Below are 57671 nucleotides of genomic sequence, written 5' to 3' on the forward strand. Positions count from 1 at the left end.
ATATTCAAGGTAAGCGTACCCGACATTACGATTCACGATCCGGATTATTTCGCCAATCATCCCTACTGGTGGACGTCGCTTTATCCGATTCATACGGCGGCGGGGAAGAAGAACATCATTTCGCTCATTCGTCCGATCCGCAACGTGAATTCGTTCAAAAACTTGGGTAAGCTCGTTATCAGCCTTGATGAGAGGGTAGTGGAGAATACGCTCAAGAAATCAGGTATCGGCGCTAACGGTTTCATGCTGCTCATTGACGGGAAGGGCAACGTCCTGTCGGGCTCGATGTCCCCGCTTCCGAACAACATCGCGAACATTCTGCCGGAGCTGTCGCGCCTTGAAGAAGGAGCAGGCTCCGTCAACTACGGAATCGGGCGAGACAAGAAGACGGTGTTGTATCGTAAGCTGTCCGAGGCCGACTGGACGTTAATCGGCGTCATTCCATTCGCCGACTACAAGGCGCAGAACCGATACGTGCTTACGCTTACCGCCGCGGCAGTCGGCGTCTCGCTGCTGGCCATCGTTGTGCTCGTCGTGTTCTTCGTTCAACGGCTCACCCGTCCGCTTCGCATGCTGACGAATTTCTTGAACAAGACCGACCCGGAGGAGCCGATGCGCATGTATCCGGTGGAATCGATGGATGAGGTAGGTCAGCTTGTGCGCAGCTACAACAGGCTAAGCGTCAAAATCGAGGCGTTGACCGACCAGGTAAAGCGCAACGAAGCGATAAGGACGGAAGCCGATATGCAGGCGCTGCAGGCGCAGATCAATCCCCACTTTCTATACAATACGCTCTCGTCTATCCATTGGATGGCACTAATGAGCAAGGATCACCAGACGGCAGATATGGTCGGCAACCTAAGCGATTTTCTTCGCTTCAGTCTCAACAAGGGCGCCCAGTTCACTTCCGTCGAACAGGAGATCGCTCACGTACGCCATTACGCGAACATTCAGGCGATCCGCTACCCGGATCAGTTCGACATCGAGTTCGCGATCGATCCGCAATTGTACCGCAAGAAGATACTGAAGCTGTTGCTCCAGCCCCTCATCGAGAACTCGCTCGTCCATGGCTTGCTGAAGAAGCCGGGCAGGGGGGAGATCAGCGTGTACGCGAATCTGCAAGCGTCGTCGATGGTGTTCACCGTGGAAGATTTGGGGGCGGGCATCGAGCCGGACAAGCTAGCGCTTATTCTCGCCCGGTTGAGCGAGCCGGAAGATACGAGAGGCGAGTCCAAGGACCATTACGGACTTCGGAACGTGCACCTGAGGCTGCTGCTTCACTATGGTGCCGAGGCGGGGCTAAAAATCGAAAGCACGGTAGGCGTTGGGACGAAAATTTCGTTCGCGCTGCCGGTAACGGAGGATTCAATGTTATGAAAATCATGATCGTGGACGACGAGGTCATCATCCGCAACGGACTCAGCACCGTCATCAATTGGGAGGAGCTTGGCTTCAAGCTTCTCCCGCCCGCCGCTTCAGCAGAGGAAGCGTTGGACCGGTTCCAGGACGAACAGCCGAACATTGTACTCTCCGACATACAGATGACGGGCATGGACGGTATCGGCTTGGCGGCCGAGATAAAGAAGAGATGGCCGGATACGGAAATTATTATATTGACCGGCTACGATATGTTCTCCTATGCCCAGCAAGCACTCCGCGAAGGGGTGAGTGATTATTTGCTGAAGTCGAGCCGACCCGAAGAAATCATCAGAGCGGCGATGAAGGCGAAGCAGCGGTTGCAGTTGCGCTGGGAGTCCATTAAGCAGGAGAGCCGCGGCCGATCGGCGGTCCGTGACCGTCTGCTCGAGAAGCTGGCCAGAGAAGGAACGCTAAGCGATCAGTCGGTCGAATCGGCCAGCGTTCTGCTGCCGTGTCTTGGACTTTCGGAGCAGAACCTGTCGTTGCAGGTGCTGCTGCTGTCAGCGAGCGGTTGGGGAGGACGGCCGGAGGACTTGTCGCTAGCGCATTTTGCCGTCGCCAACATGGTACAGGAGATATTGCCTTGCGAGACGCTGCTGCATAAGGATCGGGTTCTCGTTGTCGTGAACCTTAAGGCAGGCGGTGAGACAGCCTCCGAGAGGCTGGAGAAGGAGCTCGGAAGAGTCAGCAGGAAGCTCAAGTGCAGACTGTTCGTGGCCGCCAGCTCTGCCGCAAGGTCGATCGACGAATTGAAGCAATCATTTGAGGAAGCCGAGCACGCATTCACGTACCTATCTATTTCCAAAGAAGACGCGTTCATCCGGTACGAGATGGTGAAGGACAGGGCGGGTGGCAAGACGGTCTGCTCAGAAGAGGAGGAGACGAAGTTCATTGCCATCGCAAAGTCCGGAAGCGTGATCCAGCTGCGCCACTGGGTCGACGAGACGGTGTCCGCCCAGCTGTCTGATCCCGAAGTGACGCCGGACACTATGCACGCGTATTTACAATCGATCGTTCTGTCTGGACGACGTTGGCTGGAGAGGGTCATTGCAACGGTCGGGGGGCCGACTCCCATGGCCGAGCAGTTACGCACAGACCTGCTCAACCGTTCGGAAAATGTGCACGAGTCATTGTTCCGCTTGCTGAAGTCGATCATGGACCTGTACACGGAAATGATGTCTGGAGAGCGGGTATCGTATATCAAACGAGCGATTGCGTACATTAACGACCACTTGGACAAAAACCTAACGCTGCAGCAGGTGGCGAAGCATGTTCATCTGAATCCGAACCACTTCAGCGAAGTATTCAAACGGGAGACCGGTTTTACCTATATTGAGTTTGTAACGAAGGAACGCATTACCCGCGCCAAGGAGCTGCTGGACAGCACCCCGATCAAGATCAGCGATATCGCGGGCCGTGTCGGCTACGAGGACGTCAAATATTTCGGGCAGCTGTTCAAGAAGGCGACAGGGCAGACGCCGTCCGAATACCGCAATAAGACCTGATCGATGTCCCCCCTCGATCTGAAGTGTGTCCCCTGCCTCTCCGCAATAGACGGGCTTATACTTAAGGTATTCCATCGCAACACTGTTGCAGAAGACTACAAACATTAATCTGGGGGGATTTTCAGATGAACAAGAAGCTTTCTATAGTTGCTACATCGCTCGTCACCGCCTCACTCGTACTAGCCGCTTGCGGCAATAACAACGAAGCGGGCAAGGCTCCGGGCTCATCCGATGACAGCGGCAAGGAGAAAGTAACGCTTTCGATCTGGCACAACTATACAGGCGACGATCAACGCGCCCAAACGATGCGCTCCATCATCGAGCAGTATCAGAAGGATCACCCGGAAGTAGAGCTGGACGTTCAGGCTATTCCGCCAGACGGCTACCGCACGCGACTTAAAACGGTTGCGGCAGCAAATGAAATGCCCGACCTGTTCGTTATGTGGCCGGGCGTTATGACGAAGGAATTCCAAGCTGGCAACCTGCTTCAACCGGTGAACGAGCTGCTGGACAGCAAGCCGGAGTGGAAAGAAGGATTCCTCCCAGGCTCCTTTGATGGCTTCACGATCGGACAAGACATCTTCAGCGCACCGATCGCGTTGTCTCCGACTTCGATTCTGTTCTATAACAAATCGATTCTCGAAGCGAACGGCTTGCAGCCTCCGAAGACGTGGGACGATCTCATGAACGCTGTTAGCGTACTAAAAGAAAAGAAAATTACGCCAATCTCGCTCGGCAACAAAGCGGCATGGCTCGCGCAATCGAGTATTTTCAGCTCGCTGGCCGACCGCGTGACGGGTACGGAATGGTTCTTGAAAGCGGCAGCGCAAGATGGCGCGAAATTCACGGATCCTGAGTTCGTGCAGTCGCTCGCTTACCTTCAAGAGCTCGGTAATGCAGGCGCATTCCAAGAAGGCTTCAACTCCATCGACAATACGCAAATGGAACAATACTTCGCTCAAGGCAAGTCGGCTATGATGATCGACGGCGGTTGGGCATTGACGAATCTAGCGGCTTCGGCTTCGAAGGAAGCTCTTGATCAGATGGGTGCGACCGTATTGCCTTCCATCCCCGGCGGCAAAGGTGATCCGAACACGATCTCCGGTGTCGTTGGAACGGGTATCGGCATGAGCGCGAAAGTAGATGGCGCGAAGAAGCAAGCGGCATACGATCTCATGTTCGCGATGGCTGGTCCGGACGCTCAGAAACGCGTTCTGGAAAGCAACCAACTCGTAAGCTACAAAGTTGATCTTGATAAATCGAAGGTTACTCCGATCTTCGCCGAAGTATATGAGCTTGTGAACAGCGTTACTCGTACTCCAGTATATGACGGTGTCTTGTCCTCCGCAGTAGCCGACGAACTGAACAATGGCTTGCAAGAGCTGCTCATGGGCGGTAAGCCGGAAGCAATCGCGAAGAAGGTTCAGGCAGCAATCGAGAAGGAATCGAAATAATCTTCACACAACAACAATTCACTAGGGATTCGTTCTTCCTCTTTAGCGTAAGGCTGGGGGGAGAACGGATTACCATTCTACTAGCGATCGAAATGGAGGGGGCGTTATGACGTCTGCCGTACGCACCAGAAGATTTATCGTTATCGGTCTTCTCCCTGCGCTGCTTTTGTTTTCTTTCTTCGTCATTGTCCCGATTATATGGTCTGCCTATTATGGTTTCTTCGATTGGAAAGGGATCGGCGCCGCGAAATTCATCGGCTTCGAGAATTATTCGGAAATTATTCATGACGAAGTGTTCTGGCGTTCATTAAAAAACAACATGCTCGTCGTTGTCGCATCCGTGTTCGGCCAAGTGCCGATCGCGCTCGTGCTCGCATTGTTACTGCTCAAAAACTCTTGGATCCATAAGTTCATCCGAACTGCAGTATTCATGCCCATGGTGTTGTCGTCGGTTGTCGTCGGTATCATTTGGGGCTATATTTATCACCCGGAAATCGGTATCTTAAACTTCCTGATGGATAGTCTCGGCCTCGGAGCTTGGAAGCGTCAATGGCTAGGCGACCCGGACATCTCGATGTATTCGCTCATGGTCCCAATTATATGGAACTACATTGGTCCTTACTTGGTCATGTTCATAGCTGCGCTTCACAACATTCCAAGCGAGATTGACGACGCAGCCAAAATCGACGGAGCCCAAGGCTCCCGCAAACTGTTCTCACTAACTTTGCCATTAATATGGGACACGATCAAAGTCGCTGTAGTCCTCTGTATCTCCGGCAGTCTCAAGTCGTTCGACTTGATTTATATCATGACCGGAGGCGGTCCTGCTCATTCGACAGAATTGCTCGCGTCTTATATGTACAATAATACATTCGCGATTTACCGTTTCGGTTACGGCAGCGCAGTATCGACCGCAATCATCATCATCAGCTTGATCCTGGTCGCCGGCAGCCAATATCTCATGAAATCGAAAAACCGTTAAGGGGGACCTCACATGTTGCGTCGCCGTTTCAGCAGCGGACTCGCGAACGGTCTGATGACCCTTTACGCGCTCGTCACGCTCTATCCGCTATACTGGTTGTTCATTAGTGCATTCAAGTCGAACGAGGAATTTTACTCCCGTCCGTTCCAACTGCCGACCAGTTGGAAGTTCGACAGCTTCGCCCGTGCGTGGAAAGTATCCGATATGGGAACGAGCATGCTCAATTCCGTCATCGTGACAGGCGTGTCGCTCGTGCTTACGCTCGCGATCGGCGCGCTCGCCGCGTACATTCTGTCCAGGTTCCAGTTCCGTTTCAAGTTAGCTGTCATGGGCATATTCCTGCTTGGCATGCTCATTCCGATCCATAGCACGCTCGTTCCGCTGTTCATCGTCATGAACAAGATTCATCTTCTCAACACATACGGTGCGCTTATATTCCCGTACGTTGCGTTCGAGCTGCCAATCGCAATCTTTATCATCCAGGCATACATGAACACTTTTCCGAAAGAAATCGAAGAAGCGGCACATCTCGACGGCCTGGGATACTGGGGGATTTTCTCGAAAATCATGCTTCCGCTGTCTGCTCCGGCGTTATCGACGGTGGGTATTCTAGCTGTCCTGCGGTTCTGGAACGATTTCTCCTTCGCGCTCGTGTTCATCAGCAAGCCGGCGCTTAAGACGTTGCCGCTGAGTCTGTCGCAGTTCGCAACGGGCTATATGACCGACTACGAATTGACGATGGCCGCGCTGGCGATAGCGGTCGTGCCGACGATTATTATCTATTTGATATTCCAACGATCGATCATGCAGGGCATGGTCGCAGGCGCCGTCAAAGGTTAAGCCATTCTCTCTGAGTCCGTACCACGGTGGTGCGGGCTCAGCGTCATATTCGGGGAGGAGTGTTCCTTATGAAATTGTATTTTGATGGTTTATTCGAGGAGTTACTGCCGGGCATTCGGGCCATCGTTACAGAGCTAGGCATAGAGCTTGAATCGGATCATGCGCTCGAAGAGAATGAGGGGATAAAGGTGGTCGTCGGCCGCGCATCGGACGGCTTGGAGGTCGGATACATGCCGGGAGAGAGGACGGCGTGTATCCGTTATGAGCGAAAGCATCAATTCTATCGCGGACTTGGCCTGGTCGTGCAGCATGCGCGCAAGGGAGAGTCGTTAATGCGCGTAGAGAAGCAGCAGTTCGATACGATTGGGCCGATGTTCGATCTATCCCGCAACGGCGTGCTGACGGTAGACGCATTCAAAACGATGTTGAATCGAATGGCGCTCATGGGGCTTAATACGGTCATGCTGTATATGGAAGATACTTACGCGATCGAGGGCGAGCCTTATTTCGGATACATGCGCGGGCGCTATTCGGCGGCGGAATTGAAGGAAATCGACGATTACGCCGACATGTTCGGTATCGAAGCGTTCCCGAGCATCCAGACGCTCGCGCATCTGGAGGAGTTCCTCAAATGGGAGCCGGTGAAAGGGTACAAGGACACGAAGGGCGCGCTGCTCGTCGGCGATGAACGGGTGGACCAGCTCGTCGAGCGGATGATTCATTCGGCTTCCGCGCCGTTCCGCAGCCGTAAGATCCATATCGGAATGGACGAGGCGGAGGAGCTAGGACGGGGCAAGTACTTGGATCGCTACGGATATGCTGACCGAATAGACATCATGACCGGACATCTGAATAAGGCGCTGGGCGTCACTCGTCGCCTTGGCTTGAAGTCGATGATGTGGAGCGATATGTTTTTGAAGCTCGCGGTCGGCAACGGAGGCACCGAAAGCGATTATTACAATACAGATACGAAGATTCCGGAAGAGATGGCCAGTCGAATTCCGAAGGACGTAGACATGGTGTACTGGGATTATGTTCATATGGAGCCGGAGCATTATGCGAGCGTCATCGCCAATCACCGCCCGCTCGGCTGCAACCTTGTATTTGCCGGAGCGGTGTGGATCTTCAATACATTCGGCGTCAATTACGGCATGTCGTTGAACGCTTCCGATGTCGCGCTGCAGGCGTGCAAGCGCGAAGGGATACGCGAGGCGTACGCGACGATGTGGGGTGACGACGGCAACGAAGGCAATCCGTTCGCGGCGCTGCTAGGCTTGCAGCTCTACGCGGAGCACGCTTATTCGGAAGAGAAGCCGGACTGGAGCGTCGTTGCCGAACGGGCGAAGTTCTGTACCGGCATCGAGGCGGACGCATATCTGCTGATGAAGGACTTGGACGAAGTGCCCGGCTCCGAGCCGGACAACCGGAAGCAGAGCAACCCTTCGAAGTTTCTGCTGTATCAAGACGTTTTACTCGGATTGTTCGACTTCCAGATCGACGGTTTGCCGTTAAATGCGCATTATGCGGCGCTTGAAGAGAAATTGCAGAATGCGAGAGTCGAAAGCGCGTCACTTGATTGGATCTTCGACGTTCCACAGAAACTGAGCGGGGTACTGAAGCACAAGAGCGAATTAGGCTTGCGGTTGAAGCGAGCGTATGATAACGGGGATATGGCAACGCTGCGCCATGCGGCGACCGAGGCGATTCCTGCTATCGCAGCGGCGGTCAATGAGCTTCGCATCGCTCACCGCACGCAATGGATGAAGATGTTCAAGCCGTTCGGATGGGAGGTGCTTGACATTCGCTACGGCGGCGTCATCAATAGGCTCGATACCGCAGCGGTCCGTTTGCTCGCCTATGCGAGCGGAGAACTCGACCGGATCGAGGAATTGGAGCAGGAGAGGCTGCCTTTCAGCACCGTCAATCGGTTCAATGGCAAAGGCATCGGCTGGAGCAGCCATTACTACCGGATGGCGAGCCCGAATGTGTTCTTCCACGTCATGAATCCGTTTTAAATCCTTCTGCCAGCTACTAATCGGTAGACCGGATAGTACTGAACATGGAAACACTAATATGTCGAAGGCGAACGTTGTATTGCGGCTGGTTACGGACTATATGTGCTCTAAACGATGCGAAGCGGACAGTTTGAAGTCGTTGCGGACGGAGATAGCTCTAATATGGTAACAAAACCGAATTTACTGTTGAAATGGGATTATTAAGGCGTTTTCGGTCCGTAATGAACGAACAATGAATCATATGCCATAGATAAAGATGCCTCTGTCCGCAACGGGCTTAATAGCCGACTAAAGTTAGTTGGTTATCTAATAATATTAGCGGTCGTAGTCCTAGACAGCGGCCATAGACCTAAATAGAAACGGGATGGAGCAGATAACCTATCTGATCTATCCCGTTTTTTTGGTGATTTAGTACGGGCTCTTGTCGGTTTCTAATGTCACAATTTGTAGAAGTTTACCGAAATTTAACGTTATTAGGCATCTTACTTCACAAATGTTTGTTAGTGTTAAGACTAAAGTGAGCGTTAACGACATGTAAACATTGAGGGGATCCTAATGGAAGAGATTGGTTATGGTCTGTTCAACAGGGATATGATTCGGAGCATTAAGGAGCGCTGGAATAACGGTGGCATCGGCGCGATTTATATCCGCATTGATAGCGGTCAGGCGGCTGCCGAGCCGTCGCTTCTGCTATGGGAGAGCGACCAACGAAGGATGTTTTGGCGATTAAGGCTAGAGAATGAATATTATTATTTGCTTGCCAGACAAACCGGCGATCAGCCAATCGAGCAGCTAGCGCAGGCGGCCGCCGAGCAATTGAACAATCGAATGAATATAGGCGAATCCCCGACAAGGAAGGACGCAGTGAAAGCGCACATCGGCTTCGCCGTGGCATTCCCTTCCTCCGCTGGCCGTTCGACTGAGACGGTCGTGTACCGTTTGCTGAGGGACGCTATGCTGTTGAATACATACACGGCAGCCGTGCCATACGTCTTCGGACATACTGAAGCAGCGGAGCCGGCTGAATTAACCGTTCAGCCGAGCGAGAAAACAAGAAAGCAGCCGATTGAGCTTTACCATACAGGTAAGCCTATTGCAATCGGACAGCTAGCAGGTCCTTTTCCCGTTTTCCAATCAAAGACGCTCGTATCGGAGGTCGCTTATATGTTCGATACGAATCCGAAGGCGCCTGGCGCGATAATAGTCGTAGACAATCGCCCAGTCGGGCTGCTCATGAAGGAAAAGCTGCATCAGCTGCTGGCGGGACAGTTCGGTCTGCCGCTCTATTGGAACAGGGGGGTGGAACGAATCATGAATGATCAGCCTCTTATCGTGGACGAGCAGATGCCGGTGGAGCAAGTGTCGCAGCTGGCGATGAGCAGGCATTATGCCCATCTGTACGATGTCGTTATTATTACGCAGAACGGCCAACTGGCTGGTGCGGCCTCGATTCGGTCGATATTGGAATGTATGACAGCTATGCGAACGGAAGCGGCTAGGGAGGCCAATCCGTTGACGGGCCTGCCAGGCAATGAAGGCATTCAGTCAGAGCTTCAGCGCAGAATTCAGGCAGGTATTCCATTCGCTGTTATTTATGCGGATCTGGACTATTTCAAATGGTTCAATGACTGCTTCGGCTTCGGACTTGGCGATGAAATGATTCGATACGTGGCCGAGACGTTATGCAAGGAGCTGGAGATGCAAGGAACGCAGGGTGATTTCGTCGGTCATATCGGCGGTGATGATTTCATTATCGTAGCGGGAGCCGGCCAAGCAGAGTTGATCTGCCAATCGTTAATTATGAGGTTCGAGCAAGGTGTCAAAGCTTTCTATGGGGGGGTCGAGGTTACATCCGTAGAAGACCGCCACGGCAATATCGTCGAGCAGGAGGGCGTCACGTTATCCTTATCGCTCATGCTCTGGGACGGCATTGTGCCCTTGACGCCTGAGGATATATCAAGACTTGCTGCCAAGTTGAAGAAGCGGGCGAAGGCGAGCAAGGGCAGCGTCTATGTGCTGGAGCATATAACAGGAATGCATCATGGAGAGGATCGAAAATATACGTGAAACGTCTACGTGAAAGTCAGCGCATCAGCCAGTTTGGAAGCGGAATATGGACGATGTCAGGCGTATTAGCCGGTCAATCCGGATTAATCGGCGTTCTTTATTTGTCATGGCAGCAATCTGGCGAACCGGAACAGAGCGGCAGCAGCAAGTCGTTCCGCGCGGAGTGGAAGCAGTTCGCGCAGCGCGAGAGCGAAGCGGCGTTCCAGAGCTCTGTGCTGTTCGAGGGGATGGATTGGATTCATGACGATCTATTCATCTATATGCGTCTTCCGGGCGGCCGTCGAGAAACGATGGAGGGCTGGCTGCTGGAGACTGCGTTCAAGCATACGTCGAATTGGGAACAGCGTTTCGCTGCGCATATGCGGGAGCAGACCGAGCAGAACTGGAGCGGCAAGCTGTACATAGGCGTAGCCGTTGCCGAGATCAAGAGCAGCGAGGACGAAGAATCTGTTTGGTACGAAGCGGTCAAGCAAGCGATGCTGCACGGGCAATCGGCGGGCGGCATGGAGCGGAGCATCAAGCGCAGGGCATTCGATCGACTGATGGAGCAGCGGTCGATTGATCCTGTCTACCAGCCGATCATGGCACTCGGCGAGGATAAAGTGTTCGGCTTCGAGGCACTGACGAGGACGCGGGAGCGAACTTGGTTCGAAGGACCGCTGGCGCTATTCTCGTTCGCTGAGCAGGAAGGGGCAGCCTATGCGCTTGATCGACTGGCGAGAGAGAAGGCGATCGAAGGCTGCGGCGGTCTTAAGCGTGAGCAGAAGCTGTTCATCAACGTGATGGCTCAAATTATCGAGGACCCGGAGTTCTCGCCTGGTCAGACGCTTAACTTATTGGAACGGCGCGGCTTGTCGCCGCATAACGTCGTATTCGAAATAACGGAACGCAATTCGATCGAGGACTTCGGAGCCGTCAAGAAGGCGCTGGAGCATTACCGCAGCCAAGGCTATCAGATTGCCATCGACGATGTAGGCGCCGGTTATTCATCCCTGCAATCGATTGTCGAGCTGCGACCCGATTACCTGAAGGTCGACAGGTCGATTATTCAAGATATTCATCTCGATGAGATGAAGGCTCACATTCTTCATACACTAGCTCAGCTTGCGGCTAAGATGGACATATCGATCATAGCCGAAGGCATTGAACAGCAGGAAGAGCTTGCCAAGGTTAGAGAGCTTGGCGCTTCATACGCGCAAGGGTACTTGCTTGGACGGCCGGCTGCGATGCCGGAAGATCAAGGTGTGCTGTGATTGGATAGGCTGGAGGTATGGGCTTTCTCAAAGCGGACGATGCTTTGGGAAAGCCCATTTTGCGCTAGGCATTTTATGGTATGATAGATGGCAAGCAGGTCATTAGGCGAGGTGTTGATGTTAATGGAAAAATGGATGTTAATTGATGGCAACAGTATAGCGTACCGCGCATTCTTCGCACTTCCGCCGCTGACGAATTCAGCGGGTCAGCATACGAATGCGTTGTACGGTTTCACGACGATGCTACTTAAACTATTGGACGAGCTTAAGCCTACCCATGTTCTTGTTGCTTTCGATGCGGGGAAGGTAACGTTCCGTCACGAAGGCTATAGCGAATATAAGGGCGGACGGCAGAAGACGCCGCCGGAGCTGTCCGAGCAATTCCCGGTTCTGAAGGATTTGATCCGTTCCTTCGGCATCGCGCAATTCGAGCTGTCCGGCTATGAGGCGGACGACATTATCGGCACGCTCACCAAGCGGGCCGATGAGCAAGGGGTAGAGACGGTTGTCGTATCCGGCGATAAAGATATGCTGCAGCTTGCTTCGGACAAAGTTACGATTGCGGTAACGCGCAAAGGCGTAAGCGAGGTAGACATGTACTCGCCGGAAGCGATTCAAGAGAAATACGGGTTAGTGCCGCAGCAGATTATCGATCTGAAGGGTCTTATGGGCGATACGTCCGACAACATTCCTGGCGTGCCCGGCGTAGGCGAGAAGACAGCGCTTAAGCTGTTGCATGAACATGGCTCGGTAGAACAAGTATTGGAAAATGTAGGCGAGCTGAAAGGCAAGCTGAAGGAAAATATCGAGACGCACAAAGACAGCGCGCTTATGAGCAAGAAGCTTGCGACGATCTTCCGCGAAGTTCCGATCGAGAGCGGAACGGAGGAGCTGCGCTATAGCGGTTATGATGGCGCTGCCTTGGCTGAGGCGTTCCGCAAGCTGGAGTTCAAATCGCTGCTCGAGCGTATGGATTTCGGAGAGTCAGTCGTCGATTCCGCCGAGGCGGCGAAACAGTCCGCTGCAGAACTGAATATTTCGATCATCGCATCCGAATCGGATGGCGATGCTCTGGCGCAACTGCTGTCTGCGCTGAAGACGAACGAGGAACATGGCTTGTACATCGAAGCTATCGGCGAGAACCCGCATCAAGCAGAGATCATCGGCGTATCTGTAGCTGTTGCGGAAGCCGTGTACGTACTTCCTTACAGCGCGCTTAAGCAGCCTTTCACAGCGGGGGTAGTCGAATGGCTTACTGGGCCTTGTAAGCCGAAATATGGCTTTGATTTACATAAGGTTGAGCTTGCGCTTGCATGGAGCGGCATTAAGTATGCAGGAACGGCATTCGATGTTCAGCTCGCGGCTTATTTGCTAGATCCGACCGATACAGCGTTATCGCTTAGCGCAATTACGGATAAGCAGGGGCTGCCTGGTATCTCTTCCGATGAAGCGATCTATGGCAAGGGAGCGAAGTTCAAGGTGCCGGAGCCGGATACGCTGTATCGCCATTTGGCGCTGCGCGCTGACGCGGTTCGGAAGCTTGTGCCGATCTTGACGGCTGAGCTTGCGAAAGGCGGTATGAGCAAGCTGTATTTTGAATTGGAGCAGCCATTGTCTCGTGTGCTTGCGGGCATGGAGCTTCAAGGCATAACGGTGAAGAAGCAAGAGCTTGAGGATTTGGGGCGCAGCTTGGAGTCGCAGTTGGTCACGATCATGAGCGATATATACAAGCATGCGGGCGTGGAGTTTAATATCGGCTCTCCTAAGCAACTGGGCGATATATTGTTCGAGAAACTTGGACTGCCTGCGCGCAAGAAGACGAAAACCGGTTATTCAACCGATGCAGAGGTGCTGGAGGATCTGGCTCCGTATCACGAGATCATTCCGCTTATTCTGCATTACCGCCAGCTTGCGAAGCTGCAATCGACGTATGTCGAAGGTCTGCTGAAGGAAGTACGCGCAGAGACGGGTAAGATCCATACGTATTATCGTCAGACGATAGCGGCAACCGGACGTCTTAGCAGCCAATTTCCGAATTTGCAAAATATCCCGATCCGGCTGGAGGAAGGCCGTCAGATCCGTAAGGCATTCGTCCCTTCTGAGCCGGGCTGGTACATCGTTGCCGCCGACTATTCGCAGATCGAGCTTCGTGTATTAGCTCATATAGCAGACGACGAGAACTTGAAGGAAGCGTTCATTCACGATATGGATATCCATACGAAGACGGCGATGGACGTTTTTGGCGTCACAGCTGAACAAGTGGATTCCAATATGCGCCGTCAAGCGAAAGCCGTTAACTTCGGCATCGTGTATGGCATTAGCGATTATGGCCTTTCGCAGAACTTGGGAATTACAAGAAATGATGCAGCTAAGTTCATTGAGCAGTACAAGGAAGTGTTCAAGGGCGTACGCCAATTCATGGAGGATATCGTCGTTCAGGCACGACGCGACGGTTACGTAACGACACTCCTCGAACGAAGACGTTATTTACCGGAGATTAAGGCGTCGAACTTCAATCTGCGCTCGTTCGCGGAGAGAACAGCAATGAACTCGCCGATTCAAGGGACGGCCGCCGATATTATTAAGCTGGCCATGGTACAGATGGACGAAGCGCTGCGTGAGCGTAACCTGAAGAGCCGCATGCTGCTCCAAGTACATGACGAACTTGTATTCGAAGTCCCAGAGGATGAGCTGGAGCTCATGAAGTCGCTTGTCCCGGAAGTGATGTCCGGAGCGCTGCAGCTGCATGTTCCGCTGAAAGCAGATGTCAGTTTCGGTGTCAATTGGTATGAGGCAAAGTAACCCGCTAGCTCTCCATTTGCGTTATAATAGATGGCGAGGTGAGGACAAATGCCGGAATTGCCGGAAGTAGAAACCGTAAGACGCACATTAATCGATCTAGTCGCGGGCAAACGTATTCAATCCGTAACCGTTAAGCTGCCGCGTATTATACAACGTCCTGCAGAGCCGGAGCAGTTCGCTGCCGCTCTAGCCGGACATACGATTCAAACCGTTGAAAGGCGCGGGAAGTTTCTGCTGATCATGCTCGACGGTCTAGTACTCGTATCGCATCTCCGCATGGAGGGGCGTTATAGCGTGAATAAGGCTGATGAACCGACTCCGCTGCATACGCATGTCATTTTTCACTTTGACGACGGAACGGAGCTTCGCTACAAGGACGTAAGGCAGTTTGGAACGATGCATCTGTTCGAGCCGGGGCAGCACTTCGAGATGGCGCCGCTTAACAAGCTGGGAATCGAACCGTTAGAGCCGGCTTTCACCCTGCAGGCGCTTCGCGATAAGCTGGATAAACGTAAGATGAGCATTAAGCCGTTGCTGCTGAATCAAGAGCATATCGTCGGGCTAGGCAATATTTATGTCGATGAGTCGCTGTTTTTGGCACGGATTCATCCGGAGCGATCAGCCAATTCGCTGAAGCCAGCAGAGTGGAAACGGCTGCATGAAGCGATTCGTTCAACGCTTGGACGCGCTGTTGAAGCCGGGGGCTCGTCGATCAGATCCTACGTGAACGGGCAAGGCGAGATGGGCATGTTCCAGCATTCATTTTCTGTATATGGCAGGAAGGACGAGCCTTGCAAAGTATGCTCGCGACCGATCAAGAAGTTCGTCCTGGGCGGCAGAGGAACGCATATCTGCGAGAAGTGTCAGCCCGTTCCTAAGGAATAGCTGCACCCGAAGTATCATAAGCCGCTTAATCGGCTAGGCTTACAGCTATGCACCGTCATCCGCTATCCGCATATGATGTTCTTGTTAAGAGAACATAGGCGATCGCCCGTATCAACGGCTTCTGTCCTAGACATAGGCCGTTCACCGGGCAGTCGCGATGCGGGGAGGGAATTCGTTGTTCGCGCATTTGGCTCCACTGTTAGTGATCGCTTTTGCAGTTAGCTTGGATGGATTTGGCGTTGGAGTTACGTACGGGCTGAGGCGAATCAAAATTCCGTTTTTATCGGTTTTTATTATTGCCTGCTGCTCTGGACTTATTATTTGGCTATCGATGCAGGTTGGCAGTTGGCTGTCGGGGTACTTATCCGAGTTCGCCGCTCGCTTGATCGGCGCATGCGTGCTCATCGTGATTGGCGGTTTCGCATTGTTCCAATTAAGGCGCGGGCGTGACGATCAGACCGCAACAGCCGATGCAGAGGAAGTGGCACCAGCTATCGAGCATAAGGTAGTGGAAACGGCTTCCGGTTCTGCAACGGAGCGTATTCTTGCTTCCAACACAGCGCTTGTAGTGATGGTGGAGCTTAAACGGCTCGGCCTCGTCATCCAGATCCTGCGTACGCCACAGGTAGCCGACGTCGATAAGTCGGGTACGATCTCGGCCTCAGAGGCAGTTATGCTCGGTGTCGCTTTGTCGCTTGATGCCTTCGGCGCAGGACTTGGCGCCGCGATGATAGGTCTGCCTGCTCTAATGACGGCGCTTATTATCGCTGCATTCAGTGCTATTTTTCTCATTGGGGGAATCCGGTTTGGGTTCCAATGCTCGAATTGGCGAGGAATGCAGACACTGTCCTTTCTTCCAGGGATATTATTAATCATCATGGGTATTATGAAGCTGTTATAACTTCGAGGTGAATGGAATGATAATCGGATTAACCGGCGGTATAGCCAGCGGCAAAAGCACCATCGCTCAGCTGCTCGCCCACCGCGGCGCGCTGCTGGTCGATGCCGATCAAGTAGCAAGAGAGGTTGTTCAGCCGGGAGAGCCGGCACTTGAGGCGATCGCCTCTTCTTTCGGACAAGCTGTACTTCAGGCGGACGGCTCCTTGAATCGTTCCGCGCTTGGCGCTATTGTGTTCCAGGACAAGGCGTCGTTAGCGAAGCTCGAGTCGATCACGCATCCCGCGATCAGACAGCGCATGCAGCACAGAATACATACGTATGCCGAGCAGAATCCGGGAGCGCTAGTTGTTGCCGATGTCCCGTTGCTGTACGAGACGAATCAGCAAGCCTTGTATGAAGGCATTATGGTCGTTTATGTACCCGAGACGGTGCAGCTTACGCGGTTAATGGAGCGTAATCAGATGGACGAGGCAGAAGCGAAGCGGCGTATATCGCTGCAGATGGATATTGAAGAGAAGCGAAGACGCGCAGATTGGGTGATCGACAATAGCGGCCCGCTCGCAGAAACGGAACGCCAGATCGATGATTTTTGGCGCAGTCAGGGAATATTATGAAAGTACTTTTGCGCAAAAGAGTTGTGCTCGTATTATTGCTAGGACTTATCGCTATCCTTTTTTTGAAGTCGGACTGGCTTGGCGAGTATATGTATCCCGTGTATTATAAGGACGATATTCGTGCCAGCGCTTCGAACTACGGATTGGAGCCACATTTGGTAGCCGCCGTGATTCGAACGGAGTCCAACTACAAAACAAGCAGTCAGTCAGTTAAGGGCGCTGTTGGATTAATGCAGATGATGCCGAATACGGCTAAGGATGTCGTTCGGCGGGCAGGATTCACTGAAGTGACGGAGGACATGCTCAAGCAACGCGCGGATGTTAGCATAGAGCTTGGGTCATGGTATTTAAGCTCCTTGCATCAAAGGTTCGATCAGAACTCAATCGCGGCAATTGCCGCGTATAATGCCGGACCGACGAGAGTCAGTGAATGGCTGAATACGGGAGAGTGGGATGGAAAGCTGGAGACGGTGAAGCAAATTCCGTACGGTGAGACCCGCCACTATGTACAACGCGTCATTTATTATTATAATAAGTACAAGGAATTGTACCCTGACTTTTAACTTAGAAAATAAGATGAGCCTTGAGAGGCTCGCCGCTTCATGGACGAGCTTCCCAAGGCTTCTGTTATTCATACAAACTTAATGAATCATTATTTGTATTGGCCGGCAAGAGATTGCTCGGCGATTTGCACCAGGCGACGAGTAATGGAACCACCGATCGAGCCTGCGTCACGGGTTGCCATGTTTCCATAATATCCGTCTTGCGGAATGGCAATACCCAGCTCTTGTGCCACCTCATATTTCAGTTGGTCCAATGCTGCAGTTGCTTGTGGTACTACCAATTGGTTGCTGTTTGCGCTCATGTATGTTCACCTCCTTGCGGTTGGTAACTGTATTATGTGCGTTATTCTAGAGTTCATTACAGGTAAGGTATGGGAATAACTTAAGCTAAAGTCAATGTCGGTATGATAAATAAAGCATCAGGATGAATGGAGGGAAACAATCCAATGAAATGCCCCTATTGCGATTACGCAGGCACAAAAGTGTTAGATTCACGTCCGGCTAACGAGAACAAATCGATTCGCCGCCGCCGCGAGTGCGAGAAGTGCAACCGCCGCTTTACGACGTTCGAAATGATTGAGGAAACACCGCTTATCGTCATCAAAAAAGGCGGCAGCCGCGAGGAGTTCAGCCGCGACAAAATATTGCGCGGTCTTATCCGCGCCTGCGAGAAGCGTCCCGTACCGGTCGAGCGTCTCGAGGTTATCGTCTCCGAGGTCGAGAAGGAGCTTCGTACAACGGCGCTGGCCGAGGTTGAGAGTCGCGATATCGGCGAGATCGTCATGAGCCAGCTCTACCCTGTAGACGAGGTGGCGTACGTTCGCTTCGCGTCCGTGTACCGCCAGTTCAAGGACATCGATATGTTCATGAAGGAGCTTAACAATCTGTTGTCCAAGCACCCTTTGAACAGTCCATTGAACAGCTTAAGAGATATAGATTGACAATTTTGGCGACATCATGCTATTATCAACCTTGTCGTCATTTGGGGCCATAGCTCAGCTGGGAGAGCGCTTGCATGGCATGCAAGAGGTCAGGGGTTCGATCCCCCTTGGCTCCACCAAACAATAAATTCAACCACTTCATCCGAAGTGGTTTTTTTATTGTTTGGTGGAGCCCATCAAGGGGGCGAACCCCGGGGTTCAGCCCGCGCGGACGGAGCGAATGCGGAGGAGCACGGCGTCTGAATCCACCGCTAAAAGTCCACGTCGACTAAGCCTCGTCAGCCATTCAATCAAGATTCGGACATCCCATAATGGAAAGACGAGCCAATGCGAGTCGTCTCCCCCTTGGCTCCACCAAACAATAAGGGGGCGAACCCCGGGGTTCAGCCCGCGCGGACGGAGCGAATGCGGAGGAGCACGGCGTCTGAATCCACCGCTAAAAGTCCTCGTCGACTACGCTTCGTCAGCCATTCAATAAAGATTCGGACATCCCTAAATGGAAAGACGAGCTAGAGTGAGTCATATCTCCTTAGGCTCCGCTAAGGTTTAAAAGCTTTTAAGCAAACTCTCCCATCAGCTCAGGAAAATTTGCAGGCTAATCCAAGCAGACTGAAAAATGTCTAAACCCCGTCAGCCATTCAACCAAGATTCGGAGTCATATCCCCCTTGATTCTATTAAGGTTTAAAAAGCCTTTAACTAACTCTCCCATTAGCTCAGGAAAAGAGCAATTCTCGCAATGAGGGATAGAAATTTGGCTCATAATGTGTTTATATTAAATCACAATAATTAACAGATTTTCATAGTTACAAGTAGAGGAGTGTCGGGTTTTGTTCAATCGTAGATGGTTGGTATTATTGCTTGTTGTGGTCGTTTTCACGTCATCGGCAACGTTGTATGGCGGAGATAGCAAAGTGTATGCCGCGTTCTCTGGCGCAGGGGACGGTTCTCCTGGGAATCCTTATATTATCGCTAGCATTGAGCAATTAAAAGAAGTAAGCGACGATATGGATGCAGCCTATCGGTTAGGCGCGGATCTCGATTTGTCTGGGGAAAACTGGGAGCCGATCGGGAGTTGGGGATCTGAACCTTTCACTGGCCTGTTCGACGGAGACGGGCACACGATTGCGAATTTGACGATAGACACGGACGGGGCCGGCACAAACAACCTCGGGTTGTTCGGTTACGCTTCCAATGCCGAATTTAGAAATATCGGGTTGGTCAACGTGTTTATCGATTCTTACACCGGCGACTATATCGGCGGGGTGATCGGGTATAGCCAAAACTCTCTAATCGAATATGTGTACGTAACCGGAACTATCATCGGCGATGAATCGGTGGGCGGTTTGACCGGCTATGCATCGGGGAATCCCGGCGATGATATACGCTATGCATACTCTTCTACGCATGTAACTGGATCAAATAACGTAGGTGGATTGAACGGCATGATTGAAGGGTATTTGGCGGTTGAAAATAGTTACTATAATTCAACCTTGACTAGCTCTTCAGCAGGCGGAGAGCCTTTAACGGAAGTGAACATGAAACTTAGCGATAGCTTTACAGACTGGTATTTCGCCAACGAGGACGGGGATGGCAGCGAATGGGGAATAATCGATGGGCTAACTTACCCTATGCTTCGCAAGACGTTCGATCGAATTACTTTGGATGCGTTGAAGGTTACGGCAGGGACTGATCCGGATAACGGCGATCCGGTGGAGCTCGGGCCGTCTTTCGCAAAAGATCAAGTATTTTATTCGGGCATCGTACCGAATGAGGTAGATCAAGTGACCGTACACGTGGACGCGCAAGATAGCGAGTCTTCGATCAATAACGGAGCCGCGTTGGAAACGATCGATTTGGACGAAGGAGAAAATCTTATCGATATTAAGGTTTCGAGCGCCGGCGCAGCGGTTCCGAGTTCATGCATACAACCGTGTACGTTGCCTGATCCTTACGTTTTGACGTATACCCTTCAAATCAACCGGGAGGATGGCAACGCATTCCCTCACACGATCTCGACTGCCGAACAACTGGCAGCGATCGGAACGGGCGTCGCGGACGGGTATCAATTGAATGATGATTATATTCTTATGAACGATATTGATTTGTCCGAGTATTTGAGCGATTCCGGCGGGGGATACAACGAAGCCAAAGGATGGGTTCCCATTGGGGACGCAGCTAAACCTTTTACAGGAACTTTCGACGGCAACGGTCATGTCATCAATAACCTGATCATTGATCGCATAGACGAAGAGGATATTGGATTCTTCGGAGTGGCGTCGGGTACCATCCAAGAGATCGGTATGACGAATATGGAGATTGCCGGAAAGCGCACAGTGGGGGGGATTGTCGGATCGCTCCTCGATGACGGCATCATTAGTAACGCCTATTCTACCGGTACGGTGACGGCAACCGTTCAAAGAGCGGGAGGATTGGTTGGGAAATTGCAAGGAGAATTGAATGAAACGTTTTCCACGGCGGACGCCATTGGATTAAGCGGATCCGATTACATAGGCGGACTTGTCGGCGAATCGGCTCATGCAATCGTGACGGATTCCTTTGCCGCCGGGCGAGTAACGTCTGCTGCAAGCACCGGAGTAGGAGGGTTAATCGGCGCCAGCATCGATACGGCAGTAACCGATTCCTTCTGGGATATCGAAACGAGCGAGCAACCGACTTCTGCCGGAGGAAGTGGTGCCATTGGAAAATTATCGACAGAGATGAAATCAAAGTCGACCTATTCTGCAGCAGGCGTAGACTGGGATTTTACAAATACCTGGGCGATGATATCGGGAACAACCTATCCGATGTTCGAGCACGAATTAGAACCCGCGAAGCTTGCGAGCTTGAGCGTATCAGCAACGGGAGCCGTATTAACTAGGTCTCCGGCTGACTTCGATTCCGAACTAGGCTTATATACGATTACATCGAACCGTTATATTGATTCTGTGGATATAACCGTCGCTCTAGCCAATCTGAATGCCAAGGTTTCGATTTCAGGAACAGAAGCGTCATCGGCAACGGTCTCCGTTAATCCCGGCGATAATGAGATCACGATTGAAACGGAGGACGAGAACGGGAAAGCTCACGGAATTTACAAGCTCAACGTTCAGATTCCCGCACCGGAAATAAACGATGTGAATTTTCCCGCAGGCGGATATTACGGAACTGGCGATACCTTGAAATTCGTCATAAGCTACGAAGGGTCGGTGGATGCTCCAGTCGGTACGCCGCGACTGCCAATCGTGATTGGCGAAGGGGCCGATACGTCAACGGTATATGCCCTCTATACGGAACAGCCAGCAGGCGAACGGAACAAGCTCGTATTCGCTTATGAAGTGCAAGACGGATTGTTGGATACGGACGGCATAGAAATCGGAACGGAAATCGATTTGCCGGTTGGCGCAGCCCTTACTGCGTCTGGCGTGGATGTTCCGCTGGATGTTCCGGCGACGGGGGCGAACGGCATTGTTATTGATTCGGTCAAGCCCTCTATAACATGGACTCAGACGCCAGACAGCACAACGCCGACCAAGGGATCGGTGAAGGTAACAGTGGCAACCGACGGAACGGGTAGCGATATTGCGGTAACGAAGTGGACGAAAGGCGTGCGGACAGTAGACTTTTTCGCAAGCGCGGGTACGCTGTTGACAGGAGACAGCTTTGACATAACTTCAAACGGAGCCTATACAGTATACACGGAGGATCAAGCCGGCAACGGAGCGGTCGAGATTATCGCAATCAGCAATTTCATTACAGTAACGCCGGACGGCTCAACGTCAAACGACTCGCATCTAATCGACTTGAACGGGCAACCGCTCGATTCGTCGACTATCGACGCGTCGAAGCCTTCCGTTACGTTGGAGGTAAAGCCTAAGGAAGGCGCAGCTTTTGTGACTATTCCGGCAAAAGTATTAGCCAGCTGGAAGAGTAAAAACGAGGCCTTCGTCATAGAGATAAAGTCTCCCTACGGCAGTTATCAAGTTCCAGTCAATCTGGCATCGCTTATACCGGGATTGCCGGAGTTGCTGGCAGACAGCAACCTCAAGGTCGATGAGATCAGCTTTAAGATCACGTTGACCGACAAATCGAACAACAAGGAAATCCTAACGGCTTTTGCTAAAGGATTGCCTAATGGTATCGAATTGGGCGCGATCGTCGATTTCCGAATCGATATCATAAATCCGAAGACCGGGCAAACGATAGGAACGGCGGACAAATTCAGTCAAGCGTTGACTAGAATCATACCGATGCCGAAGAACGTGACGATCATGCCGTTGCTATGGGGAGCGTTCCGATACAACGAAGCTCTAAAGGAATTCGAATTTGTACCGGCTAGAAGAGTACAGATAGAGGGCCTATGGTATATCTCGATTAACTCGCACACGAACAGCGTGTACGTAGTTGCGGAGAATGCGGCGAACTTTACTGATGTGCTTAAGCACTGGGGCAAATCGTTTATTGAACAGGCGGCGGCGAAAGGGCTTGTTGAAGGGATTGGAGGCGGCAATTTCGCTCCAGACAAAGCGGTTACCAGAGCGGAGTTCACCGCTATGCTCGTTAGAGCGCTTGGACGAGGTACAGCTGCCAGCAGCACAGCGCCATATGAGGATGTAAATCAAAGCGCGTGGTATTTCGGCGAAGTAGCAATTGCCAAGGAGCTTGGACTATTAGACTTTGTGGAAAGCTCGAGCTTCAACCCCGATCAGCCGCTATCCCGAGAGGAAATGGCGAGCATGCTGGCGGCAGTCATTGAACTTGAAAAGCTGCCGACGACGAAGGAATTCGTCCGCTTGGACGGCTACAAGGATATCGGAAATGTAAACTCGGCTTATCTTGAGGACGTGCGTTTGATGGTTAAGCTTAACATCATGACAGGAATGAGCGAGGTTACCTTCAATCCGAAGGGCGAGTTAACACGCGCGCAAGCGGCGGTCGTATTCATCAGACTGCTGCAAACATTAGGGTCAATTGAATAGAAAAGGATATAAGAAAAACCTGCTTGAACAGAGAAATATCTGCTCAGGCAGGTTTTGTCTATATCAATGAGAATGTGAGAATGTAATCGATCATGGCGCCTGAATCAAATGGCTGTTGAAGCGCTCATCACTGAACGGCCTCGATAGAGGTTTTCTCATTTTTCTAGAAACGTCTCCGTTTTTATTGATTTGGGAGTGTGAAAAAATTTTGAATGTAAACCACTCAACGACGATAAAACACATCACTGGCAAGGAAGATAGTATTGAAGTCATCACTTGTGTGGTCTCCCCTCGGGGGAATCCTACTTATATATTTGTTTCATTGTCGGATAAGAATAAATAAGTTAAAATTACTTTTGTCTATACTTTTGTGAAGGTGTTTTTTTTACACCAAAAAGGAGTGCAATGAAGAAAATTGGCATATGTGCAGCGATAACCGGTTCAATGACTAAGAAAGAAACAATGCCCGGTCTGCCTGTTACTGTTGATGAAATTGTTAATTGTGCATATGAGTGTTCTGTAGCAGGGGCTTCTATGGTACATGTCCATGTTCGCGATAAAGAAGAAAAACCGTCGTTGGATTTCTCCTTGTATGAGGAAGTGCTATCCGGAATTCGTGAAAAATGCGATATCTTAGTGTGCATCTCCACCTCTAATCATCTTGTTGATGTATCGGATAAGAACCGAATCAAATTAATGGAATTAAAACCTGATTTAGCATCCATAGAAGTAACTTCACTCAACCGTCCTGACGGAGGCATTAAAAACTCCAAAAAATTCGTCATCGATATGCTTATGGCTATGAAGGAAAATGAAGTCAAACCGGAATTTGAGATATTTAATCCAAGAATGTTAAAAGAACTACTGCGTTTGGTTGAGCTTGGCGTCGTTGACGACAATGCTTATATTCAATTTGTCATTGGTTCTATCGGCGGGATGAAGCCAGACTATAAAAATATTCAATGGATTCTCGACGCTGTTCCAAAAGGATTCACTTGGTCTGCGGCCGGGATTGCAGGAATGCAGTTGCCGGTTAATTTTATTTCCATTTTAAATGGCTGCGATGTGATTCGTACGGGAATGGAAGATAATCGGTATTTTCTAAAAGGCATCCCGGTGAATAATAATTTGGAATTTGTAAATCGTGCAGCCGCAATGATTCAAACTTTAGGTTGCGAGGTGGCCAGCTCCTTAGAAATGGCGAAAATATTGGGGATAACGGGCCGGTTCTAAGCGTTGGTATAAGAGGATCGTCCTCAGAAAATAGGTGGAACTTTTGAATATCGGATTAATTGGATATGGAAAATGGGGACCGAACATCGCAAAGGAAATAACCTTAAATAAGGACCTGCGGCTTACCGCGATTTGCGATATCGATATTCAACGTCTTAAAGTTGCCGAAGAGCTTTATTCGAAGGACAATCGTATTTTTTTCGATATGGATTACCGGACGTTATTAACCAACCGGATTGATGCAATCGTAGTATCCGTGGGTATGGAAAACAGCTTCGGGATAGCCAAAGACGTATTGCTTGCGAACAAGCACTTATTTATTGAAAAGCCGTTCGCGATGACAACCGAGCATGCTGCGGAACTTCATCGTATCGCGGATCAAAGAGGGCTTACGATTCATGTGGACCATATTATGGTTTTCCATCCGGCGATAACAAAAATTAAAAACAGTATAACTGAATCTAATGCAATGATAGCTTTTGAGGCGACAAGACTAACTTCAGCTCGATCAAACAAGTCGGAGGGGCTGCTTTGGGATCTGGCGGTTCATGATTTGGCCGTATTGGACTATCTGTTGAATGGTCAAGAGATCGAACTTATTGATGTAGCGTATCATTCGGATGAAATCGCGTTAACGCTGGGATGCAATTCGTTCATAGGTCGAATTAAAGTTGGCCACAACGCTAAGGCCAAAGATCGGCACACGTTAATTAAATTTGCCGACAAAGAAATCTACTTTAATGAACTGGATGAGAGAAAGATATTCACGATCTACGAGAAGGACATTAATGGATGCTTGAGCAACCCAATGAAAGAGCGCTATGCTGAACCAAGCGCATTATCGAACAGCTTATCCCATTTTATGGACTGCGTGCACCGTCATAGCAAATCAATCGCAGGACCGGAACAAGCGATCCGGGGTATTCGATTAATTGAAAAAGCCGAAAAGCTTTTGAAAATGGAGATGGCTAAAAAGTGATTCATGAAAGCGCGTATATCGGTCAAAACGTGATTATCGGGAATGCGGTCAGCATCGAAGAATTTACGATCATCGGCGATAACGTGGTTATCGGAGATGATGTAACCATTTGCAGCCATACAAAGATTCATACCGGCACATCCATAGGCAGCGGAACATACATAGGCAGTTTTTGTTCGATAGGCGCCCTGCCTAATCTCAAAGGATTTGATAAATCAATCAAATCCGGACTTCGTATCGGTTCGAATAATATGATTAATGATCATACAGTCATAGCGAGGTCAAAAGATCCAGACAGCAACACGATTATAGGCAATAACAATCATATTGGTCACGGCGCTTACCTGGGACACGATGCGATCATCGGAGATTCAACCATATTATCCGCTCACGTACGGATTTCCGGGTACACGCAAGTCGATGATTTTGCGCATCTTGGCATGTCTGCGTTCACGCACCAATTTTCTAGAGTGGGCCAATATGTCATGATCGGCGCCATGGCTAAGGTAGTGCGGGACGTTCCTCCCTATTTGCTGGTAGACGGCAACCCTGCTCTGATTAAAAAAGTAAACAAAGTCGGCTTGGAAAGACAAGGTTACACCGGCGAACAAATTAATCAATTGGAGCAGATTCTTAATGCATTGGCAAAATGCTCCTATCCTTCTTTAAATGATGAAGATCGAGTGCAGCTTATGAGGCAATTTCAACAATGTGAGATTTTCTCAAAGTTGATGAAATTTATTGATGATTCAAAAAGAGGGTGCTTGAGAATTGATGCATAGCGGAGTCGCCGAGAAGATTTTGTATCATTTAAAAGATAAGGATTGCGTAATTGCATTTTCTCATGACGACTATCGCGCGAAAGCCGGCGGTGCGCAGAAATACGGAATAGAGCAACAAAAAATGATGAATGACCGCAACATTTCTTACATTGCATTGTTCCCTGTCAGCATGCAATACGCACCGAAAATCGAGCCTAAACATTTGCTGGTCGAAGTTGTGATCGATGGCGTAACAACGTGCTTTTTAGCTGCATGGCAAGTAGGATTTTGTTTCGGAACGCTTATAGCAGCCAATAAAATCAATCTCATGCGCATTTTTATCAACAGTCTATACGGAATGAATATTGCGATGATCTATGAAATCATCAGCAGAATAAAAGAGAAAAAGGATACAGAGATCGTTCACATCTTACATGATTATTATTCCATTTGTCGAAATATTTTTTTGTTTTATAACGATGAGGAATTTTGCGGTCCGGCTCCCATTGGCTCGCCGCGATGTGCGACCTGTCGCCATGGGGAGAACCGCGAAGCGCATTATGACAGTGTAAACGAACTTTTTATTAAACATAAGGTAGTTATCGTGGCGCCATCGGAAAACGGGAAGCGCATTTTTCTACGAATATTTAAGCATTTAGAGGACAGCGTTCGCATTGTTCCCCATCAGAATGCATTACAAACGAATAAAATACTTCCTAGCCATTCAGTCGCGGATCGTAGAATAAGAGTCGCATATCCCGGCTATTCTTCCAAATATAAGGGCTGGGATGCATGGGTAAAGTTGAATGGGATTTCGAATAAATCCGATTATGAATTTTATCATTTTTCTTACGAGGACCAATCGTTGCCTGGGACGATATTCGTGGACACGAGCTTTCAGAATGGGGCTAAGCAGGATACCACCTCAAAGCTTATAGAACATGAAATTGACGTTATACTTCTATGGTCAAATTGGTTTGGCACCTATAATTACACTTATTACGAAAGCCTTGCTGCCAACTGTTTTGTTATTACCTACAAAGACAGCGGCAATATTGCAGATCAGACAAGGCACTTTGAAAATGGGCTGGTATTGGATTCTGAACAAGAATTAGTTGAGTTGTTTCATGATACGGAGAAGCTAAAAGAGATTGTCGCCAGGCATAAAATAACTGATGTGATTTACAGAATCGTTGAAAATAACGAACTGGCGGACGAACTTATGGAGCGAAGACTCTTCTTACACTCTGAATACCAGAGCGCGGAGCAACAGCTAAATAATGATTATGAACAAACGATTGAAAGTTTAATTCAGTTCCAATTTGAATTGCAACGGAAACTTAAGGAAGTTGCTCAACACTATAACGGATTAGAAGCTCGTTCTAATGAATTGGGAAAACGTTATAACGAAAACTTGGCTCATTCGCAACAATTAGAAGATCGAAATAATGAGTTATTCCATAAAGATATCGAAAATATGGCTAACATACAGCTACTTACGAGTCAACTTAATGAGTTTCATGCAAATCATCATATGACTTCCAACAGACTAGCTCAATTGGAAGGCGAAGGTTTTCTAAAAACATTCGTTAGAGCTTTTTACAAGTTAATACCGCGTCGTGTTCGGTTGAAATTAAAAAAGTTTGTTGGAATGTGAAACCGTCCACGAAGGTAGAGCACTTGCATGGCATATCCCTTAGGCTCCACCATACTTAAATTTTAAACACGCCGCCAAGCAAGGGCGTGTTTTTTTTTGGTGCGCCCAGCATGGGCGAGGTAGGGGGCAAGGCGCCCCCTCCTACTGCGATCTGCATTATCGAATATGTACGCTCTTCTCGTACCGCTGTCGTAGAACGTCATCCTTGTTTCAAGGTGTTTAGCGCTCCTTGGCGAATTTGCTGCGGAAGCCCGAGGGAGAGAGGCCTTCTTTCTTGGAGAAGCAGGTAGAATAATGCGAGATATGATGGAAGCCGACCTCATCTGCGATCCGGGCAATAGACCAAGAGGTTTGCAATAGCAGCCGTTTGGACTGTTCAAGCCGGTAATACAGGAGAAAGGTCATAGGAGTCATACCGTACACTTTCAGCATCACCTTAGCCAAATAATTGGGGTGATAGTTCATCTTCTTTTGCAGAACGGAATTCGTGATATCGCTGGCATAGTTCTGGCGGATGAACAACTCGATCCGCTCGGCGAGCTGAATCGCGGTGACGTTCGTGGGGGAAGCGAGATCGCGATCCAGGTGCTGCAGGAACAACTGGAAGGAAGCTTGTCGTCTCCAGTTCCGAAGCGACTGCGGCTCGTGCTCCTGCTGAAAAAAGGTCTCCAGCGCCTCCATGGCCTTCGTCGACAGCTTCATATGCTTCGGAATGAAGATGGAGCAGACATCGGCATGGTTGAGATACGCTAAATTTTTGTGTTCCTCGATCAATTTCAGTTGGTTACCCAGGCATTCGTCCATGTCACTGCACATCTGCCAGCTGCCGAAGGTTTGAAAATGAATCCAGATAATTTCTGTGTCTACTTTGCAGGGGGCGCTGCCGTAATGGTGTCCGTCAGGAAGAAGGATGAGTCCTTCTCCCTCATTGATTTCCCAGGTATGGCCGTTCTCACCGATCGGGAGAACCCCTTTGCGGACGACAATCAGATCGAATACTCTGATGCAATTCCGGTCGATATGGGTATCTCCTACCCCGTAATGGGCATGCCCGCAATCCACGAAATAGGGAATCGGTGGCGAGATAAAGTGAAGAATCGCAGAATCCACACTCGTTCCTCCCAATGTATAAGTGAATATAAATCTAGAAAATGTTGTTATTTTTATGATACAACATACTCATCAGTTAAAGAAAGAGTTTCCTGCAGATAGAGTGATCAGTGGAGCCCAACGAAATTCCGAGGCAGTCGTACTAAGGTTGAAAATATTAAAAATCAGGTTGAAAAATGTTGTTTTTTTTGTAGATATTTCATGGCACAATTCAATTAAAGCGCTTTCTTGAAAAAGTGTCCTCGTATAACGGATACAGCCTGAGGGTAGCGCAGTCATGTTGATGCTAAACGTTTAACTTCATAACTTGGAATGTCCAAGGAGCGGTGTGAAACGGTTAGACATAAATATCATTTCAAATGATGAAGGGGGAACGAGACAATGAAAGCAGGAAAGAGACTTGGTGTTGGTCTGCTCTCGGCTGCATTGGTATTCGGGGTCATTGGCTGCAGCAACAACGACGATACAAAAACGACTTCCAAGAATGAGAAAGTCAAAATTATTTATTCGATGTGGGGAAGCGCAGAAGAAGGAAGCAAAACGCAGGAAGTGGCAGACAAATTCAACGCAACCCAAGACAGAATCGAAGTGGAAGTGCAAGCCATTCCTTGGGAGAACTACATGACCAAATTGAATACGCTTGCAACGGCAAAGCAACTGCCTGATACGGGGATGATGCGGGAAGACGGCGTTATCCAGTGGTCCTCCCAAGGCATGCTGAACGACGTAAGCGCAATGTACGAGGGAAGCGACAGCAAGCCGCTGGATAGCTTGGCCTACACGTACGAAGGCAAACCCGTTGCCTATGCGGCTGCCAATGAAATCCTCCTTCTCTACTACAACAAAGACATGTTCGACAAAGCGGGTGTACCTTATCCTCCGTCGGCACTGGATAAAGCATGGACATGGGATGAATTCGTAGCAACAGCCAAGAAGCTGACGAACGACAAGAACGGCAAACATCCTGGCGAAGATGGCTTCGATTCGCAGGGCATCGTTCAGTACGGCGCATCTATCGAGAACTTGCCATGGCAGTTGGAAACCTGGACGATCAGCAATGGCGGAGGTTACTATTCCGCTGACGGTGCAGAGGTAAAAATCGGGGAAGACGCCAGCATAGAAGCGATTCAGAAAGTCGCGGATCTGTACTTGAAAGATCATGTCGCCCCGTTGTCCGTCGGTCAGACTGATGACGGCATTCAGCGCACCATTATTGCAGGAACGGTCGCTATGGCCACGAACGGCCAGTGGAACGTAGGAACCAGCTTGAACACGGCTAAGGAAGCAGGGCTTAATTACGGCGTAGCTGTACTGCCTTACATGAAGGAGAAGGTTACCCTTAACACTGGCGGCGCCAATGTCGTATTCTCCCAGACCAAGCATCCGGAAGAAGCGATGGAATGGCTCAAATGGTACAGCTCCGAAGAAAACAACTGGGGACTCATCTCATCGGGCATTTGGATGCCGGTGCTGGATAAGTGGTACAAGGACGAGACGCTCACCCGCAAGTGGGTCGAGAATCCGAACTTCCCTCCGTATGAGGAATATAAGTCTGCAGTAGTCGATTATGCGCAATCCTCCGCAGCGAGACCGGCTTCCTGGTTCTTTACGAATAATACGACGGAATTTAACACCTTGCTCGGATCTGTTCTCGGCGATGTTTGGACCGGAAAGACAACCGCCAAGGACGCCATTTCCAAAAATCTCGATGCTTTGAAAGCGGCAAATAAAGGCGAAAAATAAAGGTTTGAGGGATGACCGCCAAATCACGTTACGTGGCGGTCATCCTTCATACATGAGGTGGGGAGCGAGCTATGGAAACAATCAATAAACGTCAGCTAAAACGTCGTTCCCGCATACATTCGAGCGAGCAACGCGTTGCTTATATCTGTTTGATTCCCGCATTCTTCGGGTTGTTCTTTCTGACGTACGCGCCTCTTGTCGGGGTGCTCGGAATCAGCTTGACGAATTGGACGGGGTTGGCCAAACCGGAATTCATCGGCTTCGATAATTATATCAATCTGTTTACCACCGATCCTTATATCAAAGATTCGATTATCGCGACGATCTATTTCGCCATTTTATCTGTTGTCGGAAGCATGATTTATTCGCTTTTTATCGCGATCATGTTGAACCGGAAAATTCCGGCAAGAGGTTTTTTTAGAGCCATCTTTTATGTGCCGTTTGTTTTGCCTGCCGTCGCCATATACGTAGGATGGTCTTGGCTGTATGAAGCGAATTTTGGATTTTTCAATTATATCCTTTCTGAAATGGGATTAAATAAAGTTCTGTTTATTGCCGATTCCAGCTATGTGGTCCCATCTCTTTCCATGATTGCGGTTTGGCTGTCGGGGAACTTGATCGTTATTTTTTTGGCCGGGCTTCAAAACGTTCCGAGCGTTTATTACGAAGCGGCTGAAATGGATGGCGCGAACGGATGGAAACGCTTCTTGCATATCACGTTGCCCTGCATGACGCCGATTATCTTTTACAATTTGTTGATGAGCTTGATCGCCAATCTCCAAATCGTTACGCCAGCCCTTGCTCTGACTAATGGCGGCCCGGGCAACTCTTCAAGGTTCATGACTTATCTGATGTACGATCAAGCCTTTGTCAATTACAAGCTCGGTTATGCCTGTGCGACGACCTTTATTATTTTCGCCATCCTTGCCGCCTTTACTGGCGTGTTGTTCAAGACGTCAAATCGGTGGATCTTCTCTGAAGGAGGCGATGAGAAATGAGCGAAGCCGCATACAGCAGACTAAAAAGCAAGAAACGCAATGATCGAATCATGAATATCCTAACGCTTGTCGTCGTTATTTTCTTTGCCATTCTCGTACTCTTTCCGATTTGGTGGATATTCCGAACGTCTCTAATGACGAATGCCGAGATTTATAGATTTCCTCCATCTTTGTTGCCGGACAACTGGCTGTTCTCCAATTATGAAAAGACACTGGAAATATTTAAATTCTGGAAGTATCTATGGAATACGATGGTAATCATCATTCCTTCCTGCTTGGCGGGAACGTTTACGGCCACCTTGTGCGGATATGCCTTTGCAAGGCTGCGGTTTAGAGGTAAACAGTTGATCTGGGCTCTTTGCGTCGGTTCTATGCTTTTGCCTGCCATGGTTACGCTGATCCCGCTGTATATCGGGTGGACGCGGGGTCTCGGGCTCAGCGACAGCTATCTGCCATTGATTCTGCCTTATTTCTGCGGCGGCGGCGCTTTTAATATCTTTTTGATTCGGCAGTTTATTCTATCCATACCGAGAGAGCTCGACCAAGCGGCTACGATCGACGGCGCCGGATACTTCCGCATCTTGTTCAGCATTATTATCCCGGTGATCAAGCCCGCAATGATCGTCGTCGCATTGTTTATCTTCATCGGCCTATGGAACGATTTGCTCCAACAAATGATTTACATTAATTCGAGTGATAAGTATACGATAGCGCTCGGGCTTACCAACTTTAGAGGTCAATTAAAGTCAGACTGGTCGCTGACGATGGCAGCCACGTGCATGTCCTTTGCTCCTGGCGTCATTTTCTACCTGATCGGTCAAAAGTATTTCGTAGAGGGAATCACGATGACCGGGTTGAAAAACTAATCCGGTCGTCGTGTTATTGAAAGGAGAATTATCGATATGCATGTTAAGCTTATTGATCAATTCTGGCAGCCCAAGGTGAGGCAGACTGTCCAGGAAACGATTCCTTATCAGTGGAAGGCGTTGAACGATGAAATCGAAGGCGCTGAGCCGAGTCACGCCATAGAAAACTTCCGCATCTCGGCAGGAGAACAGACGGGAACTTTCTACGGCATGGTCTTCCAGGATAGCGACGTAGCGAAATGGGTCGAAGCTGCCGCATACAGCCTGCGGCAATTTCCTAATCCGCAGCTCGAAGCCGTCATTGATGCGGTTGTTGATTTGATGGGACGGGCTCAACGTCCGGACGGCTACTTGAATACGTATTATTCGGTCGCCGAACCGGAAAAACGATGGAACGATTTTTCTTTCGGGCATGAGCTTTATTGCGCCGGTCACCTGATCGAGGCCGCAGTGGCTTATTACGAGTCCACTGGCAAGCGGGCCTTTTTGGACATGATGTGCCGCTACGCTGATTATATAGACCGGATTATAGGGCCAAATTCTGACCAAATACACGTGTATTGCGGTCATGAGGAAATTGAGCTCGCGCTGGTAAAGCTGTTCAGGACGACGAAAGAACAAAGGTATTTGCAGTTGAGCCGATACTTCGTGGAGGAGCGCGGCAAGCAGCCGAGTTTCCTGAAGGAGGATCCGGGGTTCCGCAGCCCATCCAATGATCGCTGGTTCGATTTGGATTATCATCAGGCCCATGCCCCCGTGAGAGAGCAGGAAACGGCAGACGGACATTCTGTCCGTGCCATGTATCTGTATACGGCTATGGCGGATCTTGCGATTGCTTACGGAGACGCTACGCTAACCAAAGCGCTTCGCAAACTATGGGATCAAGTGACCACCAAGCGGATGTATATTACGGGAGGGCTCGGCTCGCAAGGCCATGCCGAACGGTTTACGATTGATTACGATCTGCCTAACGACACGGCATACACGGAAACTTGCGCGTCCATCGGACTTGTCATGTGGGCATTCAGAATGCTTCAAATTGAAAATGACAGCCGATACGGGGATGTGATGGAACGGGTTCTATTCAACGGGGTGCTGAGCGGGATGTCGCTAGACGGCACACGTTATTTTTACGTCAACCCATTGGAGGTTCATCCTGCTGTCGCGGAGTACCGTTACGATATGCAGCATGTCAAAACAGAACGCGTGCCTTGGTTCGGATGCGCTTGCTGTCCACCCAATATTGCTAGACTGATGACGTCTTTGGATACCTACTTCTTTACGCAAAACGGGGCGGAGATCGCCATGCATCTTTATGCTTCCAATGAGAGCACATTCGACGTCCAAGGGAAAAAAGTAATATTGCATACGGAAACGCGATATCCATGGAACGGAGAGATCCAGATCCGGCTGCAAACGGATGAGCCAACCGATTGCACGCTTTCTTTCAGGATCCCTTCTTGGTGCAGGCAACCCTCCATTGCGGTGAATGGGGAGTCGCTGGCGCTGGATGCGATCGTCAAGCGCGGATATGCATCTATCGGCAGAAAGTGGATGGATAGCGATAACATCAAGCTGCATTTCCCAATGGTCGTCGAGCGTATCGAGTCGAATCCCAAAGTGCACGAGAATGCCGGTAAAATCGCTTTGCAATACGGTCCACTCGTTTATTGCTTGGAGGAAGCGGACAACGGCTCAGACCTCACGGATATTTGCCTTTCCGAGGATTCTGAATTTATAGCGGTGGATAGGGAAGACGTTCTAGGCGGTATCGTCGTTTTGTCCGGAGAGGGGCTGCGATCTGATCTTTCCTGGGAAGATGAACTGTACAGGCCGGTTACGCGAAAGAAGAAGAGTGTTCCGATAACGGCCGTTCCATACGCATTCTGGGGTAACCGGGAACCGGGCGAAATGTTGGTTTGGATTCGCGAAAAATAAAACTAGAACTCTAGGTGACTCCGATCGATGACTTTGTTCGATTTATCATACAATACGTCAGTGTATCTGCCTAATACGGCTGTTTTATTCGAAAAATCGTACAAAGTTGAACGCTTCTGCTAAGTGTGGCTAATATTTGTATGAAAATTCGTATAATCGAGAAAATAGCGAGAACTAGCCAATGGGTTTAGTATGAAAAATCACACAAAGCTGGTACCAGACTAAAAACGCCGATCTAAAACCTATTGATACTTGGCTGTAAATGAATTATTATTGATTTACTTAAATATGGTGTGGCGAAGAACGCCTCGATATCCCTTCTAACGTAAGGGAAGTCGAGGCGTTTTATATTTCCTGGGGAGGGTGACACGGTTGAGTTTTGAGATCGAGCATGCGAAGTGGATAAACGATCACTTGTCCAAACGCCAAGGGGAACGAAAGGATGCTTTGAAAAGAGGGCATGGATTCGGCAATCATCTATTCGCGGAAAAGATATGGTGGCCTCTCATGGGTCATTTTGCGGGATTGCATCCGAATATGAGATTCAAGACTGGCGTGGTCGGTCATATTTTGCGGATTTTATTTGGATCATGGGCAATCTACGTTATGTATTCGAAGTTATGGATTATGGTTCACATGGCACGGATCGTTCGAAATATCGGATGGATCTAAATAGAGCTTTGTTCTTGCAGTCACAAGAATGCCATGTGATTTCAATACCCTTAGATGAAATGAAAGAAAATCCATTATTCGTTCGAACTATGATTCGCTGCATACTAGCCCCTTATCTAGTGGCAACGGATGAAAAAAATAGAATGCCTCGTCGCGAATATCAAAAAATCGAACGCCAGTTAATGCGTTTAGCGATTCGGCACAATCGTATCATTAGCCCGGCGAAAGCGGCGATTGAACTGGAGGTTCACAAGCAAACGGTCATCAAGTACTGCCGAAGCCTTGTAGAAAGAGGTAAATTCCGAGTCATTCCAACGGGTTCAGCCGGTAAAATATACAAATACGAATACATCGGGTCATTGCAGAGTCCCGACTTATTGTAACGGCAGCCACCTCATTCGGACATCAGCCCATCTAAGCCCCAAGGCAATGTATCCATAAACAATATAGCAAAGATGAGCGCTGCCGTAATAACTAAGAAAATTAGTCTAGGAATGACATGCCACATGGAGGATCGCCATTGATTTGTGGAGTCATCGAAGCGGGCTCGAAGTCGTCTGGCAATAGCATTGTTACCCGGATTTTGAGTATTGAAGACGATTTCTAGCATATTCTTTTTCTTAAGACCAAATGTCCAAAAAAGTGTTTTTGTGTATCTCTGTTTGTTCACTAAGAAACTATAATGGAACATGGTCATCTTGCTCGTAATGCCCGTATAAGCATCAAAGCTATCTTCCGTTCGCTTAACGATCTTCGCATTGCTGAATTCCCCGTATCTTAACAGAGCTAGAAGTTGCCTCGCCCGGTATGCCGTCCATAGAGCAAATACGCCAACGATAGCCAAGAATGTACTTTGACCTGAGCTGTCGGCATCATCAAGGGTATAGTGTTTGAGATCATAAAGCGTTGTTAACATACAGAAAAGCCAAAATAATAGCCAAAATGAACATGCCACTCCAATTACTGCTGACCAATGTAAATTTTTTTTCATCAATGTCATGTAACTCCTCCGCCTGGATCATCTTTCATTTAAATTTTAACTAATTTCTTTACAAATATCGATAGAAAAAGAAGCACTTCAACTTTTTAGTTGAGGTGCTTCTTCATTTCGTCACTCCACAATCCCGACTAATATTTTGCCAAGCTCGCCGTTGTAGAAATCGGTTCTTCGGTCATAGAAGGGCGCTACGTTTCCTTGTTTGCGATTTTGTTGAAGCATAGCGAAATTGAACTGCGCAATCACATACGAATCTCCATTCAGCTCGCCCGCAGCGAGGATGCCATTTTCCGTAAAGGGAACGTCGCAGGGAGTAAATAAGCCTGCCTGGCAGTAGCCATTATCTACCTGTGGACGATCCTCGGTCAACGAGCCGACCATGCCGCTTAACGCTACAAATAGCTGATTCTCGATCGCTCTCGCTTGGGAGCAAATGCGCACGCGGTAGTATCCGGCAGCCGTGTCTGTATAAGAAGGACATAGGATAAGCTCCACGCCGCTATCGGCGGCCATTCTGGCTAGCTCAGGGAATTCAATATCGTAACAGGTTAGAATGGCTAAGCGGCCCCATAGCGTTTCGATTATGTTTAGCTTCGTTCCTTCTGTAAGCGACCAGCGGTTTCTTTCCTCAGGCGTTAAATGAATTTTATTCTGCTCCTCGATACGGCCATCGGGGAAAAATAGAAAGGCTTTATTCACAAAGCCGTTTCCTTCTCTGCATATATGCGTTCCGCCCAAAATGATGACGTCATAGTCTCGGCTATAACGCTGGAAAAAAGCTATATACTCATCTGTGTAACTGCTCAGATGCCAGCAAGCCTCTTCGTGCGTCATCACTGGCCGGCAGCCAAGTAAATGTGCGGTCATATATTCAGGGAAAATAATGAGATCCGCGCCATTATCGGCCATTTCGCATATTTTCGTTTCTAGTCGAGACCAAAAAACTCCATCCGAATGGATATCTGCGAGACCGTATTGAGCGGTTGCAACAGTTAGTAATTTCATAGGGCCTCCTTCATCTAGGAACGAATTTGTAACGTATAAATATCCGTCCGACGATCCTTAAATGTAAGGATGTCCGTCGATTTGCGATGCCGTTGCAAAATTTCCATATCCAGCTCGGCCATAATAACCGTTTCCGTGTTCTCGCTGCATTCGCCCGCGATCCCGTCTCGCGGGAAGGAGAAGTCGGCAGGCGTGTATACGCCTGACTGCGCATATTGAATGTCGACGTTATCTACATGCGTGAGGTTTCCGACAGTGCCGGAGGTAACCGTAAATACTTGATTTTCTACAGCGCGGGCTTGCGCGCAATATTTGACGCGAAGGAAGGCTTGCCTGTCTTCCGCACAGAAAGGAACGAATATGATTTGGGCGCCTTCTTCGGCAACGATCCGCGAAATTTCAGGATACTCGATGTCGCTGCTGAGCTGAATGGATATTTTACCGCAGTCTGTATCGAATACTTCCAGCTCCGATCCGCCGTTTATTCCCCACCATTTCCGCTCGTTCGGCGAAATATGCAGTTTGTACTGCTGCTCAATCGTACCGTCACGGCGGAATAAGTGGCCCACGTTATAAATACGATTGTTTTTTTCGACAAAATGAGAACCGCCGATAATATTTACATTATACTTAACGGCCAATTCAGTGAACAATTCGATATATTGCTCCGTGAACGTGGTGAGCTTCCGAACGGCAAGGCTGGGCGATCGTTCGTCCAGGAAGGAGAGCAGCTGCATGGTCACATTTTCCGGGAAGACGGCAAAGTCTGATTTGTAATCGGCAGAAACATCGACGTAATGCTCGCATTGCATGGCAAATTCCTCGAAGGAGTCGATTTTTTTCATCATGTACTGGATGACGCAAATTCGCACGGGAAAGGACAACTTATAGTGCGTTTTGCTGTTGCTAGGCTTATAGTCGATGTTGTTCCATTCGAGCAACGCTGCAAAGTTTCGCGAATCCTTGTCATCGGACAAGTAGTTCGTAATAATTCGTTTCAACGTGAATCCGTTCATCATCTGGAACGTGAGCACGGGATCATAAATGTTCTGCTGCAGCACTTCTTCTGCATACTCTCTCGGCATCATTGCATCGCTATACTTGTGATATCCGGGAATTCGTCCTCCGACGATAATACTTCGCAGGTTCAACATCTCGGCCAATCGTTTGCGCGCTTCATACAAACGCCTGCCAATTTTCATTCGGCGATAGTCGGGATGAACCATTACTTCCATGCCGTACAAGTTTGCGCCGCGCGGGTTATGGTTGCGAATATAGCCTTTGTCCGTAATCTCCGAATACGTATGCTGCTCTAAATAATCGTCGAAGTTGACGATCAAGCTGGAGCAAGAACCAATAATATCGCCATCGAGCTCCACGCAAATTTGTCCTTCAGGGAAAATGCGGACATGGCTTTCCAATTGCTCTAATTTCCAAGGATCCATGTTCGGAAAGCAGATATGCTGCAGTGCGATTATCTTCTGGAAATCCTCAGGTTCAATGTTGCGAATAATGACTTTCTTTTCAAATTGCGATATCTGATTCGAAGTCATGTTTCCCTCTCCCTATTCAAGCCTAGTTTTCTACAGTATAGATGTGGTTAGTATGACCAGTATTATTGGAAAGTAAATGGAATGTAAAATGTGACACAATGATGGCCCGTCGTTGGTTGGGGATATAATCAAAAGGGTCAAATATACGTGCCGTTGGGGCTGAACGGTGTAATCGCGAGGGTTTTTTCGGCTGTTATTAACTTTACTAACCGAATTCAATATTTTAATTAATAATTCTAAGTAAAATATCGCCAAAAATTTATATTGTTAATCTATTATTCATCTGCTATACTCGAAAACACAAGATGTCATAAAACTTGACATCGAATAGATGTGGGAGGAGATTGTATGATGGAAAAACGAACGGTATGGAAGGTAAGTGCTGCGTTAGCGGTATTTTTAGCGATGAATTCGGCAGTTTATGTAGCGTATGCTGACATCGAAAAGGAGGGGGTTAAGCCGAAGACGCATGTTCTGGAGGCGAATTCAGACAATGTCCGGTGGGGCAATATTGGCAAAGGCGACCCGGCACTAACTGTAAATTCGGGAGATATCGTAACGGTAGAGGCGATCACGCATCATTCCGGAGATGATTATGAACGGATGATCAAAGGGGATGTAGGGGTAGAAGATATTTTCCATTGGAACGAAGCAGAGAAGACGGAATCGCTCCGCGGGCCAGGCGTACATATTATGACGGGACCTATCGCTGTAGAAGGGGCAGAACCTGGTGATGTGCTGGAAGTGAAGATATTGGACATGAAGCTGAGGCCTAACGGCAATGAGGAATATGCCGGTAAAACGTACGGCGTCAATGCGGCAGCCAACTGGGGCTATTTGTACGGCGATATGGTCGAGGAACCGAAGAAGCGCGAGGTTGTAACGATTTATGAGATGGAGTCAGACGGCGCGACGGATTATGCTACTGCGTTGTACAGCTTTAAGTGGGAACCGCAAACGGATCCAGATGGCAAAGTGCATCCAACGATCGACTATCCTGGCATTGTCGTAGATCATAATACGATTGAGAAAAACTTCGATGTGCTCGAAGGCGTGAAGATCCCGGTGCGTCTCCATTTCGGTACGATGGGCGTCGCTCCGAAGGAAGCGGATATCGTCGATTCCGTTCCGCCGTCTTACTATGGCGGCAACATTGATGATTGGCGTATTACCGAAGGCGCGACAATGTATTACCCTGTATCTGTACCGGGTGCGTTGCTGTCGATCGGCGATCCGCATGCGGGACAAGGCGATTCCGAAATAAACGGAACTGCGATCGAAACATCGGTAACCGGCGATATTCAAGTTATCCTTCATAAGAAGGCATCATTGAACAAAAAGCTGAGCGGCTTGGACTTTCCGCTGCTCGAGAATGCCAACGAATGGGTTGTTCACGGTTTCAGCTATGCGAACTACTTGGAAGAGCTAGGGCCGAATGCGCAGAGTGACATTTACAAAAACTCATCCATCGATAAAGCGATGAAGGATGCGGCGCATAAGACGAAACGGTTTTTGATGACTGGCATGGATTTGAACGAAGACGAAGCATACTCGCTAATGTCAGTATCCGTCGATTTCGGCATTACGCAGGTCGTGGACGGCAATTGGGGCGTACATGCATTGATCGACAAAGGGCAGTTTGGCGAATCGGAGCTGCATCCGGTCGGATTACGCAGCAGCTTTGAAAGTTATGGCGTGAAGGTTGGCTGGGAATCGGCAGACAAGACGGTCACTCTCAGCTATAACGGAAATGTTCTAGCGTTCAAGGTTGGAGAGGCAATAGGAACGTATAACGGAGAGGAGATAAAGCTGGCAACCCCTGCAGGACTCATTAACAAGAAGGTTGTAGTAAGCGAGTATTTCGCTAGCTTCTATAAGGCAAAATTATCAAAGACGGAGTAGTTGCGTTAGCTATCATCCAATCATAATAGAACAGAAACGCCTGCCGATTGATCGGCAGGCGTTTCTTCTATCGATTATATATTTAAGCCATCCTGATTTTTGTGGCGTTTCAACAGAATCTGATTCTCGACACGGACGAGCCCGTCAAGCGAGTAAATCGATTCATGCATAAAGCGCCCCATCTCCTCAAGATCCTCCACGAGAATATGGATGTGAAGAATGCAAGGCCCTGTCATTTCATAAAGCACGGCAACACGATCATTGTCTTTCAGAACTTCAACGATATGATCCAAATGGGCGGGCTCCACTTCAAGCTCCAAATAAGCGGAAATTTTCTTGCCCAGCTTCTCGGCGCTGATGACGATCGAGAATTGCTCGATGATCCCTTGATTGACGAGACGATCAATGCGTTCTTTCACCGCGACGCCCGACAACCCGACTTCCTTAGCCAAATCCGTGTAAGAAATGCGGCTGTTCTGTGCCAAACGCTGCAAAATATGGTTATCGATAGAATCAAGCATGCGGTTTCAACTACCTCTTTTTTTCGTTATTGTAACAGAAGGTGAAAGAAGTGCCTAGCGTATGTATGAAAAATAACATGAAAAGATCCGCCGGAAGCAGGACTTGGCAAGAGGAGTTACGCTTACACACTTCTTAAAAATGTTCGCTCGTTTTTAAGTTTTCATCACTATTCATCTTAAAGCTGCGTCTATACAATAAAAATAAGTTCTGCTTTATTTGACATCGAAGCAAGATAATCTAGCGAAAGGTATGTTGTCGGCTACTGAAGATCACTCGTATAATAGTTGTAAAACGATTGAAAGCGCTTCAAATGAGGCTGCCGGATGCGAAGGAAGGCCGTTGCAATGAAGAATTTGAGGATCGTACAGAAAATGGCGCTTGGCTACCTGTTGCTCGTACTTTTGCCGATTATTGTGTTCGGCGGTTACTTGTACAATCAGTTCTACATGGATGTGATGTCAGAATATTCGGAAGGTAAGCAGAAGCTGGTTATTCAAGCCGGCGATGGGTTCCGGTCGAGTCTGAACCAAGTAGAATCGATTCATGCTCTGTTCCTGAACAACCAGCAGCTGATCGATTATCTTAGCGGCTTTTATCATTCAGAGCTGCAGCAGGTGTACAACTATCTCAAAGACATTCGTCCGCTATTTATGTATGCGCAATCGCGTGATCACGAGATTGCTTCTATCAAACTTTACAAAACGTTGCCCGAGGTCCACTCGGTCACCGGCGAGCTTGAAAACCTGGACCAATTGGATGAGAAGCCGTTAGCTTTGTTAAACGAAATTAACGTAGATGAAGGCGTCTGGCTGCGTCGAAGCGAAGCCGAAACCTCTGCGCTTCCGAACTTAAGCTACTACCAGCGTGTTTATAATAACAGCTATACGAAGCCGCTGGCTGTGCTGGAGATTATTACAACGGATTCGTTGCTGCGAAATTTCCTTAAGGCGGTCGATGTCAATCAGAACATGCAAGTTCTAATTATGCAAAGCGGCGAAGCGGTGTACCACAGCGAGGGGATAGAGCTGGACGACGAACAGACGGCAAGCTTGCTGGCTATGGCCGATGAAAGCGATCAAGGCTACGCCTATTTGCGCAAGCAGAGGACGCTCGTGAACTCGTTGTCGATTCCTGAGCTGTCCGCAACGTTCTATTTCTTCAGTCAAATGGACGAAGTCTTCGTGGACATCCGGATCAAGGTGTTCATTCTCGCACTTACTCTAGTTGTATCACTGGTTGTGCTGACTGGGGTCTATTACGCGATGGCATCCTCTCTCGTTCGCCGAATTCTTGGTTTGGCAAAGCATATGCGACAGGTGGACGAAAGCAAGCTAACCTATTACGAGGTAGGAAAGTCCAACGATGAAATTGACTTTCTGACCCGATCATACAATTCGCTTGTCCACCGCATTGATGAACTGTTAAATACTGTGCACAGAGCTGAGCTCATGAAAAAGGAGGCCGATTATCTTGTGCTGCAAGCACAGATCAAGCCTCATTTTCTTTACAATACGCTTGAATCCATCCGTATGCTGGCAGAGATCAATAACGATCAGGAAGTGGTAGGCGCGACATACACGTTTGGCCGGTTGCTTCGTTATACGCTGAATTCCGGAGATAACGATACGAAGCTGCAGCACGAAATCGATAATGTTCGGCATTATTTGGATATGCATAAGCTGCGCATGTTGGATCGGCTAAGTTTTTCCATCCAAGTCATGACGAATATCGACGATATTCGCTGTCCGCGGTTCATTCTGCAGCCGCTCGTGGAGAACTGCATCCAGCACGGTATTGGGCGCAGTCGCAAGAACGGGGAGATCGATATCGTCGTCAGACGAGAAGACACGGAGCTCGTGATTGTGATCGCCGACAATGGACCAGGTATCTCGGAGGAACGTCTGGCCGTGATTCGAGGCGTGCTTGACAATGAACGGGATCGACAGGCTCTGCAGACCGAGAACTCGGGTTATGGCTTATATAATGTTAGCGAACGCATTCGCGCGTTCTACGGGGGACAAACACAACTGCTTATTGAAAGCCGTGAAGGAGAAGGCACGGTATACACCTTGAAGCTTACAGTACCCGAGGGATGATGATAGCTGAATCATCGTCCGTGATGATATCTAATAAAGGAGTGGGAATAGGATGGCACAACTACGCAGAAACCTTATACCGGATACGTTAATGTTGGAGGAGCGGGCGGCCCATGCGATCAATGCGATGATCGGCATGGCTGACCACGACCATGGCTGCATACCTTTTTTTAGCGCCGACTTGATGCATAAGCCCGCTTATATGGTTCATGGCGACTGGGATTACGGCTCCTCTCACGGGAGGATGGTGGACGGCTTGATTCTGGCAAGACATATGTCCGGCGAGACGTTCGGCAAGGAGGTAGAGGAACGGTATCGTGCGAACCTACTGTCATTCTTCAAGGAGGATGGCATGAGTTACCGGCAAATGAATCCCAATCACAATTGGGAACCGAACGCGAACCTGATCGACCAGCGTGCCGTTATTTTGTCACTGACGAGCTGGTTCATGGAGTCGGGCGATCCGAAGGTGAAGGAAGCGGCGGATCGGCATGTGGCCGCGCTGAAGCAGATCGCTGTCAAGGAACGGGACGTCTGGTATTATCCCGCCTCGGAATACAAGGAGACGGGCTGGCCTTCGGCGAACGGCATTCAGCTGAGACTAGCGCCGGATCCGGCTGCCTTCTGCGGAAGGCTAGTCATGCCGCTGTTGAAATACTACGAGCTGACGGGCAACGAGGATGCTTACGAGCTATGTCAATTCTTCACTGCGCTCATTATGGAGCGGAGCGGCGTCTTCAACAAGGACGGCAGCTTTAACGATTCCTTGGCGTATCGGAGCGGTCACTTCCACACCCGTCTTGGCACGCTGGACGCGATTGCGCGCTTCGGCATGCATTCGGGCAATGCGGCGATGATTGCTTGGGTGAAGAAGTGTTACGATTGGGCGCTAACCAAATGCACGGCGTTTGGCTGGACACCGGGCGATCTGCACGAGCAGGCCTATGAGCATGAGACATGCTCGCTTGTCGACTTGATCGCTTGCGGCATTACGCTGGCGAAGAGCGGTTATGTCGAGTATTGGGGCATTGTTGAACGGTTTCTGCGCAACCATCTGGCTGAATCTCAGTTGCTCGATCTCGACTGGGTAGAGCAAACGGACGATAAGTCGAATGATATTCCGGCGAACAAATCTTTCTTTAAAGTAGCTGATCGTACCCGCGGATCATTCGCAGGTTATTCCGCGCCGAATGATTTCGTAAGCGATGTCATCGAAGGACGGGGACATACGAGTGACCTGCAAATTTGTTGTCTCGGCTCGGGCACACGCGGCTTGTTCATGGGTTGGAGCAACACGATTACGGAAAAGAACGGTACTGTCAGTGTCAATTTTCTGCTGAATCGCGGCTCGAAGTGGCTCGACGTCAGCAGCTATCTGCCTCATGAAGGTAAAGTCGTGCTGGACGTACATTCGGATATTTCGCGTCTCTTGATCCGGATTCCGGAGTGGGCCGGATTTACGAAAATCAGGTACATCCGCGAACGGGACGGGGCCGTGACCGAGGGCAAAGGCAGCGAAGCAAGCAGCTGGGTTAACCGTCAATTCCTTACGCTGGGTCCGGCAGTCGCCGGAGAAACCATTACGGTTACATTCCCTCTGAGCTATCGCAAGACGCTGGAGAACGCGGTCGGTCAAACGTACGAGACGGAATGGCGAGGCGACGATGTCGTGGGCATTACGCCAAAGGGCACGAAGAAGCCGCTGTACAGCGGACGCAAGGTGTTCGATCAGACACCGATGCGCGAAGGTGATTATCGTCGATTGGACAATGAATTCGTATGGTAGGTTTGCCCGACTATGAAAATGTGAACGTGTTGCAGCTGAACGCAGAGCGTCCCAGGGCTGCAGCTATCCCGTACGAAAATGAACAGGCGGCTTTGGCGAATGATCGATCGGCTTCTCCATATTATCGGTGTCTGAATGGAGATTGGAAATTTTATTACTCGGAGAACCCGTTCGATTCCCCGGAACTATTTTATGAAGAAACGTTTTCCTGCGAGGCATGGGATACGCTCCAGGTTCCGTCGAATTGGCAGCTGCACGGCTACGGCGTACCCTTGTACAGCAGCAGCAAGTATCCTTTCCCGGTTGACCCGCCGTTCATTCCGAAGCTGAATCCGACGGGCTGTTATGCGCGGACGTTTCATATCCCGAGCAGCTGGATCGACAAATCTGTCATTCTTGCCTTCGACGGCGTGGATGCTGCATTTCATTTGTGGGTGAACGGAGTGGAAGTCGGCTTTGGTCAAGGCAGCCATAATCGGATGGAGTTCGATATTACGTCCTATGTCCGCTCTGGTGTGAACAAACTGGCGGTCCGCGTCTATCAATGGTCGACCGGCAGCTATCTGGAGGATCAAGACAAATGGCGGCTCAGCGGGATATTCCGTGATGTTTATCTGTTATCCATCCCCATCGTGCATATGGTAGACGTCCGCATTCAGACTCGGCTCGACGAGAGATATCGGGAAGGAGTACTGGAGCTGGACATCACCTTAACGAATCGATCCGACCAATCGGGAGAGGCTTGCGGCCTTCATGCGGTTCTTCTCGGGCCGTCGCAGGAACAGGTTGCCAGCGCAACGTTTGCCGCCGCTTCGCCAGGTCCTCGTGCGGAAGCTGTCGTACATGCCGAGCTTCCGGTTAGCGGTCCTGAGCTGTGGTCGGCTGAGCAGCCCGCTCTTTATACGCTCTTGCTGACGTTGGACGATGCGGAGGGTAAGGTGGCTGAAGCGCATCGCTATATGGTCGGCTTCCGGGACGTGAAGGCGAAGGACGGTCGACTGCTTGTCAACGGCAAGCCGGTCATCCTTCGCGGAGTGAACCGCAATGAATTCGATCCTGAACTGGGCCATGTGACGACGATGGAGGCAATGGTTCGCGACATTACGCTTATGAAGCAGCATAACATTAATACCGTCCGTTGCTCTCATTATCCGAACGACGAACGCTGGCTCGATCTGTGTGATCAATACGGTCTGTACGTCATCGACGAAGCGGATTTGGAGACGCACGGCTGCGTATTTCTCGGAGAGATCAGCAGGTGGATCAACAATCCCGACGAGAAGACTGCCTACGAAAGCCGGTTGGCCGAGGACCCTGAGTGGAGGGAGGCGTTCCTGGATCGGATGGTTCGGCTGGTAGAGCGGGATAAGAATCATCCTTCCATCATCGTCTGGTCTCTCGGGAATGAGTCGGGGTATGGGGGCAATCACGATGCCATGGCTGAATGGACGAGAGCGGCGGATCCGACACGTCCGATTCATTACGAACGGGCTAAAGATGCGCCGATCGTCGACATCATCAGCTCCATGTATCCTTCGGTAGACATGTTGATCGCCGAAGGGGAGAAGGAGGAGGCGCGACCTTATCTAATGGTGGAATTCGGGCATGCGATGGGCAACGCACTCGGTAATCAGAAGGAATATTGGGATACCGTCTACCGTTACCCCCGGCTTTGCGGTGGTTTGATTTGGGAGTGGACGGATCTCTCGATTCGCCGCCGAGTAAGTGACGGCAGTCTCCAATACGCTTATGGAGGCGACTTCGGGGATGAGCCTCACAGCGGCCACTTCTGCATCGACGGCCTGTTGTTCCCTGACCGCAGCCCTAAGCCCGCTTTAATCGAATTCAAGAAGGCGATTGAACCGGTCACCGTTCATCCAGTGCAACCAGAGCTAGGTGTGTTGCAGATCGGCAATCGTTACGATATGGCAACGCTTTCGCATCTTGCCGTCCATTGGCGTGTGTATCGCGACGGTATTGCGCTAGAGGAAGGGGAGCTTGCGCCGCTGCATATTCCGGCAGGGGGCGAGGAGCTTGTCACGATCCCTTACCAGACGCGGCCGTCCGATGGCTGCGGCGAATATTGGCTGCACATCAGCTTCGTCCTGCGCGATAGCACCGTTTGGGCGCAAGCAGGCCACGAGGTGGCATGGGCCGACGTGCCGCTGAATCATTCGGCTTGTTCGGAGTTTACTGCTTCCAATACGTATGTGCCCGCCGAAGTGTCGTCGACGGAGAACGGTCGAATCATTCGCGTCGACGGTGAGAGCTTCACATTGACGTTGGACAAACGGATTGGTGAAGTTACCGCATGGGATTATAAAGGCGTATCTTTGCTCACGCAAGGCCCTCGCGTCAATCTGTGGAGGGCGCCGATCGACAATGACGTCCATCTAGCGAAGCAGTGGCGCGATGCAGGCTATCATGAGCTCGACGCCTACGTACGCAGGGTCGAGTCATGGCCGCTAGAAGACGACTCAGCCGTTCAGATCAAGACAGAGTCCGTGCTCGGCGTTAAAGGCTCACGGCCCCTATTCCACGTGGAGCAGCTTTACACGATTTACAGCAACGGGGAAGTATTGCTGGTGAACCGGCTTGAACCTCTGAAGGAAGGACTGCCGCCTCTTCCGCGAGCCGGTATTCGGTTAACGATGCCGAATCGATTCGACCGCTTCTCTTGGTTCGGCCGAGGTCCGCATGAATGTTATGCCGACCGCAAAGACAGCGGAAAGCTGGGCGTGTACGAAGGAACTGTTGATGAGCAGTTCGTGCCATATATTAAGCCGCAAGAGAGTGGGAGCAAGGCTGATGTACGCTGGGCAGCTGTTACGGACGTCGACGGCGTAGGACTGCTAATTGCGGGAGCGGGGATGCCGCTCGGGCAAGTTGGCGCAAACCGATATGGAACCAAAGCATTGAGCGAAGCCAAACATCATTTTGACCTGATCGATATAGGCGAAGTTGAGATCAATGCTGATTGGAGACAATCGGGTATTGGCAATCACAGCTGCGGTTATGCCCCGACCTTGCCATCATATCTGCTTGCCTCGGAATCGACGGAATTTACGGTTCGACTGAAGCCGTTCTCAGGCGATGAGTCGCGATTAGACGCGATCAGACAGCTATATCTTTAATAGAAGAAGGAGGTCAAAATGGCCATGCGAATTACAAGGTGCAAAACGGAATACGAACATAACCCGATCGGTATAGATGTGCTGGCTCCCCGCTTCTTCTGGCGGCTGGAATCGGATGAACGGGGCGCGAAGCAGCAGGCGTATCAAGTGCTGGTCTCGTCCTCCCGCGACAAGCTCGAACGCGGCGAAGCGGATAGTTGGGACAGCGGCAAGGTGGAGTCTCGCAGCTCGGTACATGTAGTTTACGCCGGACAACCGCTTCAATCGGAGAGAGAGTATTGGTGGAAGGTTCGAGTCTGGGATAACCGGGATCATGTATCGGAATGGAGCGAGCCTTCTTATTGGACGATGGGTCTGTTGTCTCGAGGGGAGTGGAAGGCGAAATGGATCGGCAGAAAGGCGCAGCTCGGACCGGGAACTGCGCCGGATTTGCAACCCTCACCGTATCTGCGCAAATCGTTTGCCGTTCGTTCTGCCCTCCGCCGCGCCGTTGTGTATGCCACGGCGCTGGGCGTGTTCCGGTTGACAGTTAACGGAGATGAGGTCGGTCATCTGTTCGCTCCAGGCTGGACCGATTATGATACACGTGTTCAAGTCCATGCCTACGATATTACGGCAAGCTTGCAACAGGGAGAGAACGCTTTTGGCGTCATCCTCGGTGACGGCTGGTATGCGGGAACCGTCGGATTTCTCGGCAACCGTGTTTATGGCGAGCGGCCGTTTCTTCTCTTGCAGGCAAGCATCGAGTATGAGGATGGCAGCAGGGAGCTAGTGGTATCGGACGGCTCCTGGCAAACGACAGAAGGACCTATCCGCTATTCCGATATGATCATGGGCGAATCGTACGACGCGAGGCTGGAAATGGACGAATGGGACCGGCCGAACTTTAACGCCGTTTCTTGGGAGGCTCCGGACATCCGTTCGGGCTACAATGGTCAGCTCACAGCGGCGATGGAGCCTCCGATTCGGATCACCCAGACCGTTAAGCCGATATCCGTTCGCCGTATGGAAACCGGTTCGTACATCTTCGATATGGGCCAGAACATGGTCGGCTGGACCGAAGTGAGTGTCAATGGCGCGCGCGGCACACGTATTACGCTGAGTCATGCGGAGATATTGAATCCGGACGGCACGCTGTATCTGGATAACCTCAGGCTGGCCGTTCAGCAGGATCATTACGTGTTGAAGGGTGAGGGCGAGGAACGGTACGAACCGCATTTTACATTCCACGGCTTTCGTTACGTAGAGCTGATCGGCTACCCGGGAGAACCGGATCTGACGACGATCACGGGGAAAGTTATCCATTCCGACACCCCAGTGACGGGAAGTCTGGAAACGTCCAACCCTATGATCAACCAGCTGTATGCCAATATCACATGGGGGCAGCGCGGCAATTTCTTATCCGTTCCGACGGATTGCCCGCAGCGAGACGAGAGGCTTGGCTGGACAGGAGACGCACAAATTTTCGCCCGGACCGCCTCATATAACATGGACGTCTCACGTTTCTTCACGAAATTTATGTGGGATATGATCGACTGCCAGCAGCCGTCAGGCGCATTCACGGACGTCGCCCCCGATGCCGGATGGATTCGCCACAAAATGTGGAACACTCGGCTGAACTGGTTTGCGCCGGATAACGCCGGCTGGGGCGACGCGGGAGTGATCATCCCATGGACGCTGTACCTCATGTACGGGGATATACGTATTCTAGAAACTCACTACGAGGCAATGGCACGATGGGTGGACTATTTGAAACATAACAGCAATGAATTGATTCGTCCCGATTACGCCAACTATGGGGATTGGTTGTCGATTCAGGCGGATACGCCGAACGAGGTGCTGGCGACCGCTTATTTTGCATACAGCACGAAGCTAATGGGAATGATCGCCGGAGCGCTTAACAAAACCGAGGATCAGCTTCGTTACGAAGCGTTGTCGGGCGATATCGCGGAAGCATTCCGTAACGAGTTCGTATCGAATGAAGGAGTCATCAAGGGAGATACGCAGACCGTATATGTGCTTGCGCTTCAGTTCGGTCTGTTAACGGAAGAGTTGAAGGCCAAAGCGATATGCCGCCTAACTGACAATATTAGCGAGCGGGGAGATCGCTTGTCCACCGGTTTTCTCGGCGTAGGTTACCTGCTGCCGGCACTTACCGACAGCGGCGAGCTTGGTGTCGCCTATAAGCTGCTTACCCAAGAGGCATTCCCGTCATGGATGTATTCGATTAAGCACGGCGCGACAACGATCTGGGAACGTTGGGACGGCTGGACGGAGGAGAATGGTTTCCAGACGCCTTCGATGAATTCGTTCAATCACTACTCGCTCGGCTCGGTGGGAGAGTGGATGTTCCGTTACATGGCGGGCATCGAAGCGGACAGGACGGAGCCCGGCTTCCGCCATGTGTTGATTAAGCCAAGACCAGGCGGTCAGCTGACGCATGTCAAAGCCTCCTATGAGTCGCTTTACGGCAGCATACATGTTGCTTGGGAGCTAATAGACGGAGGAGAGCTGCGTCTGGAGATCGAAGTGCCCGCGAATACGACCGCGACCGTTCACGTTCCGGGAAGCAGCGTGCGCGTAGACGGCAACGATGCATCGGCTCCGGGGGATGGCTGCGAATTACTAGGAGAGCAAGCCGAAGGATTCCAGTTCCGCGTCGGCTCTGGCCGATTCGTATTTTCAAGCACATTCGTTCCGCTTGCCGCAGGCGTATAGTTGAATATCTTTCATTATGAAGACGGGAGCGAAGCCGTATGGATCAACAGCGTGTTGCAGCAACGTATTTGGTAGAAACGCCATTTCCATTGGAAAAAGCAGCGATGATCATTGCAGGTGAGCAATCCACGGGAACTTTCACACATGTACCGGGCGAAACGGATCGTTTGAAGAAAGAGCATGGCGCCATCGTAGAGCATATCGAATGGTTGGAAGATCATGACGCGCCTGGCTTGCCGGGCGTGGTGCTGCCTTCCAACCATAGCGGCAAATATCATCGCGGACGTATTGTGATTTCATTTCCGCTTCATAACTTCGGTCCGTCCATTCCTAATTTAATGTCGGCGATTGCGGGCAACTTGTATGAATTGCAGCAACTGTCCGGATTGCGCTTGATTGACATCCAATTACCGGAAGCGTTTGCAACACGTTATTCGGGACCAAAATTCGGCATAGAAGGAACACGCAGGCTGCTCGAGGTGTACGATCGTCCGATTCTTGGCACAATTGTGAAGCCCAGCATCGGGTTGTCTATCGAAGAGCTGGCGCAAATGGTAGAGAATCTTGCTAGAGCAGGATTGGATTTCATCAAAGACGATGAGCTTAACGCCAATCCGCCTTATGCTCCGCTCGACCGGAAGGTTGCAGCCGTGACGGCGGCGATCGAGCGGGCGGCAGATGCGACAGGCAAGAAGTTAATGTATGCCTTCAATATTACAGGCGAATGGGATGAGCTTCGCAGAAATCATGATCTTGTCGTCGGTGCCGGCGGCAATTGCGTGATGGTCAGCATATTGAGTGTAGGCCTTGCCGGTCTCGCTCATCTGAACAGCTACAGCGAGGTGCCGATCCACGGACACCGCAACCAGTGGGGAATGATGACCCGTTCGCCGCATCTTGGCATAGAGTTTACAGCATTCCAGAAGCTATGCCGCCTGGCGGGTGCTGATCATCTTCATGTGAACGGTTTGAATGGAAAATTTTACGAAAGCAATGAATCCGTAACTCGCTCGATCAAAGCTTGTACGGCGCCGCTGCTGGGCGGTTATAAGGCAATGCCGGTCATTTCTTCTGGGCAATGGGCGGGAACGGCCCATGCTACTTATGAAGCTACAAGAACGGTTGACGTCATGCATTTGGCCGGGGGCGGGATGTTGGCTCATCCGGATGGCGCGGCTGCAGGCTTCGAGAGCATGAAGCTGGCATGGGAAGCGGCTGTGGCCAATATGCCATTGGAACAATGCGCGGAGCAGCACCCAGTCGTGCGGCGGGCCATCGACAAATTCGGAAAAGCAGGTCAATAAGCTATGAAACAGAGATCGGAACTTAGACCATTATTGAGCTTTTATGGCGACGATTTCACGGGATCGACGGATGTGCTGGAAACGTTGTTTCAAGCAGGTGTCGATGCGGGTTTGTTTATACAGCCTCCGACTTCAGAGCAGCTTAATGGCCAGTTTGCGAATTTGGCCGCATTTGGGGTAGCCGGAATCAGCAGATCGCTGTCGCCGGAGGAAATGGATCTTCAACTAACTCCCATCTTCAAGCGGCTTCATGCCGCCAACACGGCTATTGTCCATTATAAAATATGCTCCACATTTGATTCGGCTCCCCAAACAGGAAGCATCGGCAAGGCGGCCGAGCTTGGCCGCGGCATATTCGGAGGACGTTATATTCCACTGCTTGCAGGTGCTCCTCATTTGCGGCGCTTCACCCTATTCGGCCATCATTTCGCTGCGGCCAGGGAGCAGATTCACCGCCTTGACCGCCATCCAACGATGTCGAGGCATCCCGTTACACCGATGGAGGAATCTGATCTGCGCTTGCATCTGCAGAAGCAGACCTCGCTTCGGATATCGCTGATGGATATTGTATCGCTTGATGGCTCTTATGAAACGGTGCGTATGAATTTGGAGCAGCTGCTTCAGGAAGAGCGGCCGGATATTGTTATATTCGACGCGCTTGATGACGAGCGGATGGAAACCGTCGGTCGCCTTATTTGGGAAGAAGCCGCAGCATCGGAAGGACCGCTGTTCGTCATAGGCTCATCCGGGGTGGAGCAGGCTCTTGCCGCGCATTGGCAAACAGCCGGAATCGTGAAGCCAGCACGGGTTACGCAATATGAGGCACAGGCTGCAGACAGACAAGGACAACGACAAGTGCTTGTCTTATCGGGAAGCTGCTCGCCCGTGACGGCTAAGCAAATAACCTATGCGCTTGCACACGGTTTTAGCGGGATTCGTCTGCCTGTATCTCAGCTTCTCGATCCTTCGCTGGTCGAGGCATCCATGGCTGCTGTGCGTGAACAGGCAATGAATCTGCTGAAGTCGGGGAAAAGCGTGATCCTGTATACGGCGAGTGGACCTGACGATCCGGAAGTAGCAAATACGAGGGAGAGGCTCGCTCAGCTCGGCATCAAGTCGGAAGAAAGCAGCAGAAGGCTCGGACCTATGCTGGGCAAGCTGGCCACCGGGCTTATCGAAGCCTGCGGTTTGAACAAGCTGGTCATTGCCGGCGGAGATACGTCCGGTTATATCGTGAAGGAGCTTGATGCGGATGCGCTGGGATGCGACTCATTGTTCGAAACAGGCAGCCCTTTATGCCAAGTTCATGCCAAAGGCCGGGCAATAGACGGGCTGAAGCTTATATTAAAAGGTGGTCAGGTGGGCGGGGAATCCTACTTTGTCCGCGCGCAGCGCGAAATTCGGCCCGAGAACAACCAGTAAAAATAGGAAGAGGCAGGTCATGCATAATGGATATCGCCACTTGTTTGACTCCGTACAAATGGAAGAAGCCTGTGCTGGTCGGATCAGGTGCCGAAGGCGCATTTGACAGCCACGCGGTAGATTGCCCGTTTGTGTTTAGGCACAACGATCTTTTTCACATGATGTATGTCGGCTTTGATGGAACTGGTTATCAGACGGCACTCGCTACAAGTGACGATCTGCTGAATTGGCAGCATTTGTCGACGATATTGACCAGAGATGAGGAAGGCAACGCTTGGGATTCGCGCAATATTGCCGGCACATGGATGCTGCGCGACAATGATATGCATGGTTCAGGCCATTTGAAGAAATGGAACGGCAAGTACTGGCTGGCCTATCATTCCTATCCGGGTGACGGTTATGAAGCGGGATCAGCCAAGATCGGGCTTGCATGGACAGAAGACGAAAGCCTCAGAAGCTGGAATCGCCTGGAGAATCCGATTCTCGTGCCTGAGGACGGCGGGGAATGGGAGAAGGGCGGGCTGTATAAGGAATGTTTGGTGGAGCATGAAGGCACTTTTTATTTGTTTTACAATGCGAAGGATAAAGATGAGGGCCGTTGGATCGAGCAGACTGGCCTAGCGACTTCGAAGGATCTTGTACAATGGACGCGGCATGAGCATAATCCGGTACTTCAAGTAACGCCGGAAGGATGGGACAGCGGTTTCGTCAGCGATCCTTGCGTGCTGCGGGACGGCTCTCGCTGGGCCATGTTTTACTTTGGCTTTAACTATAAATCGGCTCAGGAAGGGGTTGCGCTTTCGGATAATTTGCTGGACTGGCGCAAATATGAAGAGCCGATTATTACCATTGGCGAAGGCAATAGGATCGATTCCGTATTCGCTCATAAACCGTCGGTTATTACGCATAACGGGATTTTGTATCATTTCTATACGGCATGCAGGCGTCCGATGGAAGGCGACGCGACATGCAATATCTTTCCTGAATTTCGCACGATTGCGGTTGCGACGTCCTTGCCGCTTGCGATCGGTTCGCTGCGGACGGAAGGCAGGCCTCGTCCGATCGGCCTCGATGAGACGGCTCCCCGCCTCAGCTGGTCGTTCCTCGAACAATTGACGCCGGGATTTCGCCAGAAAGCCTATCGGATTCAGGTTGCGACGAGCTTTGCTGGACTGCTGGAAGGCGATGCGGATGCATGGGACAGCGGATTTGTCGTTAGCTGTGATCATACGGCCATTCCTTATGCCGGCGCCGCACTGCAGCCAAGCAAGCGGTATTATTGGAAGGTTACCGCCCAAGATGAACAGGATACGTATTATAACAGCGTAATAGCCTGGTGGGAAATGGGGCAGCCGGACAGCCTTGGCTGGCAGGGAAAGTGGATCGCAAATCCGGATGCGACAAAAGAATCGAGAGGAGCGTCCCGCTTTCGGCGCCGTTTCGTTATCGAGCAAAAGGTTGTGCGCGCGAGGGTGTATATAAGCGGGCTTGGACATTATGAATTACGGTTGAACGGTGAGAAAGTAGGCGATTATGAGCTCGAGCCCGGCTGGACGGACTATGACCGGACGGTTCTGTATACGACTTATGATATTACGTCGCAGCTGGGGTTTGGTGAACATATCGTTCAAATTGAGCTGGGGAACGGGTTCTACCACATACCGGGCGGTAAATATACGAAGTTTAAAGATTCTTACGGATCGCCTACGTGCTTGGCCGATATCGTCCTTGAATATGCCAATGGCGTGTGCGAAACTATCAGTACGGACGGCAGTTGGCAAGCCGGCGAAAGTCCTCTGCTCTTCACTTGTATGTACGGAGGTGAAGAGTACGACGCAAGAAGAGAAGAGGAGAACGCGGTTTCTTGGCATCCGGCCGTAGTGATCGATGGGCCTTCCGGCAAACTTACCGCGGGGACAGCACCGCCGGTTAAAGTGATGCGCACATTCGAGCCCAAGTCCATTACCAATCCCAAGCCTGGAATATACGTGGCGGATTTAGGTCAAAACTTCTCGGGTTGGCCGAAGATTAGCGTCAGCGGAGCTGCGGGCTCGAGGGTTGTATTGACTTGTGCGGAGCTGCTGACGGAAGAGTGTTTGGTTAATCAGAAGTGGACAGGGTCTCCAAGCGAGTTCTGCTATACATTAAGCGGCAACGGAGTCGAGGAGTGGCGTCCGAGGTTTACGTATACGGGCTTCCGCTATGTGATGATTGAAGGAGCAGTTCCTGAAGCGTTCACTACTGGAGCAGAATCTTCCTCGCCGGTGCTGCATGGCATCGAGGGGCAGATGCTGTACCCTGAGCTCGAAACCGCAGGCGGATTCGAATGTTCCAATTCACTGCTTAATCGGATTCATGAAATAATCAATTGGGCGATTCTTAGCAATACCAAGAGCGTATTCACGGATTGCCCGCATCGGGAAAAATTAGGTTGGCTGGAGCAGGTTCATTTGATGGGACCTTCGATTATGTTCAATTACGATGTGGAAGCGATGCTGAAGAAGGTGCTTCAGGACATTTCCGATGCCCAGTTACAGGACGGCATGGTGCCGACGACCGCGCCGGAGTATGTCAAGTTCGACGATACGCTGAAAATATTCCGGGACGCTACCGCTTGGGGCGGAACTTATATATTGACCGCATGGGAAGTGTTGCAGCGATATGGCAATATGGATTTGATTCAGAAACACTATGAAGGCATGAAGCGATATTTGGCGTATTTGACCGAAAAGTCGGATGGATACATCATAACCGAGGGGCTGGGCGACTGGTATGACATTGGTCCGGCAGGGCCTGGACACTCGCAAAATACGCCTATTCCATTCACGGAAACAGCGATCTATTATGGCTTGTCCGTTGTCATGCAGAAAATAGCAGCATTGCTAAGCGAGCAAGAGGATGTGCATCAATATGAGTTATTGTCCGCTTCCATCCGAACCACGTTTCAGCGGAAATACTGGGACGAACAGGCAATCAGCTACGCAACGGGAAGTGATACTGCGCTTGCTATGCCGATCGTAATTGGACTCGCCCCAGAGCAGTATCACGGTGTGCTGATCGAGAAGCTCGTGCAGCAAATTGCTGAACGCGGCTATCAGACGACAGCCGGCGACGTAGGCTATCGTTATCTGCTGCTTGCACTCAGCCGCGCAGGCAGATCAGATGTCATTTACCGAATGTCGCAAATAACGGATAAGCCAAGCTACGGCTATCAAATCGAGCATGGGGCCACGACGCTTACCGAAGCGTGGGATGGACCGACAGTCGGCAAGTCGCAAAACCACTTCATGCTGGGACATCTGGAGGAATGGCTGTATCAAGGTCTGGCGGGCATTGATTACCGATATGATACGGAAACGGGTCGATACAACATCATGATTAAACCTTATATGCCTGAGGATATGAAATGGGCCGAAGCATGGCAGCAGCTGCGTCCGGGTTATGCGAGAGTGCGCTGGGAGAGAGACGAGGAGGGTAAGCCCTCGATGAGCGTAACGATTCCGCCAAATGCGAAGGGGATCGTATACGTCCCTCGAGTCGTCTTCTGCGGGCAAGAGGAGAATGCGGTATTGCCGACAGGAATCAGGAAACGGCAAGACGAGAAGGACTATATTATTTTTGAGACGGAATCAGGAAGCTTTACATTTTGCCGGCAAAAAGTGACTGTTGAAGTGTGACGATATTAACATGATCGCCAGTACGGAAGGAACCTCCTTCGATACTGGCGATCTGCTTTTGTAATCATATATATCAAAATATTAAGCAAATAAGTTAAGAATAATCACTTCTTACTTTTGATAATGATTACGCTTTCAAAAACCTTAAAATTGATCGCTGCATTATAAGTTTTCAACACTATTCATGTCATGCTATCGACTATACAATTTAGTCATATTCTCCAAACGGCAGCTTGAGCCTAAGGGAAAAGGGAGGAATGAGGAAAGTTTGGAACAGCAAACGAAGATAAGCACATCGGGGCGGACGCAGCAGCTCCCGGCGGTAAAACGATCCATCTGGCGTGAAATTATAAAACAGAAATATGCGCATGTGTTCGTGTT

The 57671-nt window shown here is 50.2% G+C and carries 40 protein-coding genes and 1 tRNA gene (2 of these 41 running past the window's edge); 35 read left to right on the forward strand and 6 right to left on the reverse strand.

Annotated features, from left to right (window positions below; all coding sequences use genetic code 11):
* The 13 genes from V8F51_RS05430 to V8F51_RS05490 all read left to right on the forward strand — a co-directional run.
* A protein-coding gene (locus V8F51_RS05430) for a sensor histidine kinase (protein WP_337099064.1) crosses the window boundary here: on the forward strand, positions 1 to 1377 show its 3' portion. Its footprint begins 396 nt before the window's first position; 1377 of the gene's 1773 nt are visible here — the last part of the coding sequence; its start codon lies beyond the left edge, outside the window; the stop codon is at positions 1375 to 1377.
* On the forward strand, positions 1374 to 2924 hold the full coding sequence (locus tag V8F51_RS05435) for a response regulator (protein WP_337099065.1): 1551 nt from the start codon (positions 1374 to 1376) through the stop codon (positions 2922 to 2924). Before V8F51_RS05430 ends, V8F51_RS05435 begins: the two co-directional genes overlap by 4 nt.
* Positions 2925 to 3049: 125 nt before the next feature.
* Positions 3050 to 4378, forward strand: coding sequence for an extracellular solute-binding protein (locus V8F51_RS05440; RefSeq protein ID WP_337099066.1), 1329 nt, complete (start codon positions 3050 to 3052; stop codon positions 4376 to 4378).
* Between the two features lie 106 nt (positions 4379 to 4484).
* Entirely contained in the window at positions 4485 to 5360 is an 876-nt protein-coding gene (locus tag V8F51_RS05445) for a carbohydrate ABC transporter permease (RefSeq protein WP_337099067.1), read from the forward strand.
* Between the two features lie 12 nt (positions 5361 to 5372).
* Positions 5373 to 6200, forward strand: coding sequence for a carbohydrate ABC transporter permease (locus V8F51_RS05450; protein WP_337099068.1), 828 nt, complete (start codon positions 5373 to 5375; stop codon positions 6198 to 6200).
* 68 nt (positions 6201 to 6268) lie between these two features.
* Positions 6269 to 8215 carry a beta-N-acetylhexosaminidase gene (locus V8F51_RS05455; RefSeq protein ID WP_337099069.1) on the forward strand — a complete coding sequence of 649 codons (1947 nt, stop codon included), beginning with the start codon at positions 6269 to 6271 and terminating at the stop codon, positions 8213 to 8215.
* A 555-nt stretch (positions 8216 to 8770) separates the two neighbouring features.
* A complete protein-coding gene (locus V8F51_RS05460) occupies positions 8771 to 10282 on the forward strand; it encodes a GGDEF domain-containing protein (RefSeq protein WP_337099070.1) in 1512 nt (503 codons plus the stop codon).
* The gene (locus tag V8F51_RS05465; RefSeq protein WP_337099072.1) at positions 10279 to 11535 is read left to right on the forward strand and encodes an EAL domain-containing protein; all 1257 of its coding nucleotides are present in this window, start codon (positions 10279 to 10281) and stop codon (positions 11533 to 11535) included. Before V8F51_RS05460 ends, V8F51_RS05465 begins: the two co-directional genes overlap by 4 nt.
* Before the next feature lie 123 nt (positions 11536 to 11658).
* Positions 11659 to 14337: a DNA polymerase I gene (polA, locus tag V8F51_RS05470; RefSeq protein WP_337099073.1), complete on the forward strand. Its 2679-nt coding sequence runs from the start codon at positions 11659 to 11661 to the stop codon at positions 14335 to 14337.
* Positions 14338 to 14385: 48 nt separating this feature from the next.
* On the forward strand, positions 14386 to 15222 hold the full coding sequence (gene mutM / locus V8F51_RS05475; RefSeq protein ID WP_337099075.1) for a DNA-formamidopyrimidine glycosylase: 837 nt from the start codon (positions 14386 to 14388) through the stop codon (positions 15220 to 15222).
* 175 nt (positions 15223 to 15397) lie between these two features.
* Complete coding sequence (locus V8F51_RS05480; RefSeq protein WP_337099076.1) at positions 15398 to 16123, forward strand: MntP/YtaF family protein; 726 nt, start codon at positions 15398 to 15400, stop codon at positions 16121 to 16123.
* Positions 16124 to 16139: 16 nt separating this feature from the next.
* Positions 16140 to 16736: a dephospho-CoA kinase gene (gene coaE, locus V8F51_RS05485; RefSeq protein ID WP_337099374.1), complete on the forward strand. Its 597-nt coding sequence runs from the start codon at positions 16140 to 16142 to the stop codon at positions 16734 to 16736.
* Positions 16733 to 17299: a lytic transglycosylase domain-containing protein gene (locus V8F51_RS05490; protein ID WP_337099077.1), complete on the forward strand. Its 567-nt coding sequence runs from the start codon at positions 16733 to 16735 to the stop codon at positions 17297 to 17299. The genes coaE and V8F51_RS05490 overlap by 4 nt, the downstream gene beginning before the upstream one ends.
* Before the next feature lie 89 nt (positions 17300 to 17388).
* Here the strand turns inward: V8F51_RS05490 and V8F51_RS05495 are convergent, their stop codons facing one another.
* On the reverse strand, positions 17389 to 17601 hold the full coding sequence (locus V8F51_RS05495; RefSeq protein ID WP_337099078.1) for an alpha/beta-type small acid-soluble spore protein: 213 nt from the start codon (positions 17599 to 17601) through the stop codon (positions 17389 to 17391).
* A 144-nt stretch (positions 17602 to 17745) separates the two neighbouring features.
* Between V8F51_RS05495 and nrdR the strand changes: the two genes are divergently transcribed.
* The 7 genes from nrdR to V8F51_RS05530 all read left to right on the forward strand — a co-directional run bounded on the left by nrdR (position 17746) and on the right by V8F51_RS05530 (position 27847).
* Positions 17746 to 18240, forward strand: a complete 495-nt coding sequence (nrdR, locus tag V8F51_RS05500; protein WP_337099079.1) for a transcriptional regulator NrdR — start codon at positions 17746 to 17748, stop codon at positions 18238 to 18240.
* A gap of 43 nt (positions 18241 to 18283) precedes the next feature.
* Positions 18284 to 18359, forward strand: a tRNA-Ala gene (locus V8F51_RS05505).
* Between the two features lie 709 nt (positions 18360 to 19068).
* Positions 19069 to 23217, forward strand: coding sequence for an S-layer homology domain-containing protein (locus tag V8F51_RS05510; protein ID WP_337099081.1), 4149 nt, complete (start codon positions 19069 to 19071; stop codon positions 23215 to 23217).
* 405 nt (positions 23218 to 23622) lie between these two features.
* Positions 23623 to 24450: a 3-keto-5-aminohexanoate cleavage protein gene (locus V8F51_RS05515; protein ID WP_337099082.1), complete on the forward strand. Its 828-nt coding sequence runs from the start codon at positions 23623 to 23625 to the stop codon at positions 24448 to 24450.
* A 43-nt stretch (positions 24451 to 24493) separates the two neighbouring features.
* Complete coding sequence (locus V8F51_RS05520; protein WP_337099084.1) at positions 24494 to 25429, forward strand: Gfo/Idh/MocA family protein; 936 nt, start codon at positions 24494 to 24496, stop codon at positions 25427 to 25429.
* Positions 25426 to 26211, forward strand: coding sequence for a hypothetical protein (locus tag V8F51_RS05525; protein WP_337099085.1), 786 nt, complete (start codon positions 25426 to 25428; stop codon positions 26209 to 26211). Before V8F51_RS05520 ends, V8F51_RS05525 begins: the two co-directional genes overlap by 4 nt.
* Positions 26201 to 27847 (forward strand): hypothetical protein, encoded by a 1647-nt coding sequence (locus V8F51_RS05530; protein ID WP_337099086.1) that lies wholly within the window; start codon positions 26201 to 26203, stop codon positions 27845 to 27847. Before V8F51_RS05525 ends, V8F51_RS05530 begins: the two co-directional genes overlap by 11 nt.
* A 219-nt stretch (positions 27848 to 28066) precedes the next feature.
* On the opposite strand, the gene V8F51_RS05535 is transcribed toward V8F51_RS05530, so the two are convergent.
* Complete coding sequence (locus V8F51_RS05535) at positions 28067 to 28957, reverse strand: AraC family transcriptional regulator (protein ID WP_337099087.1); 891 nt, start codon at positions 28955 to 28957, stop codon at positions 28067 to 28069.
* 381 nt (positions 28958 to 29338) lie between these two features.
* Here V8F51_RS05535 and V8F51_RS05540 point away from each other — a divergent pair, with 381 nt between their 5' ends.
* The 6 genes from V8F51_RS05540 (at position 29339) to V8F51_RS05565 (ending at position 35557) form a co-directional block, all read left to right on the forward strand.
* On the forward strand, positions 29339 to 30700 hold the full coding sequence (locus V8F51_RS05540) for an ABC transporter substrate-binding protein (RefSeq protein ID WP_337099089.1): 1362 nt from the start codon (positions 29339 to 29341) through the stop codon (positions 30698 to 30700).
* Between the two features lie 71 nt (positions 30701 to 30771).
* Positions 30772 to 31698 carry a carbohydrate ABC transporter permease gene (locus V8F51_RS05545; protein WP_337099090.1) on the forward strand — a complete coding sequence of 309 codons (927 nt, stop codon included), beginning with the start codon at positions 30772 to 30774 and terminating at the stop codon, positions 31696 to 31698.
* On the forward strand, positions 31695 to 32564 hold the full coding sequence (locus tag V8F51_RS05550) for a carbohydrate ABC transporter permease (protein ID WP_337099091.1): 870 nt from the start codon (positions 31695 to 31697) through the stop codon (positions 32562 to 32564). The genes V8F51_RS05545 and V8F51_RS05550 overlap by 4 nt, the downstream gene beginning before the upstream one ends.
* Before the next feature lie 36 nt (positions 32565 to 32600).
* A complete protein-coding gene (locus V8F51_RS05555) occupies positions 32601 to 34502 on the forward strand; it encodes a glycoside hydrolase family 127 protein (RefSeq protein ID WP_337099092.1) in 1902 nt (633 codons plus the stop codon).
* A gap of 372 nt (positions 34503 to 34874) precedes the next feature.
* Positions 34875 to 35174 (forward strand): hypothetical protein, encoded by a 300-nt coding sequence (locus tag V8F51_RS05560; protein WP_337099093.1) that lies wholly within the window; start codon positions 34875 to 34877, stop codon positions 35172 to 35174.
* A 59-nt stretch (positions 35175 to 35233) separates the two neighbouring features.
* Complete coding sequence (locus V8F51_RS05565; protein ID WP_337099094.1) at positions 35234 to 35557, forward strand: hypothetical protein; 324 nt, start codon at positions 35234 to 35236, stop codon at positions 35555 to 35557.
* 11 nt (positions 35558 to 35568) lie between these two features.
* Here the strand turns inward: V8F51_RS05565 and V8F51_RS05570 are convergent, their stop codons facing one another.
* From V8F51_RS05570 to V8F51_RS05580, 3 genes are all read right to left on the reverse strand, one after another.
* Positions 35569 to 36174, reverse strand: a complete 606-nt coding sequence (locus V8F51_RS05570) for a hypothetical protein (RefSeq protein WP_337099096.1) — start codon at positions 36172 to 36174, stop codon at positions 35569 to 35571.
* Between the two features lie 111 nt (positions 36175 to 36285).
* Positions 36286 to 37176, reverse strand: coding sequence for a carbon-nitrogen hydrolase family protein (locus V8F51_RS05575; RefSeq protein WP_337099097.1), 891 nt, complete (start codon positions 37174 to 37176; stop codon positions 36286 to 36288).
* A gap of 14 nt (positions 37177 to 37190) precedes the next feature.
* The gene (locus tag V8F51_RS05580; protein ID WP_337099098.1) at positions 37191 to 38729 is read right to left on the reverse strand and encodes a GNAT family N-acetyltransferase; all 1539 of its coding nucleotides are present in this window, start codon (positions 38727 to 38729) and stop codon (positions 37191 to 37193) included.
* Between the two features lie 348 nt (positions 38730 to 39077).
* Between V8F51_RS05580 and V8F51_RS05585 the strand changes: the two genes are divergently transcribed.
* On the forward strand, positions 39078 to 40631 hold the full coding sequence (locus V8F51_RS05585; protein WP_337099099.1) for an acetamidase/formamidase family protein: 1554 nt from the start codon (positions 39078 to 39080) through the stop codon (positions 40629 to 40631).
* A gap of 74 nt (positions 40632 to 40705) precedes the next feature.
* Here V8F51_RS05585 and V8F51_RS05590 read toward each other — a convergent pair whose 3' ends face one another.
* Positions 40706 to 41152: an Lrp/AsnC family transcriptional regulator gene (locus tag V8F51_RS05590; protein WP_337099100.1), complete on the reverse strand. Its 447-nt coding sequence runs from the start codon at positions 41150 to 41152 to the stop codon at positions 40706 to 40708.
* A gap of 345 nt (positions 41153 to 41497) precedes the next feature.
* Here V8F51_RS05590 and V8F51_RS05595 point away from each other — a divergent pair, with 345 nt between their 5' ends.
* The 8 genes from V8F51_RS05595 to V8F51_RS05630 all read left to right on the forward strand — a co-directional run.
* The gene (locus tag V8F51_RS05595) at positions 41498 to 43249 is read left to right on the forward strand and encodes a sensor histidine kinase (protein WP_337099101.1); all 1752 of its coding nucleotides are present in this window, start codon (positions 41498 to 41500) and stop codon (positions 43247 to 43249) included.
* Positions 43250 to 43301: 52 nt separating this feature from the next.
* Positions 43302 to 45035: a hypothetical protein gene (locus V8F51_RS05600; RefSeq protein WP_337099103.1), complete on the forward strand. Its 1734-nt coding sequence runs from the start codon at positions 43302 to 43304 to the stop codon at positions 45033 to 45035.
* A 20-nt stretch (positions 45036 to 45055) separates the two neighbouring features.
* Positions 45056 to 48169, forward strand: a complete 3114-nt coding sequence (locus V8F51_RS05605) for a glycoside hydrolase family 2 TIM barrel-domain containing protein (RefSeq protein ID WP_337099105.1) — start codon at positions 45056 to 45058, stop codon at positions 48167 to 48169.
* A gap of 24 nt (positions 48170 to 48193) precedes the next feature.
* The gene (locus tag V8F51_RS05610) at positions 48194 to 50887 is read left to right on the forward strand and encodes a glycoside hydrolase family 78 protein (protein WP_337099106.1); all 2694 of its coding nucleotides are present in this window, start codon (positions 48194 to 48196) and stop codon (positions 50885 to 50887) included.
* Between the two features lie 38 nt (positions 50888 to 50925).
* Positions 50926 to 52191: a ribulose-bisphosphate carboxylase large subunit family protein gene (locus tag V8F51_RS05615; RefSeq protein WP_337099107.1), complete on the forward strand. Its 1266-nt coding sequence runs from the start codon at positions 50926 to 50928 to the stop codon at positions 52189 to 52191.
* Positions 52192 to 52194: 3 nt separating this feature from the next.
* The gene (locus V8F51_RS05620) at positions 52195 to 53613 is read left to right on the forward strand and encodes a four-carbon acid sugar kinase family protein (RefSeq protein WP_337099108.1); all 1419 of its coding nucleotides are present in this window, start codon (positions 52195 to 52197) and stop codon (positions 53611 to 53613) included.
* A 26-nt stretch (positions 53614 to 53639) separates the two neighbouring features.
* Entirely contained in the window at positions 53640 to 57290 is a 3651-nt protein-coding gene (locus V8F51_RS05625; protein WP_337099109.1) for a family 78 glycoside hydrolase catalytic domain, read from the forward strand.
* 268 nt (positions 57291 to 57558) lie between these two features.
* Positions 57559 to 57671 carry the 5' portion of an ABC transporter permease gene (locus tag V8F51_RS05630; protein ID WP_337099110.1) on the forward strand. 880 nt of this gene lie beyond the right edge of the window, so only the first 113 of its 993 coding nucleotides appear in the window; the start codon lies at positions 57559 to 57561; its stop codon lies beyond the right edge, outside the window.

Source organism: Paenibacillus sp. YIM B09110, assembly GCF_037167145.1.
Classification (GTDB): domain Bacteria; phylum Bacillota; class Bacilli; order Paenibacillales; family Paenibacillaceae; genus Pristimantibacillus.

Bases quoted from the DNA above. Each gene is read 5' to 3' on its own strand.
- mutM (WP_337099075.1), top strand. From the start codon at position 14,386: ATGCCGGAATTGCCGGAAGTAGAAACCGTAAGACGCACATTAATCGAT.
- V8F51_RS05490 (WP_337099077.1), top strand. From the start codon at position 16,733: ATGAAAGTACTTTTGCGCAAAAGAGTTGTGCTCGTATTATTGCTAGGA.
- V8F51_RS05600 (WP_337099103.1), top strand. From the start codon at position 43,302: ATGGCACAACTACGCAGAAACCTTATACCGGATACGTTAATGTTGGAG.
- V8F51_RS05440 (WP_337099066.1), top strand. From the start codon at position 3,050: ATGAACAAGAAGCTTTCTATAGTTGCTACATCGCTCGTCACCGCCTCA.
- V8F51_RS05540 (WP_337099089.1), top strand. From the start codon at position 29,339: ATGAAAGCAGGAAAGAGACTTGGTGTTGGTCTGCTCTCGGCTGCATTG.
- V8F51_RS05595 (WP_337099101.1), top strand. From the start codon at position 41,498: ATGAAGAATTTGAGGATCGTACAGAAAATGGCGCTTGGCTACCTGTTG.
- V8F51_RS05565 (WP_337099094.1), top strand. From the start codon at position 35,234: ATGAAAGAAAATCCATTATTCGTTCGAACTATGATTCGCTGCATACTA.
- V8F51_RS05555 (WP_337099092.1), top strand. From the start codon at position 32,601: ATGCATGTTAAGCTTATTGATCAATTCTGGCAGCCCAAGGTGAGGCAG.
- nrdR (WP_337099079.1), top strand. From the start codon at position 17,746: ATGAAATGCCCCTATTGCGATTACGCAGGCACAAAAGTGTTAGATTCA.
- V8F51_RS05590 (WP_337099100.1), bottom strand. From the start codon at position 41,152: ATGCTTGATTCTATCGATAACCATATTTTGCAGCGTTTGGCACAGAAC.
- V8F51_RS05455 (WP_337099069.1), top strand. From the start codon at position 6,269: ATGAAATTGTATTTTGATGGTTTATTCGAGGAGTTACTGCCGGGCATT.
- V8F51_RS05570 (WP_337099096.1), bottom strand. From the start codon at position 36,174: ATGACATTGATGAAAAAAAATTTACATTGGTCAGCAGTAATTGGAGTG.
- V8F51_RS05615 (WP_337099107.1), top strand. From the start codon at position 50,926: ATGGATCAACAGCGTGTTGCAGCAACGTATTTGGTAGAAACGCCATTT.
- V8F51_RS05550 (WP_337099091.1), top strand. From the start codon at position 31,695: ATGAGCGAAGCCGCATACAGCAGACTAAAAAGCAAGAAACGCAATGAT.
- V8F51_RS05545 (WP_337099090.1), top strand. From the start codon at position 30,772: ATGGAAACAATCAATAAACGTCAGCTAAAACGTCGTTCCCGCATACAT.
- V8F51_RS05620 (WP_337099108.1), top strand. From the start codon at position 52,195: ATGAAACAGAGATCGGAACTTAGACCATTATTGAGCTTTTATGGCGAC.
- V8F51_RS05495 (WP_337099078.1), bottom strand. From the start codon at position 17,601: ATGAGCGCAAACAGCAACCAATTGGTAGTACCACAAGCAACTGCAGCA.
- V8F51_RS05580 (WP_337099098.1), bottom strand. From the start codon at position 38,729: ATGACTTCGAATCAGATATCGCAATTTGAAAAGAAAGTCATTATTCGC.
- V8F51_RS05610 (WP_337099106.1), top strand. From the start codon at position 48,194: ATGCGAATTACAAGGTGCAAAACGGAATACGAACATAACCCGATCGGT.
- V8F51_RS05435 (WP_337099065.1), top strand. From the start codon at position 1,374: ATGAAAATCATGATCGTGGACGACGAGGTCATCATCCGCAACGGACTC.
- V8F51_RS05575 (WP_337099097.1), bottom strand. From the start codon at position 37,176: ATGAAATTACTAACTGTTGCAACCGCTCAATACGGTCTCGCAGATATC.
- V8F51_RS05585 (WP_337099099.1), top strand. From the start codon at position 39,078: ATGATGGAAAAACGAACGGTATGGAAGGTAAGTGCTGCGTTAGCGGTA.
- V8F51_RS05625 (WP_337099109.1), top strand. From the start codon at position 53,640: ATGGATATCGCCACTTGTTTGACTCCGTACAAATGGAAGAAGCCTGTG.
- polA (WP_337099073.1), top strand. From the start codon at position 11,659: ATGGAAAAATGGATGTTAATTGATGGCAACAGTATAGCGTACCGCGCA.
- V8F51_RS05460 (WP_337099070.1), top strand. From the start codon at position 8,771: ATGGAAGAGATTGGTTATGGTCTGTTCAACAGGGATATGATTCGGAGC.
- coaE (WP_337099374.1), top strand. From the start codon at position 16,140: ATGATAATCGGATTAACCGGCGGTATAGCCAGCGGCAAAAGCACCATC.
- V8F51_RS05450 (WP_337099068.1), top strand. From the start codon at position 5,373: ATGTTGCGTCGCCGTTTCAGCAGCGGACTCGCGAACGGTCTGATGACC.
- V8F51_RS05515 (WP_337099082.1), top strand. From the start codon at position 23,623: ATGAAGAAAATTGGCATATGTGCAGCGATAACCGGTTCAATGACTAAG.
- V8F51_RS05445 (WP_337099067.1), top strand. From the start codon at position 4,485: ATGACGTCTGCCGTACGCACCAGAAGATTTATCGTTATCGGTCTTCTC.